General features: G+C 64.5%; 52 protein-coding genes and 1 tRNA gene (2 of these 53 only partly in view). 29 read left to right on the top strand and 24 right to left on the bottom strand.

What is annotated here, in order from left to right:
* Both IVB45_RS00840 and IVB45_RS00845 read right to left on the bottom strand, forming a co-directional pair.
* Nucleotides 1-640 carry the beginning of an FtsX-like permease family protein gene (locus IVB45_RS00840; RefSeq protein WP_247358173.1) on the bottom strand. It extends 1,931 nt beyond the left edge of the window, so only the first 640 of its 2,571 coding nucleotides appear in the window; it begins with the start codon at nt 638-640; its stop codon lies beyond the left edge, outside the window.
* The gene (locus tag IVB45_RS00845; RefSeq protein ID WP_247358172.1) at nt 637-1,359 is read right to left on the bottom strand and encodes an ABC transporter ATP-binding protein; all 723 of its coding nucleotides are present in this window, start codon (nt 1,357-1,359) and stop codon (nt 637-639) included. Before IVB45_RS00845 ends, IVB45_RS00840 begins: the two co-directional genes overlap by 4 nt.
* 55 nt (nt 1,360-1,414) lie before the next feature.
* On the opposite strand from IVB45_RS00845, the gene IVB45_RS00850 reads away from it, so the two are divergent.
* The 12 genes from IVB45_RS00850 (at nt 1,415) to IVB45_RS00905 (ending at nt 15,502) form a co-directional block, all read left to right on the top strand.
* On the top strand, nt 1,415-2,062 hold the full coding sequence (locus IVB45_RS00850) for an arylesterase (RefSeq protein WP_247358206.1): 648 nt from the start codon (nt 1,415-1,417) through the stop codon (nt 2,060-2,062).
* Nucleotides 2,063-2,236: 174 nt separating this feature from the next.
* Complete coding sequence (gene thpR, locus IVB45_RS00855) at nt 2,237-2,773, top strand: RNA 2',3'-cyclic phosphodiesterase (RefSeq protein WP_247358171.1); 537 nt, start codon at nt 2,237-2,239, stop codon at nt 2,771-2,773.
* Between the two features lie 207 nt (nt 2,774-2,980).
* Nucleotides 2,981-4,165 (top strand): cell division protein ZapE, encoded by a 1,185-nt coding sequence (gene zapE / locus IVB45_RS00860; protein WP_027566398.1) that lies wholly within the window; start codon nt 2,981-2,983, stop codon nt 4,163-4,165.
* A 202-nt stretch (nt 4,166-4,367) separates the two neighbouring features.
* Nucleotides 4,368-5,336, top strand: coding sequence for a malate dehydrogenase (gene mdh, locus IVB45_RS00865; RefSeq protein ID WP_007598869.1), 969 nt, complete (start codon nt 4,368-4,370; stop codon nt 5,334-5,336).
* Between the two features lie 217 nt (nt 5,337-5,553).
* A complete protein-coding gene (gene sucC, locus IVB45_RS00870; RefSeq protein ID WP_007604323.1) occupies nt 5,554-6,750 on the top strand; it encodes an ADP-forming succinate--CoA ligase subunit beta in 1,197 nt (398 codons plus the stop codon).
* A 4-nt stretch (nt 6,751-6,754) separates the two neighbouring features.
* Entirely contained in the window at nt 6,755-7,234 is a 480-nt protein-coding gene (locus IVB45_RS00875) for a DUF1579 family protein (RefSeq protein ID WP_027566400.1), read from the top strand.
* Between the two features lie 34 nt (nt 7,235-7,268).
* On the top strand, nt 7,269-8,153 hold the full coding sequence (sucD, locus tag IVB45_RS00880; RefSeq protein ID WP_007604325.1) for a succinate--CoA ligase subunit alpha: 885 nt from the start codon (nt 7,269-7,271) through the stop codon (nt 8,151-8,153).
* Nucleotides 8,154-8,290: 137 nt separating this feature from the next.
* A complete protein-coding gene (locus tag IVB45_RS00885) occupies nt 8,291-11,260 on the top strand; it encodes a 2-oxoglutarate dehydrogenase E1 component (protein WP_027566402.1) in 2,970 nt (989 codons plus the stop codon).
* A 165-nt stretch (nt 11,261-11,425) separates the two neighbouring features.
* Nucleotides 11,426-12,670: a 2-oxoglutarate dehydrogenase complex dihydrolipoyllysine-residue succinyltransferase gene (gene odhB / locus IVB45_RS00890; RefSeq protein WP_247284919.1), complete on the top strand. Its 1,245-nt coding sequence runs from the start codon at nt 11,426-11,428 to the stop codon at nt 12,668-12,670.
* 64 nt (nt 12,671-12,734) lie between these two features.
* Complete coding sequence (locus IVB45_RS00895; RefSeq protein WP_247358170.1) at nt 12,735-13,484, top strand: SDR family oxidoreductase; 750 nt, start codon at nt 12,735-12,737, stop codon at nt 13,482-13,484.
* 56 nt (nt 13,485-13,540) lie between these two features.
* A complete protein-coding gene (gene lpdA, locus IVB45_RS00900; RefSeq protein WP_247358169.1) occupies nt 13,541-14,938 on the top strand; it encodes a dihydrolipoyl dehydrogenase in 1,398 nt (465 codons plus the stop codon).
* 33 nt (nt 14,939-14,971) lie between these two features.
* The gene (locus IVB45_RS00905; RefSeq protein WP_027566406.1) at nt 14,972-15,502 is read left to right on the top strand and encodes a hypothetical protein; all 531 of its coding nucleotides are present in this window, start codon (nt 14,972-14,974) and stop codon (nt 15,500-15,502) included.
* A 144-nt stretch (nt 15,503-15,646) separates the two neighbouring features.
* Here the strand turns inward: IVB45_RS00905 and IVB45_RS00910 are convergent, their stop codons facing one another.
* Entirely contained in the window at nt 15,647-16,237 is a 591-nt protein-coding gene (locus IVB45_RS00910; protein WP_027566407.1) for a DUF4337 domain-containing protein, read from the bottom strand.
* A gap of 117 nt (nt 16,238-16,354) precedes the next feature.
* Here IVB45_RS00910 and IVB45_RS00915 point away from each other — a divergent pair, with 117 nt between their 5' ends.
* Nucleotides 16,355-16,927 carry a hypothetical protein gene (locus IVB45_RS00915; protein WP_247358168.1) on the top strand — a complete coding sequence of 191 codons (573 nt, stop codon included), beginning with the start codon at nt 16,355-16,357 and terminating at the stop codon, nt 16,925-16,927.
* Nucleotides 16,928-16,931: 4 nt separating this feature from the next.
* On the opposite strand, the gene IVB45_RS00920 is transcribed toward IVB45_RS00915, so the two are convergent.
* A complete protein-coding gene (locus tag IVB45_RS00920; RefSeq protein ID WP_247358167.1) occupies nt 16,932-17,897 on the bottom strand; it encodes a tyrosine recombinase XerC in 966 nt (321 codons plus the stop codon).
* Nucleotides 17,898-18,007: 110 nt separating this feature from the next.
* Between IVB45_RS00920 and IVB45_RS00925 the strand changes: the two genes are divergently transcribed.
* A complete protein-coding gene (locus IVB45_RS00925; protein WP_247358166.1) occupies nt 18,008-20,218 on the top strand; it encodes a primosomal protein N' in 2,211 nt (736 codons plus the stop codon).
* A gap of 164 nt (nt 20,219-20,382) precedes the next feature.
* On the opposite strand, the gene IVB45_RS00930 is transcribed toward IVB45_RS00925, so the two are convergent.
* Nucleotides 20,383-20,892, bottom strand: coding sequence for a septal ring lytic transglycosylase RlpA family protein (locus tag IVB45_RS00930; protein ID WP_027566411.1), 510 nt, complete (start codon nt 20,890-20,892; stop codon nt 20,383-20,385).
* Between the two features lie 646 nt (nt 20,893-21,538).
* Here IVB45_RS00930 and IVB45_RS00935 point away from each other — a divergent pair.
* The 6 genes from IVB45_RS00935 (at nt 21,539) to IVB45_RS00960 (ending at nt 28,429) form a co-directional block, all read left to right on the top strand.
* Nucleotides 21,539-22,099: a F0F1 ATP synthase subunit delta gene (locus IVB45_RS00935; protein WP_247358165.1), complete on the top strand. Its 561-nt coding sequence runs from the start codon at nt 21,539-21,541 to the stop codon at nt 22,097-22,099.
* Complete coding sequence (gene atpA, locus IVB45_RS00940) at nt 22,099-23,628, top strand: F0F1 ATP synthase subunit alpha (RefSeq protein WP_007604342.1); 1,530 nt, start codon at nt 22,099-22,101, stop codon at nt 23,626-23,628. The genes IVB45_RS00935 and atpA overlap by 1 nt, the downstream gene beginning before the upstream one ends.
* A 153-nt stretch (nt 23,629-23,781) precedes the next feature.
* Nucleotides 23,782-24,657, top strand: a complete 876-nt coding sequence (locus tag IVB45_RS00945) for a F0F1 ATP synthase subunit gamma (protein WP_027515012.1) — start codon at nt 23,782-23,784, stop codon at nt 24,655-24,657.
* Nucleotides 24,658-24,709: 52 nt separating this feature from the next.
* On the top strand, nt 24,710-26,152 hold the full coding sequence (atpD, locus tag IVB45_RS00950) for a F0F1 ATP synthase subunit beta (protein WP_027566414.1): 1,443 nt from the start codon (nt 24,710-24,712) through the stop codon (nt 26,150-26,152).
* 86 nt (nt 26,153-26,238) lie between these two features.
* Nucleotides 26,239-26,646 carry a F0F1 ATP synthase subunit epsilon gene (locus IVB45_RS00955; protein ID WP_247358164.1) on the top strand — a complete coding sequence of 136 codons (408 nt, stop codon included), beginning with the start codon at nt 26,239-26,241 and terminating at the stop codon, nt 26,644-26,646.
* Between the two features lie 151 nt (nt 26,647-26,797).
* Nucleotides 26,798-28,429, top strand: coding sequence for an adenylate/guanylate cyclase domain-containing protein (locus IVB45_RS00960; RefSeq protein WP_247358163.1), 1,632 nt, complete (start codon nt 26,798-26,800; stop codon nt 28,427-28,429).
* A gap of 76 nt (nt 28,430-28,505) precedes the next feature.
* Here the strand turns inward: IVB45_RS00960 and IVB45_RS00965 are convergent, their stop codons facing one another.
* The 10 genes from IVB45_RS00965 to proB all read right to left on the bottom strand — a co-directional run bounded on the left by IVB45_RS00965 (nt 28,506) and on the right by proB (nt 38,241).
* Complete coding sequence (locus IVB45_RS00965; RefSeq protein WP_027566417.1) at nt 28,506-29,006, bottom strand: RNA pyrophosphohydrolase; 501 nt, start codon at nt 29,004-29,006, stop codon at nt 28,506-28,508.
* A gap of 64 nt (nt 29,007-29,070) precedes the next feature.
* Nucleotides 29,071-29,574: an RNA pyrophosphohydrolase gene (locus tag IVB45_RS00970; protein ID WP_027566418.1), complete on the bottom strand. Its 504-nt coding sequence runs from the start codon at nt 29,572-29,574 to the stop codon at nt 29,071-29,073.
* Between the two features lie 75 nt (nt 29,575-29,649).
* The gene (locus IVB45_RS00975; protein WP_247358162.1) at nt 29,650-30,882 is read right to left on the bottom strand and encodes a divergent polysaccharide deacetylase family protein; all 1,233 of its coding nucleotides are present in this window, start codon (nt 30,880-30,882) and stop codon (nt 29,650-29,652) included.
* Between the two features lie 144 nt (nt 30,883-31,026).
* Nucleotides 31,027-32,382 carry a S41 family peptidase gene (locus IVB45_RS00980; protein ID WP_018459850.1) on the bottom strand — a complete coding sequence of 452 codons (1,356 nt, stop codon included), beginning with the start codon at nt 32,380-32,382 and terminating at the stop codon, nt 31,027-31,029.
* Nucleotides 32,379-33,725 (bottom strand): peptidoglycan DD-metalloendopeptidase family protein, encoded by a 1,347-nt coding sequence (locus IVB45_RS00985; protein WP_247358161.1) that lies wholly within the window; start codon nt 33,723-33,725, stop codon nt 32,379-32,381. Before IVB45_RS00985 ends, IVB45_RS00980 begins: the two co-directional genes overlap by 4 nt.
* A 33-nt stretch (nt 33,726-33,758) precedes the next feature.
* Entirely contained in the window at nt 33,759-34,241 is a 483-nt protein-coding gene (gene rlmH / locus IVB45_RS00990) for a 23S rRNA (pseudouridine(1915)-N(3))-methyltransferase RlmH (RefSeq protein WP_027566421.1), read from the bottom strand.
* A gap of 96 nt (nt 34,242-34,337) precedes the next feature.
* Nucleotides 34,338-34,694, bottom strand: a complete 357-nt coding sequence (rsfS, locus tag IVB45_RS00995; protein WP_007604366.1) for a ribosome silencing factor — start codon at nt 34,692-34,694, stop codon at nt 34,338-34,340.
* A 238-nt stretch (nt 34,695-34,932) separates the two neighbouring features.
* On the bottom strand, nt 34,933-35,577 hold the full coding sequence (locus IVB45_RS01000; RefSeq protein WP_247358160.1) for a nicotinate-nucleotide adenylyltransferase: 645 nt from the start codon (nt 35,575-35,577) through the stop codon (nt 34,933-34,935).
* A 20-nt stretch (nt 35,578-35,597) separates the two neighbouring features.
* Nucleotides 35,598-36,893: a glutamate-5-semialdehyde dehydrogenase gene (locus IVB45_RS01005; RefSeq protein ID WP_247358159.1), complete on the bottom strand. Its 1,296-nt coding sequence runs from the start codon at nt 36,891-36,893 to the stop codon at nt 35,598-35,600.
* Between the two features lie 226 nt (nt 36,894-37,119).
* Complete coding sequence (gene proB, locus IVB45_RS01010) at nt 37,120-38,241, bottom strand: glutamate 5-kinase (protein ID WP_247358158.1); 1,122 nt, start codon at nt 38,239-38,241, stop codon at nt 37,120-37,122.
* Between the two features lie 166 nt (nt 38,242-38,407).
* Here proB and IVB45_RS01015 point away from each other — a divergent pair, with 166 nt between their 5' ends.
* Nucleotides 38,408-39,373 (top strand): Bug family tripartite tricarboxylate transporter substrate binding protein, encoded by a 966-nt coding sequence (locus tag IVB45_RS01015; RefSeq protein WP_247358157.1) that lies wholly within the window; start codon nt 38,408-38,410, stop codon nt 39,371-39,373.
* 132 nt (nt 39,374-39,505) lie between these two features.
* Here IVB45_RS01015 and IVB45_RS01020 read toward each other — a convergent pair whose 3' ends face one another.
* The 3 genes from IVB45_RS01020 to IVB45_RS01030 form a co-directional block, all read right to left on the bottom strand.
* Complete coding sequence (locus IVB45_RS01020) at nt 39,506-41,140, bottom strand: alkaline phosphatase family protein (RefSeq protein ID WP_247358156.1); 1,635 nt, start codon at nt 41,138-41,140, stop codon at nt 39,506-39,508.
* Between the two features lie 191 nt (nt 41,141-41,331).
* Nucleotides 41,332-42,372 (bottom strand): GTPase ObgE, encoded by a 1,041-nt coding sequence (gene obgE, locus IVB45_RS01025; RefSeq protein WP_027566428.1) that lies wholly within the window; start codon nt 42,370-42,372, stop codon nt 41,332-41,334.
* Between the two features lie 101 nt (nt 42,373-42,473).
* On the bottom strand, nt 42,474-42,953 hold the full coding sequence (locus tag IVB45_RS01030) for a MaoC family dehydratase (RefSeq protein WP_247358155.1): 480 nt from the start codon (nt 42,951-42,953) through the stop codon (nt 42,474-42,476).
* Nucleotides 42,954-43,226: 273 nt separating this feature from the next.
* Between IVB45_RS01030 and IVB45_RS01035 the strand changes: the two genes are divergently transcribed.
* Nucleotides 43,227-44,141: a DMT family transporter gene (locus tag IVB45_RS01035; RefSeq protein WP_247358154.1), complete on the top strand. Its 915-nt coding sequence runs from the start codon at nt 43,227-43,229 to the stop codon at nt 44,139-44,141.
* Nucleotides 44,142-44,286: 145 nt separating this feature from the next.
* Here IVB45_RS01035 and IVB45_RS01040 read toward each other — a convergent pair whose 3' ends face one another.
* From IVB45_RS01040 to rplU, 3 genes are all read right to left on the bottom strand, one after another.
* Nucleotides 44,287-44,880, bottom strand: a complete 594-nt coding sequence (locus tag IVB45_RS01040; protein ID WP_247358153.1) for a GNAT family N-acetyltransferase — start codon at nt 44,878-44,880, stop codon at nt 44,287-44,289.
* Nucleotides 44,881-45,035: 155 nt separating this feature from the next.
* On the bottom strand, nt 45,036-45,305 hold the full coding sequence (gene rpmA, locus IVB45_RS01045) for a 50S ribosomal protein L27 (protein WP_018459863.1): 270 nt from the start codon (nt 45,303-45,305) through the stop codon (nt 45,036-45,038).
* Nucleotides 45,306-45,402: 97 nt separating this feature from the next.
* Nucleotides 45,403-45,795: a 50S ribosomal protein L21 gene (gene rplU / locus IVB45_RS01050; protein ID WP_027566432.1), complete on the bottom strand. Its 393-nt coding sequence runs from the start codon at nt 45,793-45,795 to the stop codon at nt 45,403-45,405.
* A 332-nt stretch (nt 45,796-46,127) separates the two neighbouring features.
* Between rplU and IVB45_RS01055 the strand changes: the two genes are divergently transcribed.
* The gene (locus IVB45_RS01055; RefSeq protein WP_247284901.1) at nt 46,128-47,255 is read left to right on the top strand and encodes an ROK family protein; all 1,128 of its coding nucleotides are present in this window, start codon (nt 46,128-46,130) and stop codon (nt 47,253-47,255) included.
* Between the two features lie 416 nt (nt 47,256-47,671).
* A tRNA-Ser gene (locus IVB45_RS01060) sits at nt 47,672-47,761 on the top strand.
* A gap of 44 nt (nt 47,762-47,805) precedes the next feature.
* Here the strand turns inward: IVB45_RS01060 and IVB45_RS01065 are convergent.
* Nucleotides 47,806-48,717: a LysR family transcriptional regulator gene (locus IVB45_RS01065; RefSeq protein ID WP_247284819.1), complete on the bottom strand. Its 912-nt coding sequence runs from the start codon at nt 48,715-48,717 to the stop codon at nt 47,806-47,808.
* A 113-nt stretch (nt 48,718-48,830) separates the two neighbouring features.
* Between IVB45_RS01065 and IVB45_RS01070 the strand changes: the two genes are divergently transcribed.
* From IVB45_RS01070 to IVB45_RS01080, 3 genes are all read left to right on the top strand, one after another.
* Nucleotides 48,831-50,471, top strand: a complete 1,641-nt coding sequence (locus IVB45_RS01070) for an FAD-dependent oxidoreductase (protein ID WP_247358152.1) — start codon at nt 48,831-48,833, stop codon at nt 50,469-50,471.
* 94 nt (nt 50,472-50,565) lie between these two features.
* Nucleotides 50,566-51,546 carry a tripartite tricarboxylate transporter substrate binding protein gene (locus IVB45_RS01075; protein ID WP_247358151.1) on the top strand — a complete coding sequence of 327 codons (981 nt, stop codon included), beginning with the start codon at nt 50,566-50,568 and terminating at the stop codon, nt 51,544-51,546.
* Nucleotides 51,547-51,726: 180 nt separating this feature from the next.
* Nucleotides 51,727-52,587, top strand: a complete 861-nt coding sequence (locus IVB45_RS01080) for a DMT family transporter (RefSeq protein ID WP_247358150.1) — start codon at nt 51,727-51,729, stop codon at nt 52,585-52,587.
* Nucleotides 52,588-52,594: 7 nt separating this feature from the next.
* Here the strand turns inward: IVB45_RS01080 and IVB45_RS01085 are convergent, their stop codons facing one another.
* Complete coding sequence (locus tag IVB45_RS01085) at nt 52,595-53,809, bottom strand: EAL domain-containing response regulator (RefSeq protein WP_247358149.1); 1,215 nt, start codon at nt 53,807-53,809, stop codon at nt 52,595-52,597.
* Nucleotides 53,810-54,174: 365 nt separating this feature from the next.
* Between IVB45_RS01085 and IVB45_RS01090 the strand changes: the two genes are divergently transcribed.
* Entirely contained in the window at nt 54,175-54,399 is a 225-nt protein-coding gene (locus tag IVB45_RS01090) for a hypothetical protein (RefSeq protein ID WP_247358148.1), read from the top strand.
* 37 nt (nt 54,400-54,436) lie between these two features.
* On the opposite strand, the gene IVB45_RS01095 is transcribed toward IVB45_RS01090, so the two are convergent.
* Nucleotides 54,437-55,600, bottom strand: coding sequence for a hypothetical protein (locus tag IVB45_RS01095; protein WP_247358147.1), 1,164 nt, complete (start codon nt 55,598-55,600; stop codon nt 54,437-54,439).
* Nucleotides 55,601-55,940: 340 nt separating this feature from the next.
* Between IVB45_RS01095 and IVB45_RS01100 the strand changes: the two genes are divergently transcribed.
* Nucleotides 55,941-55,994, top strand: the 5' portion of a protein-coding gene (locus IVB45_RS01100) for a helix-turn-helix transcriptional regulator (protein ID WP_247358146.1). Its footprint extends 570 nt past the window's final position; 54 of the gene's 624 nt are visible here — the first part of the coding sequence; it begins with the start codon at nt 55,941-55,943; its stop codon lies beyond the right edge, outside the window.

The raw sequence follows: 55,994 nt of genomic DNA on the forward strand, positions 1-55,994 counted from the left end.
GCTGGACCAGCCCGGTGGCGCGGAGGCCCGCTTCGCTGATCAGGAAGCGCGGGCCGAAGCCGATGCCGCCGGCGAGCTTGTCGGGCTCGGCTTCGACGGCGCTGCGGATCTGGAACGTGGCAGCCCCGACGGTGACGCGATCGCCGGTCTTGAGCGACAGCCGCGCCAGCAGTGTCGGATCGGCGGCCGCGCCGAACGCGCCGTCGCGCTCCGCGAGCAGGTCGGACATCGGCAGCGGCGGCGCCAGCGTCAACTGGCCGAGCATCGGATAGGTGTCGTCGACCGCCTTCATCTCGACCAGCGCCAGCTTGCCCTCGGCCGAGCGCGCCATGCCGCGCAGTGTGGCGGCGCTCGAGACGGTGCCGCGCGAACGCAGGAAGGCGACTTCCTCCGGCTTCGCCTCGCGCTGAAACAGGACGAACGACACGTCGCCGCCGAGCAGCGTACGGCCCTCGCGGGCGAGGCCGTCGCTCAGGCTCGCCGAGACCGAGCCGACACCGGCGATGGCCATCACGCCGAGCGCGATGCAGGCGATGAAGACGTAGAAGCCGCGCAGGCCGCCGCGCAATTCGCGCAGCGCGTAGCGCAGCGACAGTGCGACGCCGTTGGGCTTCGCGAACGGTTCGGCAGCAGCGCTCATGCCGGCACCGACTGCGTGTCGATGCGCCCGGAGCGCAGGCGGATCACGCGATCGCAGCGATGCGCGAGCGACGAATCATGCGTGACCAGCACCAGCGTCATGCCGCGCTCGGCATGCTTGCTGAACAGGAGGTCGACGATCTGTTGTCCCGTGGCTTCGTCGAGATTGCCGGTCGGCTCGTCGGCAACGAGGATCGCGGGATCGGGTGCCAGCGCGCGGGCCAGCGCGACGCGCTGCTGCTCGCCGCCGGAGAGCTGCGTCGGATAATGATGCAGACGGTCGCCGAGCCCGACCGATTGCAGCTCCTGCGCCGCGCGCGTTGCGGCGTCGGGATTGCCCGCAAGCTCGAGCGGCACGGCGACGTTCTCCAGCGCGGTCATGGTCGGGATCAGGTGGAAGGACTGGAAGACGATGCCGACCTGGCGGCCGCGGAAGCGGGCCAGCGCGTCCTCGTCGAGGGCATTGAAAGGCGTGCCGCTGACCACCACCTCTCCGCTATCAGGACGCTCCAGCCCCGCCATCACCATCAGCAGCGTGGATTTGCCCGAGCCTGACGGGCCGATCAGGCCGATCGTCTCGCTCCGGCCCACGCGCAAGCTGATATCCTTGAGAATGTGAACGCGTGCCGCGCCCGTACCCAATGACAGATTGACGTTGGAGATGGCGATGGTGTCGGCCGAACTGTCGGCGAGCGAAGAGGAAGAGATGCGAGTATCCATGGTCCGGTCATATGGCAACTCCGTACGCGCGGTCGAGAGGCGTTACGGATTGTTCATGCACATAGCCGTGTTGATGTTCGCTTTGATGACGGTCGCAAATCCGGCATGGGCTCCGGCATGGGCCGAGGCGGCGAAGCCGATCAAGCTGGTGGTTCTCGGCGATTCCCTGAGCGCCGGCCTCGGCCTCCCGGCCCAGCAAGCGTTCCCCACCAAGCTTCAAAAAGCTTTGCAAGACAAAGGCATAGCGGTCGACATGACCAATGCCGGGGTCTCCGGCGACACCTCCTCGGGGGGCCGTGACCGGCTCGACTGGTCGGTCCCCGACGGAACCGACGGTGTGATCATCGAGCTCGGCGCCAACGATGCGCTGCGCGGCATCGATCCCGATTTGACGCGCGCCGCGCTGGCCGAGATCGTCCAGCGCCTCAAGGCGCGCAAGATCGCGGTGATGCTGTGCGGCATGCTGGCGCCGCCGAATTACGGCGCGGACTATGCCGCGCGCTTCAATTCGATTTATCCGGATCTGGCGAAAAAATTTGGCGTGCCGCTCTATCCGTTTTTTCTCGACGGTGTCGCGGCCGATGCCAAGCTCAACCAGGCCGACGGCATTCATCCGACCGCGGCCGGCGTCGACATCATCGTCAGGAATATCTTGCCCACGGTTGAGGCATTCATTGGCACGATAGCTGAGCAGTGGCGTTGAAAAGCAGGCAGCGCCGACCGTAATTCCCAGGGTTTTACCGGGGTGAGGCGCGCGATGCTTCGCAGAGTCACACAACTGCGATAGGAATTAAGGTACCGGTGATTCGTCGCCGGCTCTAAAATTTGGATATGATCTTGCCCTGGGATCATGCCCAAGCATCGGGAGTGCGAAACGATGCCGCGTTTGTTCACTGGTCTGGAAATTCCGGCCGAGATTGGCCAGTCGCTTTCCAATTTGCGGGGCGGCCTTCCCGGCGCCCGCTGGATCGATCCCGAGAATTACCACGTCACCCTGCGCTTCATCGGCAATATCGACGGCATGTCCGCCAACGAAATCGCCTCGATGCTGTTTCGCGTCGATCGCAAGCCGTTCGAGGTGAAGGTGCAGGGTTTGCAGAGTTTCGGCGGACGCAAGCCGCGCGCGGTGGTCGCCACCATCGTGCCGAGCAAGCCGCTGATGGAATTGCAGGCCGAGCTCGAGCGCCTGATGCAACGGATCGGCCTCGACCCGGAAGGCCGCAAGTTCATCCCGCATGTCACGCTGGCCCGGCTGCACGACGCCAGCGACCGTGACGTCGCCGATTATCTCTCGCTGCGCGGCTATTTTCCCAGCAAGGCGTTCACGGCCGAGCGTTTTGTTTTGTTCTCGTCCCGCGCCTCAACCGGCGGCGGCCCGTATGTGGTCGAGGACGCGTACGAGCTGTGTGAGTAGCGAAGCTCTGGTGCCCCGGACGCTGCGCAGCGCGAAGCCGTGCGCTGCAGAGCCGGGGCCCATCGCTCCACGATCGATGTACCAAATGGTGGGTCGCGGCTCTGCGCAGCAGCGTTGCACGCTGGAGCGCGTCCGGGACACCGAACGCATAGCGCCCCGCCCCAATTCACGGCTTGCAATTTCCGCTCATCTCTGGCGGTAAAGAGCATGCTCTCGACCCCCAGTTCCTCATTCCGCGAGGCCTATCAGGCCCAGATCGCGTCCGGCGCGATCGAGCCCGATGCTGCGCAGGCCGAAATTGCCGACGCCTATGCGGCGCTCGACCAGCGGCTCGCCGATTACAAGCCGGCGCGCAAGCAGGGCCTGCTCAGCCGCCTGTTCAGCAGCGACAAGGACGAGGCGCCCCACGGACTCTACGTCCATGGCGAGGTCGGTCGCGGCAAGACCATGCTGATGGATCTGTTCTTCCAGCACTCGACCGTCGAGCACAAGCGGCGCGCGCATTTCCACGAATTCATGGCCGAGGTGCACGAGCGCATCTACGATTTTCGCCAGGGCATCGCGCGCGGCGAGATCGCCGATGGCGACGTCATCGCGCTGACCGCGCATGCGATCTTCGAGGAGAGCTGGCTGCTCTGTTTCGACGAATTCCACGTCACCGACATCGCGGACGCGATGATCCTCGGCCGCCTGTTCGCAAAGCTGCTGGAGCTCGGCACCGTCGTGGTCGCGACCTCCAACGTCGCGCCTGACGACCTCTACAAGGGCGGTCTGAATCGTTCGCTGTTCCTGCCCTTCATCAGGCAGATCACCGATCACATGGACGTGCTGCGGCTCGACGCGCGCACCGACTTCCGGCTGGAAAAGCTTCAGGGCGTGCCGATGTGGCTGACGCCGGCGGACACTGAGGCGGACGCCGCGCTCGACCGTGCCTGGTCGAAGATGTCAGGCGGCGCCAAATGCAAGTCGCGGGATATTTCGATCAAGGGCCGCACCCTGCACGTGCCGTGCTCGGCCCACGGCGTGGCGCGCTTCGCGTTCGCCGATCTCTGCGAGAAGCCGCTCGGGGCGTCGGACTATCTCAGGCTGGCGCACGATTATCACACCATCCTGGTCGACCATATTCCAGTGATGGATTTCTCCCAGCGCAACGCCGCCAAGCGCTTCATCACGCTGATCGACACGCTCTATGACAATGCCGTGAAGCTGATGGCCTCGGCCGATGCCAACCCGATCTCGCTCTATCTTGCCAACGAGGGCAACGAGGCCAACGAGTTCAAGCGCACCGCCTCGCGCCTGATCGAAATGAGCTCGGAATCCTATCTGGCGCTGCCCCACGGCCGCAAGGATTCCACCGCCAGCGGCTCGACCAAAGGTTTGGTTGAGACGTAAAGGGCTTGGGCGAGACTTAAGTCCTATTTGCCAGCGCTGTCATTCCGGGCTCGGCGCTTCCCAAGCCCCGGAATGACGAGGTTGCGCTCGAATACGCGGCAAGCCCGACAATTGGGCAAGCCGTGACTTGAACGGGGGAGGCGAAAGGGATAACCACCCGTCTCAGTTTTCCCCTCCTTACGTGTCTAAAGGACAGGCTCACATGGCGCGCGACAAGATTGCTTTGATTGGCTCCGGTCAGATCGGCGGAACGCTGGCTCATCTCATCGGCCTGAAAGAGCTGGGCGACGTGGTGATGTTCGACATCGCCGAGGGCGTGCCGCAGGGCAAGGCGCTCGACATCGCGCAGTCCTCGCCGGTCGACGGCTTTGACGCACACTACACCGGCGCCAACTCCTACGAGGCGCTCGACAACGCAAAAGTTTGCATCGTCACCGCCGGCGTGCCGCGCAAGCCCGGCATGAGCCGCGACGACCTCCTCTCCATCAACCTCAAGGTCATGGAGCAGGTCGGCGCGGGCATCAAGAAGTACGCCCCCGACGCCTTCGTCATCTGCATCACCAACCCGCTCGACGCGATGGTCTGGGCGCTGCAGAAGGCTAGCGGCCTGCCGCACAAGAAGGTCGTCGGCATGGCCGGCGTGCTGGATTCGTCGCGCTTCCGCTACTTCCTGGCCGACGAGTTCAACGTTTCGGTCGAAGACGTCACCGCCTTCGTACTGGGCGGCCATGGCGACACCATGGTGCCGCTGGTAAAATACTCCACCGTCGCCGGCATCCCGCTGCCCGATCTCGTCAAGATGGGCTGGACCTCCCAGGCGCGCCTCGACGAGATCGTCGACCGCACCCGCAACGGCGGCGCCGAGATCGTCAATCTGCTCAAGACCGGCTCGGCCTTCTACGCGCCGGCGGCTTCCGCGATCGCGATGGCCGAGAGCTATCTGCGTGACAAGAAGCGCGTGCTGGCCTCGGCCGCCTACCTGAACGGCGAATACGGCGTGAAGGACATGTATGTCGGTGTGCCCGTCGTGATCGGCTCCAAGGGCGTCGAGCGCGTCGTCGAGATCGAGCTCGTCGGCAAGGACCGCGAAGCCTTCGACAAGTCGGTCGGCGCGGTGCAGGGTCTGGTTGACGCCTGCAAGAAGATCGCACCGGATCTTCTGGGCCGCTAAGGTCAAATATTCCGCCGAAGACCGAAGCCCGGTCTTCGGCGGTTTCATTTCCGGGGTTCCGCCAAACCTTGTTTAAGGTTGGGGCGGGTCCTGGTCCGCAAGTCCAGAGATCGATGTCAGAGAATCCGGGTTGCAGTTCCTGTGGTATATGGTATGCCAGCCACAAGACTGAGGTGGGCCTACGAGGTCACCGCCCGCGGGTTCAGGGAGCGACCATATGAATATCCATGAATATCAGGCCAAAGCGCTGCTGAACGAGTTCGGCGTCGCGATCTCCAAGGGCGTTCCGGTCCTGAAGGCGGCCGACGCGGACGCAGCGGCAAAGGCACTTCCGGGCCCGGTCTGGGTCGTGAAGAGCCAGATCCACGCCGGCGGCCGCGGCAAGGGCAAGTTCAAGGAAGCCTCGGCCGGCGACAAGGGCGGCGTCCGCATCGCCAAGTCGGCCGCGGAGGTTTCCGAATTCGCCAAGCAGATGCTCGGCGCCACGCTCGTCACCATCCAGACCGGCCCCGCCGGCAAGCAGGTCAACCGCCTCTACATCGAGGACGGCTCCGACATCGACAAGGAATTCTACCTCTCGATCCTGGTCGACCGCGAGACCTCCCGCGTCTCCTTCGTGGTGTCGACCGAGGGCGGCGTCAATATCGAGGACGTCGCGCACAACAGCCCTGAGAAGATCGTGACCTTCTCGATCGATCCCGCGACCGGCATCATGGGCCATCACGGCCGCACCGTCGCGAACGCGCTAAAACTCTCCGGCGATCTCGCCAAGCAGGCCGAGAAGCTCACCGCGCAGCTCTACGCGGCCTTCGTCGCCAAGGACATGTCGATGCTGGAGATCAACCCGCTGGTCGTGACCAAGCAGGGTCAGCTCCGCGTGCTCGACGCCAAGGTGTCGTTCGACGACAACGCCCTGTTCCGTCACCCCGAGGTGCTCGCGCTGCGCGACGAGACCGAGGAAGACGCCAAGGAAATCGAGGCGTCGAAATACGACCTCAACTACGTCACCCTCGACGGCAATATCGGCTGCATGGTCAACGGCGCCGGCCTCGCGATGGCGACGATGGACATCATCAAGCTCTACGGCATGGCGCCGGCGAACTTCCTCGACGTCGGCGGCAGCGCCAGCAAGGAAAAGGTCGCGGCCGCCTTCAAGATCATCACCGCGGATCCCAACGTGAAGGGCATTCTGGTCAACATCTTCGGTGGCATCATGAAGTGCGACGTGATCGCCGAGGGCGTCACCGCCGCCGTCCGTGAAGTCGGCCTCAGCGTGCCGCTGGTGGTTCGCCTCGAAGGCACCAATGTCGAGCTGGGCAAGAAGATCATCCGTGAATCCGGCCTGAACGTGGTGCCGGCCGACAATCTCGACGACGCCGCGCAGAAGATCGTGAAGGCCGTCAAGGGAGGCTGAGGCCATGACCCAGGACCATCTCGCTGCATCATCCCCGCTGCCGGAGCACGCGCGTCTTGCCGCGTTCGCCGGTGAATGGAATGGCGAAGAGGTGGTCTTTGCGTCGCGCTGGACGGAGGGCGGGACGGCGACCTCTCGCGTTGTGGCCCACATGGATCTCAATGGCTTCTATCTGATCCAGGACTCGGTCCAGACCCGCGACGGCAAGCAGAGCTTCGCCACCCACGGGATCTTCACTTTCGACCGCGAAGACCGGACCTACAAATTGTTCTGGTACGACTCGCTCGGCTACACGCCGCCCTCGCCCGCCTCCGGCGGGTGGGTCGGCAAGACCCTGACGCTGGTGCGCGGCTCGCTCCGCGGCAATGCGCGCCACGTCTATGAAATCATCGACGACGATTCCTATTCGTTGAAGATCCAGTTCTCGCCGGACGCGGAAGGCTGGGCCGACGTGCTCACCGGCGTCTACCGCCGCATCCACTGACCTCTCACTCGTTAGTTTCGCGAAAGCAGACCTCATGTCCATCCTGATCGACAAGAACACCAAGGTCATCTGCCAGGGCTTTACCGGCAAGAACGGCACCTTCCATTCGGAGGCCGCGATTGCCTACGGCACCAAGATGGTCGGCGGCACTTCGCCCGGCAAAGGCGGCGCGACGCATCTGGGCCTGCCGGTGTTCGACACCGTGCGCGAGGCGCGTGAGAAGACCGGCGCCGATGCATCGGTGATCTATGTGCCGCCGCCGGGCGCGGCCGACGCGATTTGCGAAGCCATCGACGCCGAGATCCCGCTGATCGTCTGCATCACCGAAGGTATCCCGGTCATCGACATGGTCAGGGTGAAGCGTTCGCTGGCCGGCTCCAAGTCGCGCCTGATCGGGCCGAACTGCCCGGGTGTCATGACCGCCGGCGAGTGCAAGATCGGCATCATGCCGGCCAACATTTTCAAGACCGGCAGCGTCGGTATCGTCTCCCGCTCGGGCACCCTGACCTACGAAGCCGTGTTCCAGACCACCCAGGAAGGCCTCGGCCAGACCACGGCGGTCGGCATTGGCGGCGACCCGGTCAAGGGAACCGAGTTCATCGACGTGCTGGAAATGCTGCTCGGCGATCCCAAGACCGAGTCGATCATCATGATCGGCGAGATCGGCGGTTCCGCCGAGGAGGACGCCGCCCAGTTCCTTAAGGACGAGGCCAAGCGCGGCCGCAAGAAGCCGATGGTCGGTTTTATTGCCGGTGTCACGGCCCCTCCCGGCCGCCGCATGGGCCACGCCGGTGCGATCATTTCGGGTGGCAAGGGTGACGCTGGTTCCAAGACGGACGCGATGAAATCGGCTGGAATTACAGTGTCGCCGTCTCCCGCTCGCCTCGGCCACACGCTTGCCGAAAAATTGAAAGCCTGATTCACACCTTCGTAATTTTCCGGGCGAAGTTTCGCAGCAAATAGGGTAAATGGTGCCTGTCGCGCTGGTCCTCTGCCGGGGAGCCCAGCGCCAGCGCCGTTTGTTATGCGCGAACCGAAATCGCCAGGAACTCAAGCATGTCTCGCCAAGACGCGAACGCAGCCTTTGCCCTCTCCTCCTTTTTGCAGGGCACCAACGCCACCTACATCGACGAAATCTACGCCCGCTACGAGAAGGACCCGTCCTCGGTGGATGCCGAGTGGCAGGACTTCTTCAAGAGCCTCAACGACCAGCCGGGTGACATCAGCAAGAACGCCCAAGGCCCGTCCTGGGAGCGCGCCAACTGGCCGCTGACCCCGCAGGACGATCTGACCTCCGCGCTCGACGGCAATTGGGCGGAAGTCGAGAAGACGGTCGGCGCCAAGATCGCCGCCAAGGCGCAGGCCAAGGGTGGCGACAAGGCCGGCGGCCTTTCCTCCGCCGACCTGCTCCAGGCCACCCGCGACTCGGTCCGCGCGCTGATGCTGATCCGCTCCTACCGCATGCGCGGCCACTTCCACGCCAAGCTCGATCCGCTCGGCATCGAAGCCCAGCGCAATCGCGAAGAGCTCGACCCGCGGACCTACGGCTTCAGCGAAGCCGATTTCGACCGCAAGATCTTCCTCGACCATGTGCTCGGTCTCGAATACGCCAGCTTGCGCGAAATCACCGCGATCTGCGAGCGCACCTACTGCCAGACGCTCGGCGTCGAGTTCATGCACATTACGAACGCGGCGCAGAAGGCGTGGATCCAGGAGCGCATCGAGGGGCCGGACAAGGAAATCTCCTTCACCCGCGAAGGCCGCCGCGCCATCCTGATGAAGCTGGTCGAAGCCGAAGGCTTCGAGAAGTTCTGCGACACCAAGTTCACCGGCACCAAGCGCTTCGGCCTGGACGGTGCTGAATCGCTGATCCCCGCGCTGGAGCAGATCATCAAGCGCGGCGGCAATCTCGGCGTGAAGGAGGTCGTGCTGGGCATGCCGCATCGCGGCCGCCTCAACGTGCTGACCCAGGTGATGGGCAAGCCGCATCGCGCGCTGTTCCACGAGTTCAAGGGCGGTTCGGCCAATCCTGATGCGGTCGAAGGCTCGGGCGACGTCAAGTATCACCTCGGTGCGTCCTCGGACCGCGAGTTCGACGGCAACCGCATCCATCTGTCGCTGACCGCCAACCCCTCGCATCTCGAGATCGTCGATCCCGTCGTGCTCGGCAAAGTCCGCGCCAAGCAGGACCAGCACGGCGATCCGCCGGATATGCGCATCTCGGTGATGCCGCTGCTGATGCATGGCGACGCAGCGTTTGCGGGCCAAGGCGTGGTCGCGGAATGCTTCGGCCTGTCGGACCTGAAGGGCTACCGCACCGGCGGATCCGTGCACTTCATCGTCAACAACCAGATCGGCTTCACCACCTATCCGCGTTATTCCCGTTCGTCGCCTTACCCGTCCGATGTGGCGAAGATGATCGACGCGCCGATCTTCCACGTCAACGGCGACGATCCGGAAGCCGTCGTGTTCGCGGCCAAGGTCGCGACCGAGTTCCGGCAGAAATTCCACAAGCCCGTCGTCATCGACATGTTCTGCTACCGCAGGCATGGCCATAACGAGGGCGACGAGCCGGCTTTCACCCAGCCGGTGATGTACAAGAAGATCGCGGCCCATCCCTCGACGCTCGAGCTCTACGCCCGCCGTCTCATCAGTGAAGGTGTGCTGACCGAGGGCGAGGTCGAGAAAGCCAAGGCCGACTGGCGCGCGCGGCTCGATGCCGAGCTCGAAGCCGGCTCCGGCTACAAGCCCAACAAGGCCGACTGGCTCGACGGCAAATGGGCCGGCTTCAAGATCGCCGATCAGGAAGAAGACGCGCGGCGTGGCGTCACCGGCGTCGACATCACCGCACTGAAGGACATCGGTCGCAAGATCACCAAGGTGCCGGATGGTTTCCGCGTCCACCGCACGATCCAGCGCTTCCTCGAAAACCGCGCCAAGGCGATCGACGGCGGCACGGGCATCGACTGGGCGACCGGCGAGGCGCTGGCTTTCTGCACGCTGCTCAACGAGAACCACCATGTCCGCCTGTCCGGACAGGATTCGGAGCGCGGCACCTTCTCGCAGCGCCACTCGGTCCTGATCGACCAGGAAGACGAGAGCCGCTACACGCCGTTCAACCATCTCGGTCACGAGCAGGGCCATTACGAGGTCATCAACTCGCTGCTGTCGGAAGAAGCCGTGCTTGGCTTCGAATACGGCTATTCGCTCGCCGAGCCGAACACGTTGACCCTGTGGGAAGCGCAGTTCGGCGACTTCGCCAACGGCGCGCAGGTCGTGTTCGACCAGTTCATTTCCTCGGGTGAGCGCAAATGGCTGCGCATGTCCGGCCTCGTCTGCCTCCTGCCGCATGGCTATGAAGGCCAGGGGCCGGAGCACTCCTCGGCGCGTCTGGAGCGTTATCTCCAGATGTGCGCGGAAGACAACATGCAGGTGGTCTATCCGACCACGCCGGCGAACTACTTCCACGTGCTGCGCCGGCAGCTCCACCGCGAGATCCGCAAGCCGCTGATCGTGATGACGCCGAAGTCGCTGCTGCGTCACAAGCGGGCGGTGTCGCGTCTCGAGGAGCTCGCGAAGGGAACGACCTTCCACCGCATCCTCTATGACGACGCCCAGATGCTGCCGAGCGAAGCGATCAAGCTCGTCCCCGACGAGAAGATCCGCCGCATCGTGCTCTGCTCGGGCAAGGTCTATTACGACCTCTACGAGGAGCGCGAGAAGCGCGGGATGGACGACATCTATCTGATGCGCGTCGAGCAGCTCTATCCGGTGCCGCTGAAGGCGCTGGTGGCCGAGCTGTCGCGCTTCAAGAAGGCCGAAGTGGTGTGGTGCCAGGAAGAGCCCCGCAACATGGGTGCCTGGCACTTCATCGAGCCCTATCTGGAATGGGTGCTGAACCAGGTGAACGGTGCGAGCCGGCGTCCGCGTTATGTCGGCCGCGCCGCCTCCGCCGCGACCGCGACCGGTCTGATGTCGAAGCATCAGGCCCAGTTGAAGGCGTTCCTGGACGAAGCATTGAGCTGAGAAGTTTTTTAGGACGCTGTCATCGCCCGCGAAGGCGGGCGATCCAGTACGCCGTGACGGCCGTGATGACCACGAACGCCGCGGAGTACTGGATGCCCCGCCTTCGCGGGGCATGACACCTGTGAAATTCCCGACCGCATTGGCGATCTCCTTAAGGAAAAGACCATGACTGAAATTCGTGTGCCGACCCTCGGCGAATCCGTCACCGAGGCCACCATCGGCCGCTGGTTCAAGAAGGCCGGCGATCCCGTCGCCGTCGACGAGCCCCTGGTGGAGCTCGAGACCGACAAGGTGACCATCGAAGTCCCGGCGCCCTCCGCCGGCACGCTGAGCGAGATCATCGCCGCCGATGGCGCCACCGTCGCGGTCGGCGCGCTGCTTGGCCAGATTACCGAAGGTGCCGCCGGCGCTGCCAAGCCGGCTGCCGCTGCGCCCGCAAAGCCCGCGGCTGCCGCTCCTGCTGCCGCCGCTGCGGCTGCTCCCGCTGCGGCGAAGGCGCCGCCGGCCGATGCGCCGCTCGCCCCGTCCGTGCGCAAGCTCTCGGCCGAGACCGGCGTCGACGCCTCGACGGTTCCCGGCTCCGGCAAGGACGGCCGCGTCACCAAGGGCGACATGCTCGCCGCGATCGAGCGTGCGGCCTCGGCGCCGACCCCGGTCAACCAGCCGGCTGCTGCGGTTCAGGTCCGCGCACCCTCGCCGGCCGATGACGCCGCCCGCGAAGAGCGCGTCAAGATGACCCGGCTGCGCCAGACCATCGCGCGCCGCCTCAAGGACGTGCAGAACACCGCCGCCATGCTCACGACCTTCAACGAGGTCGACATGACCAACGTCATGGCGCTGCGCGCCCACTACAAGGATGCGTTCGAGAAGAAGCATGGATCGAAGCTCGGCTTCATGGGCTTCTTCACCAAGGCCGTCGTGCAGGGGCTGAAGGATATTCCGGCCGTCAACGCCGAGATCGATGGCACCGATCTGATCTACAAAAACTACTATCACATCGGCGTCGCCGTCGGCACCGACAAGGGCCTCGTCGTGCCCGTGGTGCGCGACTGCGACAACAAGTCGATCGCCGACATCGAAAAGGGCATCGCCGATTTCGGTCGCCGCGCCCGTGACGGCCAGCTCAAGATCGACGAGATGCAGGGCGGCACCTTCACCATCACCAACGGCGGCATCTACGGCTCGCTGATGTCGACCCCGATCCTCAACGCGCCGCAGTCCGGCATCCTCGGCATGCACAAGATCCAGGAGCGGCCGATGGTCGTCGGCGGCAAGATCGAGGTCCGCCCGATGATGTATCTGGCGCTGTCCTACGATCACCGCGTCATCGACGGCAAGGAAGCCGTGACCTTCCTGGTTCGCGTCAAGGAGAGCCTGGAAGATCCGGCGCGTCTGGTGCTCGATCTCTGATCCCTGATGCTCTGCGAGCGCCGTCGCCTTTCGCGACGGCGCGTGTCGAACCATGGAGGCGCGCGTGACCGATAAAGTCGTTGTCATCACCGGCGGCAGCCGCGGCATTGGCCGGGCGACCGCGATTGCGGCAGCCAAGCGCGGCTTCCGAATCGTCGTCGGCTATGCCAGCAACAAGACGGCCGCCGACGAGGTGGTCGCGGAGATCGCGGCCAGCAACGGCAAGGCCATCGCGGTGAAATGCGACGTCGCCGAGGAAAGCGACATCCTTGCGTTGTTCAAGGCCGCGGACGCGTTCGGCACGCTCGGCGCGCTCGTCAACAATGGCGGTATCGTCGGAACCAGCGGCGTGCGCGTCGACGAGATGTCGGCCGAGCGCATCCAGCGCGTGATGGCGGTCAACGTCACCGGCTCCATCCTCTGCGCGCGCGAAGCGGTGAAGCGGATGTCGACCAGGCACGGCGGCCAGGGCGGCGTCATCGTCAATCTGTCATCGGTTGCCGCCAAGCTCGGCGCGCCGAACACCTATGTCGACTATGCCGCGTCCAAGGGCGCGATCGATTCCTTCACCGTCGGCCTCGGCTATGAGGTTGCCGGCGAGGGCATTCGCGTCGCGGGCATCCGGCCCGGCCTGATCGACACCGAAATCCACGCTGCCGGCGGTGAGCCCGACCGCGCCCATCGTCTGGCCCATATGGTGCCGATGAAGCGCGTCGGTACTGCCGATGAAGTCGCCAATGCCATCGTCTGGCTGATGTCGGACGATGCCTCCTACGTCACCTCAGCCATTCTCGATGTGTCCGGCGGACGCTGACGCGCCGCGCGGACGCCGACACATCCCTCAACGCTAAACTTACGGGACTTTCTCTCATGGCATACGATCTCGTCGTCATCGGCACCGGACCGGGCGGTTATGTCTGCGCGGTGCGTGCAGCGCAGCTCGGCATGAAAGTCGCCGTGGTCGAAAAGAACGCGACGCTCGGCGGCACCTGCCTCAATGTCGGCTGCATGCCGTCGAAGGCGCTTCTGCACGCCTCCGAAATGTTCGAGGAGGCCGGGCATTCCTTCGCCAAGATGGGCGTCAGCGTCTCCGCGCCGAAGCTCGATTTGCCTGCGATGATGAACTTCAAGCAGCAGGGCATCGACGGCAACGTCAAGGGCGTCGAGTTCCTGATGAAGAAGAACAAGATCGACGTGCTCAAGGGCGCAGGCAAGATCCTCGGCACCGGCAAGGTCGAAGTCTCCGCCGACGGCAAGTCGCAGGTAATCGAAACCAAGAGCATCGTGATCGCGACCGGCTCGGACATCGCGCGCCTCAAGGGCATCGAGATCGACGAAACGCGCATCGTGTCGTCGACCGGCGCGCTGTCGCTGGACAAGGTCCCCGGCAAGCTGCTGATCGTCGGCGCCGGCGTGATCGGCCTCGAGCTCGGCTCGGTCTGGCACCGTCTCGGCGCCGAAGTGGTCGTCGTCGAATTCCTGGATCGCATCCTGCCCGGCATGGACGGCGAGATCGCCAAGCAATTCCAGCGCATCCTGGAGAAGCAGGGCTTTGCCTTCAAGCTGGGTGCCAAGGTCACGGGCGTGGACACCTCCGGCAAGACGCTGAAGGCGACGGTCGAGCCCGCCGCGGGCGGCGCTGCCGAGACGCTGGAAGCCGACGTCGTTCTCGTCTGTATCGGCCGTGTGCCGTACACGGAGGGGCTGGGCCTGAAGGAAGCCGGCGTGGCGCTCGACAATCGCGGCCGCGTGCAGATCGATCCGCACTTCGCCACCAGCGTGAAGGGCGTCTATGCCATCGGCGACGTCGTCGCGGGCCCGATGCTCGCGCACAAGGCCGAAGATGAAGGTGTCGCTGTTGCCGAGATCATCGCCGGGCAGGCCGGCCACGTGAACTACGATGTTATCCCAGGCGTCGTGTATACCACGCCGGAAGTATCCTCCGTCGGCAAAACCGAGGAGGAGCTGAAGCAGGCGGGCGTGGCCTATACCGTCGGAAAGTTTCCCTTTACCGCCAACGGCCGCTCCAAGGTCAACCAGACCACCGACGGCTTTGTGAAGATTCTCGCAGATGCGAAGACCGATCGCGTGCTCGGCGTGCACATTATCGGCCGCGAAGCCGGCGAAATGATCCATGAGGCGGCCGTTCTCATGGAGTTTGGCGGCAGCGCGGAGGATCTCGCGCGCACCTGCCACGCGCACCCGACCCGCTCGGAGGCCATCAAGGAAGCCGCGCTTGCAGTCGGCAAGCGGGCCATCCATATGTAGGTCGCGCCCAGCGCCGAATCGGGCGGGAAACACATGCTACGCCGCCTGCTTCAACCGGTCTGGGTCCTGCTTGCGATCATCTTCCTGATCGAAGCGTGGCTGTGGGACCATCTCGAACCGATCGTTGCGCGGGTTGTCGCCATTGTCCCGCTCGCGCGGTTCAAGCAATGGCTGTCGGACCGCGTCGATGCGCTGTCGCCGGCGATGACGCTGATCGTGTTCGCCGTGCCCATCATCCCGCTGTTTCCGCTCAAGCTGGTCGGCCTGTGGCTGCTCACGCACGAATATTGGACCAGCGCGGTCTTCACCATCGTGTTCGCAAAGCTGCTCGGGGTCGGCGTCACCGCCTTCGTGTTCGACGTGACGCGCGACAAGCTGATGGAGATGGCCTGGTTCGAGCGGCTCTATGATCTGGTGCTGAAGCTGCGTGCCAAGGCCGCCGAGCTGGTCGATCCGGTCAAGCGGCGCATCCGCGAGCTGATCGCCGGCAACGGCGAAGGCTGGTCCTCCCGCACGCTCCGCCTGATCCAGCGCTTTCGCAAGAGCGTGCACGAAGCGCGGTGAGTGTCGACGCTTGTTCAGTGTCATTGCCCGCGAAGGCGGGCAATCCAGTATTCCAGAGACAGTGAGGCTAGAATCGAGAGGCCGCGGCGTACTGGATGCCCCGCCTTCGCGGAGCATGACAGCGGAGTATGTGGCCTCATCCCCTCAATGCAAATGCACTAGATGCGGCAACCACAGACCGAGCCCAGTCATGATGAGCCCACCGATCGTCAGCAGGCCCGCGATCCAGGCGAGCGGCAGCATGCCGGTGATGATTGTGGCTGAGGCCAGCACGATGCCGATCTGGAAGGCGGCGGACGCCAGCTCGAAGTGATGATATTTCGCAGTCGCCTCGTCGCGCTCATGCTCGGCGTGCTTGGCCTTTTCGGCCAGCTGCTCGGTGCCTTCGCCGGTCTCCGGCTCGGAGCGGTAGCGCTGCGCGGTCTTCTGCCAGTCCTCGATCTGCTTCTGAGCCGCGGCCTTGGTGGCCTCGTCGGTCGCGGCGCCGAACGTCAGCTTGCCCTGCTCGGCCGCGGTCTGCACCACCGTGCGGCGGATGCTCTTGGCCTGGAAGAAGGCCCAGAGGTTGGAAGCCTCGACGTTCTTGCTGATCGATTCGGTCTGGGCGCCCTTGCCGAGCGTCTCGGAGATCGCCAGGAAAAGCGCCAGGACGGCGATCAGGAGCGCGATCTTCTTGTTCGAGCCGGACGCGTGTTCGGCGTGCTCGGCATGCTCCATGCTTTCATGTGCGCTCATAAATCCCTCCTGCCTGTTTACCAACGATTGACCGAACCGCGCGACGGGCGCAAGTGGCAAGCCGCGATGCCCGTTGCAATTAAGGGTTTCGCGTCCGGGCTGATCTAGTCCTGTCCTATGACCACAGCGGAATTCATCGCAGCCTGCGTCTGGCCTTCCATCCTCGCCTCCGCGTTTGCGCTGCTGAAGGCCCGCAACACCGCGGCCTTTCCGTTCGTCGGCAAGATCGTCCTCGCGCTGGGCCTGATCTACATCGGCCTGTTGCGGCTTTATGACAAGAGCTCGATCATCGCAGTCAACGACGTCCATATCGGCCTCGTTGTTCTGGGCCTGATTATCGTCGGCTCGCAGCTGCGACAACCTCCGCTGTACGGCTCATGGCGCGACAAGGCGAGGGCGTTCGCCTCGATGATCCTGATCGTGCTGCTCGGCAGCGGTCTTGCATGGTATGCCGGACGAATGCTGTTTCTCGATCACCTGACGTCCCGCCTTGTGATCGAAGGTCGTGCCGATCGTGCGTGGAGGTCAGGTAGCCGCCGCCAGGCGGACTATCTCGTTCGCATCGCGGGCCAACCGGTGAAGGTCACGGCGCCGCTGTACGAGCGGCTGGAGACGTTCAGGCCGATGGTCCGCGTCGAGGTCGGGCGCGGCTCGAACTACGTTTACGATATCGAGTATCTCGCCAACTGAGCCGCTATCGTCGCGGATGCGCGCTGGCATAGACTTCCAGCAGCCGCTCGGCATCGATGCCGGTATAGATCTGCGTGGTCGAGAGCGAGGAATGGCCGAGCAATTCCTGGATCGCGCGCAAATCGCCGCCGCGTGACAACAGGTGCGTGGCGAAGGAATGCCGGAGCGCGTGCGGCGTGGCGCTGTCGGGCAGACCGAGCGCGCCGCGCAGCCGCTCCATCGCGAGCTGGATGATACGCGGGCTCAAGGGCCCGCCGCGTGCACCGACGAAGATCGGCCCCTCCGCCGGCAGCGGATACGGGCACATCGCGACATAGTCCTGCACCAGTGCGAGCACGTTCTGGAGCACCGGCACCATGCGGGTCTTGTTGCCTTTGCCTGTTACGATCAGCACGTCGCCTTCGCCGGGACGCGGCACCTCGCGGCGCGTCAGCCCCAGCGCTTCGGAGATGCGCAGGCCCGAGCCGTAGAGGAGAGCCATCACCGCGGCGTCGCGCGCAAGAATCCAGCTCTCGCGGTCCTCGCCGGCGCGCTCGTCGGCGTCCGCAAGACGTTTGGCCGATGCCATCGGCAGCGGTTTTGGCAGGCTCTTTGCGACTTTCGGCGCGCGGATCGCCGAGAGTGCGCCGACCTTGCCCTTGCCTTCGCGCTCGAGGAAGCGGCCGAACGAGCGCAGACCCGCGAGCGCGCGCATCAGCGAGCGGCCGGCAATGTCGTCGGCGCGGCGCATCGCCATGAAGGCCCTGATATCGGTGGCCTCCAGCGCGGCGAAACGCTTCAGCGTCACCCGCTCGCCCCAATGGCCGCAGAGGAAATTCAGGCACTGCCGCAAATCGCGGGCATAGGCTTCCAGCGTCTTCGGCGACAGCCGCCGCTCCGCGCCGAGATGCGACAGCCAGCGCGTCATCTCCTGCGCGATATCAGGATCGGCGCTGGCGAGCTCGATTTGTGGGACGGCCGCTTTGCTCATGCGCTCTGGACGTGGTGATTCCACTCAGTATATCGCATCACACTCGTTTATCGTTCGCTAAGGCCGCCTCCGGGCGCTAGCCTTGAGGCCCCGGGTTCCGATTCCCCTTCATGGATCACACGTCGCGCAGCAACGCCGTCTCCGCCAACGCGACCCGCATGGTCGACGTGCTGGTGCCGGTCGCGCTTGACCAGACCTATTCCTACAAGGTGCCGCGTGGGATGGAGCTGAAGGCGGGCGATATCATCGGCGTGCCGCTCGGCCCGCGCGAGGTGCTCGCCGTGGTCTGGGCCGAAAACGCCAATCCGGATCCGCGCCTGCACAACCGCCTCAAGGAGGTCAGCGAAAAGCTCGACATCCCGCCGCTGAAGCCCGAGTTGCGTGCGGTCGTGGACTGGATCGCCAATTACACGCTGAGCCCGCGCGGCATGGTGCTGCGCATGTGCCTGCGAATGGGCGAGAACCTCGGGCCCGAGCGGGTGCGTGCCGGCGTCCGCCTGGTCGGCGATCCGCCAAAACGTCTGACGCCGGCGCGGCAGCGCCTGATCGAGGTACTGTCGGACCGGCTGCTGCACGGCAAGTCGGAAGCCGCCAAGGAGGCCGGCGTTTCGGCCGGCGTGATCGACGGCCTCGTCGACGAAGGCACGCTCACGGTCGAGCCGATGCCGCCGGCTCCGCCGCCGCCCGCACCCGATCCGGATTTCAGCCGGCCGGAGTTTTCGTCGCTCCAGCGCGCCGGGGTCGATGCCATGCGCGCGCTCGCGGCCAACGGCAGCTTTCACGTCGCGCTGCTCGATGGCGTCACCGGCTCGGGCAAGACCGAGGTTTACTTCGAAGCCGTGGCCGAGGCGATCCGACGCGGAAAGCAATCGCTGATCCTGATGCCGGAGATCGCGCTCACCGGCCAGTTCCTCGACCGCTTCGCGCAGCGTTTTGGCGTGCGGCCTCTGGAATGGCATTCCGAGCTGACGCCGCGCACTCGCGCGCGCAATTGGGCGGCGATCTCCGAGGGCAGCGCGCCGGTCGTGGTCGGCGCGCGCTCGGCGCTGTTTCTGCCCTACGCCAATCTCGGCCTCATCGTGGTCGATGAAGAGCACGACCAGGCCTACAAGCAGGACGAGGGCGTGCATTATCACGCCCGCGACATGGCGGTGGTGCGCGCCCATATCGCAAAGGTTCCGATCGTGCTGGCGTCGGCGACGCCGTCGGTCGAATCCGAGGTCAATGCGCGCAAGAACCGCTATCAGCGCATCGCGCTGCCGTCGCGCTTCGGCGGCCAGCACATGCCGCATATCGAGGCCATCGACATGCGCCGCGAGCCGCCGGCGCGCGGCCGCTTCATCTCGCCGCGGCTGGCGTCCGAGATCAGGACCGCGATCGAGCGGCGCGAGCAGGCGCTCTTGTTCCTCAATCGCCGCGGCTATGCGCCGTTGACGCTGTGCCGCGCCTGTGGCCATCGCTTCGCCTGCACCATCTGCGACGCCTGGCTGGTCGATCATCGCTTCCGCCAGCGCCTCGTCTGTCACCATTGCGGTTTCTCGATGCCGCGCCCGCAAACCTGCCCGCATTGCGCGGCGGAGGAATCGCTGGTCGCGGTCGGGCCCGGTGTCGAGCGCTTGCAGGAGGAGGCGGCGGCGCTGTTCCCGGAGGCGCGCACCATGGTGCTGTCGAGCGATCTCATCACCTCGGTCGAGACGATGCGCTCCGAGCTGAATGACATTGCGGAGGGCCGCGTCGACGTCATCATCGGCACCCAGCTCGTCGCCAAGGGCCACAATTTCCCGCGGCTCAACCTGGTCGGCGTGATCGATGCCGATCTCGGCCTGTCCAATGGCGATCCGCGCGCCTCCGAGCGCACCTGGCAATTGCTCAACCAAGTGATCGGCCGCGCCGGGCGCGAGCAGGGCCGTGGCATCGGCTATCTCCAGACCCACCAGCCCGATCATCCCGTGATGAAGGCGCTGATCGCCTGCGACCGCGAAGCCTTCTACGACAGCGAGATCGATTTGCGCGAACGCACGCTCTATCCGCCGTTCGGGCGGCTCGCGAGCCTGATCATTTCCGCCGGCGACCGGCCGAGCGCCGAAGGCTTTGGCCGCCACCTCGTCGCGCTCGCGCCGCGCGATGAGCGCGTGGTGGTGCTGGGCCCGGCGGAAGCCCCGCTCGCGGTCATCAAGGGCCGCTACCGCTTCCGCATTCTGGTGAAATCCGCGCGCGGCTTCGACCTGTCGGATTATCTGCGCAACTGGCTTGCCGCATGCCCGAAGCCGAAGGGCAATCAAAAGCTCGAAGTCGACGTCGATCCGCAGAGCTTTTTGTAGGCCACCGCTCTCTCCCCGTCATTGCGAGGAGCCCTTGCGACGAAGCAATCCAGTCTGTTTCCGCGGTGACAGACTGGATTGCTGCGCTTCGCTCGCAATGACGAAAGAATAGAAAAAGCCCGCCGTCCCCCAAGACGGCGGGCTTGTTTCACGCGTCGCGCGTCTTAAGAGACGACTTCCGCGGTGACGCGGCCGACGCCGGCGCCGGTGAGGCCGATGGCACGGGCAGCGCCCGTGGAGAGGTCGAGGACACGGCCGCGAATGAACGGGCCACGGTCGTTGATGGTGACGATGACGCTGGAGCCGCCATGGGTGACCCGCAGCTTGGTGCCGAACGGCAGCGAACGGTGCGCCGCGGTCATGGCGTTCTGGTTGAAGCGCTGGCCCGAGGCGGTCCTGCTGCCGGACTCGTTGCCGTAAAAGGAAGCCATGCCGGAGAAGGAACGTCCGGTGCCCTGCGACGGCGTCATCGACGCATTGGCGTTACGCCAATCGGAGGTCGTGTTGGCGTCGTTCTGGGCGTGGTGGCGGTGATGATGGTGGGAATACCGATGGTGATGGCGGGATTTGGCGGAAGCTTCGGTGGCAGTTCCACCGATGAGAAGAGTTGCGGCAACAAAGGCGATCGCCGTACGCGGCCGGGTCACAGAGCCCAGCGTCTTCAAACAAAGCATATATTGGTCCCTAAGCTAGTATTGCCACATATGTGGCAAGTGGAGCCCCCGTAAGTTTGCGAGCGGGACCGCGTTTCGATTCCTAATGAGGCGTGAATTGGGCAGTAAATCCGTTCTGTGTCTTCATGTAATATCTTGTTACCGGCGGGGATATTCGGCCGATATTCCGTAATCTTGGATTTTAACGATTAATTAACCTCTATATTACTTACAAATACTGTAAAACGAAGTCATCGCTTCCCGCATTTAGAATTGGGTAAGTATTCGGCGAGTGAAGCGAATGTGCCAGGAATCACGCCTCAGCGATCCGTGTTCATGGCCGCTATGCGCTGAGGGCAGGAACAAATCGCCGGCCTCGGCTCATGGGCTGGCTTAAGCGCTGTGGCAATTCCGCGGCGTGGCAGGTCGTCGTCGCGTCCTCGTGGACTGCGACGAACTGGCGACAGAACGTCATGCCTTTAATTTGGCGTCATGTTGCACGTGCGCGCCTGCTATGTTAGCAAAGCCGCGATTTTAACGAGCCCGGCACTTCCGTGCGGGGTCGAAAATCGAAGTCCCGCTTGAATTCCAAGGGCTTGGATCGCTAGGCGCCGCTTTGTGGCGACGGTTTTTCCCTTGCGAGTTTGACAGCAAAAAGAGCACGTCTGTGGCTGCAGAAGATACGTCCGTTTCCGGTGTGTCGGGCCGTTATGCAACGGCCTTGTTTGAACTGGCCCGCGACCAGAAAGTGGTCGACGAGGTCAAAGCCGATCTCGAGAAATTCGAGGGCATGCTCAACGAAAGCGCCGATCTGAAGCGCCTCGTTCGCAGCCCGGTTTTCGCGGCCGACGCCCAGTCCAGGGCCCTCTCGGCCGTGCTGGACAAGGCGGGCATCGCCGGCATCTCCACCAATTTCCTGAAAGTGCTGACCGCCAACCGCCGCCTGTTCGCGGTGGCTGACGTCATCCGCGCCTATCGCGCCCTGGTCGCCAAGTTCAAGGGCGAGGCCACGGCCGACGTCACCGTGGCGGAGGCGCTCTCGGACAAGAATCTCGACGCCCTCAAGGTTGCCCTGAAGTCGGTGACCGGCAAGGACGTCGCGCTCAACGTGAAGGTCGATCCCTCGATCATCGGTGGCCTCGTGGTCAAGCTTGGCAGCCGGATGATCGATAGCTCGCTTCGCACCAAACTCAATTCGATCAAGCACGCGATGAAAGAGGCAGGCTGATGGACATCCGCGCCGCGGAAATTTCCGCGATCCTCAAGGACCAGATCAAGAATTTCGGCCAGGAAGCTGAAGTCTCCGAAGTCGGACAGGTGCTGTCCGTCGGCGACGGTATCGCCCGCGTTTACGGTCTGGATAACGTCCAGGCCGGTGAAATGGTCGAGTTCGAGAACGGCACCCGCGGCATGGCGCTGAACCTCGAAACCGACAACGTCGGCATCGTTATTTTCGGCGCCGACCGCGAGATCAAGGAAGGTCAGACCGTCAAGCGCACCCGCGCCATCGTGGACGCGCCGGTCGGCAAGGGCCTGCTCGGCCGCGTCGTCGACGCGCTCGGCAACCCCATCGACGGCAAGGGCCCGATCCAGGCCGACAAGCGCATGCGCGTCGACGTCAAGGCGCCCGGCATCATTCCGCGCAAGTCCGTGAACGAGCCGATGGCGACCGGCCTCAAGGCGATCGATGCCCTGATCCCGATCGGCCGCGGCCAGCGCGAGCTGATCATCGGTGACCGTCAGACCGGCAAGACCGCGATCGCGCTCGACACCATCCTCAACCAGAAGCCGCTCAACGCGCAGCCGGACGAGAACATCAAGCTGTATTGCGTCTACGTCGCGATCGGCCAGAAGCGCTCGACCGTTGCCCAGTTCGTGAAGGTGCTGGAAGAGCAGGGCGCGCTGGAATATTCGATCATCGTCGCCGCCACCGCGTCCGATCCGGCGCCGATGCAGTACATCGCGCCGTTCACCGGCTGCACCATGGGCGAGTACTTCCGCGACAACGGCATGCACGCCGTCATCATCTATGACGATTTGTCCAAGCAGGCCGTCGCCTACCGCCAGATGTCGCTGCTGCTGCGCCGCCCGCCGGGCCGCGAAGCCTATCCGGGCGACGTGTTCTATCTGCATTCCCGCCTGCTCGAGCGCGCGGCGAAGCTGAACAAGGACCAGGGCTCGGGCTCGCTGACGGCGCTGCCGGTCATCGAAACCCAGGCCAACGACGTGTCGGCCTACATTCCGACCAACGTCATCTCGATCACCGACGGCCAGATCTTCCTCGAAACCGACCTGTTCTTCCAGGGCATCCGCCCTGCGGTGAACGTCGGTCTGTCGGTGTCGCGCGTCGGCTCCTCGGCGCAGACCAAGGCTACCAAGAAGGTCGCCGGCAAGATCAAGGGCGAGCTGGCGCAGTACCGCGAAATGGCGGCGTTCGCGCAGTTCGGCTCCGACCTCGACGCCTCGACCCAGCGCCTGCTCAACCGCGGCTCGCGTCTCACCGAGCTCCTGAAGCAGCCGCAGTTCGCGCCGCTGAAGATGGAAGAGCAGGTCTGCGTGATCTGGGCCGGCACCAACGGCTATCTCGACCCGCTGCCGGTCAACAAGGTGCGCGCGTTCGAGGACGGTCTGTTGTCGCTGCTGCGCGGCAAGAATGTCGAGATCCTCAACGCGATCCGCGACAGCCGCGATCTCTCCGACGACACCGCCGCCAAGCTGAAGTCGGTGGTCGAAGGTTTCGCCAAGAGCTTCGCATAAGAGAACGGTCGCAAGGCCGGGCTTCTTGTCCCGGCCTTCCGTGCCTCACTGCATGGAAACGAAGACGTGGATGCCCGGGACACGCCCGGGCATGACGACTGGGATAGGCTAGCGGCTTGATCCAAGGGATCGAACCGCCGGGGTGAACGAAGAATGGCGTCACTTAAAGACATGCGCGTCCGCATCGCCTCCACCAAGGCGACGCAGAAGATCACCAAGGCCATGCAAATGGTCGCGGCATCCCGATTGCGCCGCGCCCAGCAAGCAGCCGAGGCGGCGCGGCCCTATGCCGACAAGATGAGCGCGGTGATCTCCAACATCGCCAGCGCTGCCGCCGGTTCGCCCGGCGCGCCGGTGCTGCTGGCCGGCACCGGCAAGGACCAGGTTCACCTGCTGCTGGTCTGCACCGGCGAGCGCGGCCTGTCCGGCGCCTTCAACTCCTCGATCGTGCGCCTCGCGCGCGAGCGCGCCCAGTCGCTGATGGCGCAGGGCAAGGAGGTCAAATTCTTCTGCGTCGGACGCAAGGGCTACGAGCAACTCCGCCGCCTGTACGACAAGCAGATCGTCGAGCATCTCGACCTGCGCGGCGTTCGTCAGCTCGGCTTCGTCAACGCCGAGGACATCGCCAAGAAGGTTCTGGCCCGCTTCGACAACGGCGAATTCGACGTCTGCACGCTGTTCTACGCGCAGTTCAAGTCGGTAATTGCCCAGGTCCCGACCGCGCAGCAGATCATTCCGCTGACCGTGGAAGAAAAGGCGGCGAACGCGCCGTCGACGTCCTACGACTACGAGCCGGAGGAAGACGAACTCCTCTCCGGCCTGTTGCCGCGGAATATCGCGGTGCAGATTTTCCGTGCGCTGCTGGAAAACAACGCCTCGTTCTACGGCGCCCAGATGAGCTCGATGGACAACGCCACCCGCAATGCGGGCGAAATGATCCGCAAGCAAACCCAGATCTACAACCGAACCCGTCAAGCCCAGATCACCAAGGAGCTGATCGAGATCATCTCCGGCGCCGAGGCGGTCTGACGCACGAACCAAACGACGGTCGTTCAAGTAAAGAATTTCGAAGGAGAGCTTCATGGCTACAGCAGCTACCCAGGTCGGTCGTGTCACCCAGGTCATGGGCGCCGTCGTCGACGTTCAGTTCGAAGGCCATCTGCCGGCCATTCTGAATTCGTTGGAAACCAGGAACGGCAACATCCGCCTCGTGCTGGAAGTTGCGCAGCATCTTGGTGAGTCCACCGTGCGCACGATCGCGATGGACGTGACCGAAGGTCTGGTCCGCGGCCAGGAAGTGACCGACACCGGTCAGCCGATCTCGGTTCCCGTCGGTGCGGGCACGCTCGGCCGCATCATGAACGTGATCGGCGAGCCGATCGACGAAGCCGGCCCGATCCAGTCCGAGGGCACGCGCGCCATCCATCAGGAAGCGCCGAGCTACACCGACCAGTCGACCGAAGCTGAAATTCTCGTCACCGGCATCAAGGTCGTCGACTTGCTCGCGCCCTATGCCAAGGGCGGCAAGATCGGCCTGTTCGGCGGCGCCGGCGTCGGCAAGACCGTGCTGATTCAGGAGCTGATCAACAACGTCGCGAAGGCGCACGGTGGTTACTCCGTGTTCGCCGGCGTGGGCGAGCGTACCCGCGAGGGCAACGACCTCTATCACGAGTTCATCGAGTCCAAGGTCAACGCCGATCCGAACAATCCGGATCCGAGCGTCAAGTCGAAGTGCGCGCTGGTATTCGGCCAGATGAACGAGCCGCCCGGCGCCCGCGCCCGCGTCGGCCTCACCGGTCTGACCGTCGCCGAGCACTTCCGTGACCAGGGCCAGGACGTGCTGTTCTTCGTCGACAACATCTTCCGCTTCACCCAGGCCGGTTCTGAAGTGTCGGCGCTGCTCGGTCGTATCCCGAGCGCCGTGGGTTATCAGCCGACGCTCGCCACCGACATGGGCGCGCTGCAGGAGCGCATTACCACCACGCAGAAGGGTTCGATCACTTCGGTGCAGGCCATTTACGTTCCGGCCGACGACTTGACCGACCCGGCGCCCGCGACCTCGTTCGCGCATTTGGACGCCACCACGGTGTTGAACCGCGCGATCTCGGAAAAGGGCATCTATCCAGCGGTGGATCCGCTCGACTCGACCTCGCGCATGCTCTCGCCGCTCGTCGTCGGCCAGGAGCACTACGACACCGCGCGTCAGGTCCAGCAGGTGCTGCAGCGCTACAAGTCGCTGCAGGACATCATCGCCATTCTCGGCATGGACGAGCTTTCGGAAGAGGACAAGCTGACGGTGGCCCGCGCCCGCAAAATCGAGCGCTTCCTGTCGCAGCCGTTCCATGTCGCCGAAATCTTCACCGGCTCGCCCGGCAAGTTCGTCGACCTCGCGGACACCATCAAGGGCTTCCGCGGCCTCTGCGAAGGCAAGTATGACCACCTGCCGGAAGCCGCCTTCTACATGGTCGGCACCATCGAAGAGGCGATCGAGAAGGGCAAGAAGCTGGCGGCCGAGGCGGCCTAAGCTGCGAAGGGCGAGCAGGGAGTAGCGAACAATCGCGCTGCTCCCGCTCCATTCGCAATTCGCTACTCACCATTCGCAGGTTTCCAATGGCCACCTTCCACTTCGATCTCGTCTCGCCGGAAAAGCTCGCCTTCTCGGGCGAGGTCGACCAGGTCGATATCCCCGGCGTCGAGGGTGACTTCGGCGTGCTGGCGGGACATGCGCCGGTCGTGGCCGCGATCCGACCCGGCATTCTCACCGTAACCAGCGGCGGCAAGCACGAGAAGATCATCGTGCTCGGCGGTATCGCCGAAGTTTCCGACAAGGGCCTGACGGTGCTCGCCGACGTCGCGACCTCGCTGGCCGAGCTCGACCGCGCCCAGTTCGCCGCGACCGTCTCGGAGATGGAAGAGGGATTGAAGGAGCACGAAGGCAACGAGCTCGATCAAGCCATCGCGCGGCTCGACCACTTCAAGAGCATCCAGCAGCAGCTCAACAGCACGGCGATGCACTAAGCCCCGGTGCACTGCGCCGGGGCTCAAGCTACAAATTCCTGAATAAGTTCAGCGCTCGTCACGGAAGTGGCGGGCGCTGAAACTTTGTTGCACCGCGCCGCCGATAGCGCCATTCTGCGCCCGCGAACTTTGTTCCGGGGGCCGGCCGCAGATGAAACGCAAGATCGCAGCGATTTTCGCAGCCGATATTGCCGGCTATTCACGACTGGTCGCGGAAGACGAAGAGGAGACGCTGCGGCGTCTCGCCTCCTATCGCGAGGTCGTCGACGATTTCATTGCCAGGGCGGGCGGACGCATCTTCAACACCGCGGGCGACGCCGTGCTCGCGGAATTTCCGAGCGCAGTCGATGCGGTGCGCTGCGCGATCGATATCCAGGAATCCCTGCGAACCCGCAACATGGCCTATCCGCCAAGCCGGCAGATGTCGTTCCGCATCGGCATCACCATCGGCGACGTGGTCGAGCGCGACGGCGATCTGCTCGGTGACGGTGTCAATATCGCCGCTCGGCTCGAGGGCCTCGCCGAGGTCGGCGGCATCTGCGTTTCCCGCGCCGTCCACGAGCAGGTCGCCAACAAGCTGTCGGTGCAGTTCGCCGATATCGGCGCGCAGGAGGTCAAGAACATCCCGACGCCGGTGCACGCCTACATGGTGGCGATGCGGCGCGGAGACGGCAGCTACGCGACGCCGCAGATCAAGAAGGTGACAAAGGCCGAGCCCGCGCCGAACTGGATGTGGCCGCTGGTGGTCGGTGTCGTCTCCATCGTCGCCATCGGCGTCGGCGGCTTCCTCTATTTCACCAAGCTCGAGACCACGAGGGCGCCGGCGATCGCAGCGACCGTGCCAAGCCCCGTATCGAGCCCTGCGCCCAGCGTGGCTGCATCAACAGCGCCAAGCCCATCAGCCACCACGGCGGTGAAAGCGCCGATGCCCATCCCGGCACCATCGGCTTCGCCGATGGCCGGCAAGTTTCCCGCCGACAGCGTCCCCTTCATCAACGAGCGCATCCGCAACTACCTGGCGGGCGACTATTCCGCTGCCGGCGACTACAAGGCGTTCGCGCTCAATGTCGGCGGCTTCACCGGCGCGTCGTTGAATCAGCCGAACGAGGAAGCTGCGCGCAACGCCGCACTCGATCAGTGTCAGAAGCGCGCCGATGCCGCGCAGTCGCCGCGGCGCTGCGAGCTCTATGCGGTCGGCAACACTATCGTCTACACGCACGGCAAGCCGCCGATGCCGCTGCAACCGTTCGTCCGGCATGATGCCGTGACCGAACGCGCCTTCGCCTCGAAAGACTTTCCGATGGTGCGTGATCCCGCCAAGGTCCGGCTCGAGAACATGTACGTGCCCGCGGCAAAATCCCGCGCGGTCGCGCTCGGCCCGGGCGGTCAATATTTCATGGTGATGGGCGCATCATCCGCCGAGGATGCCGCGCGGCGTTCGCTGGAATCGTGCGGCGCGATCGCCGGCGTCGCCTGCCTGGTCGTTGCGGTTGACGAGAATTTCGTCGTGCCGATCCCGACCCTGCTCCGGATCACCGGCTTCTTCCACGCGGCGTCCAACGCCTCGATTGTCGCCGATGCGCGCGACGAGGTGGTGCGCAAGCTCGCCGATGGCATGGGCTGGAACGCCGTCGCGGTCGGCACCGCGGGCCGGCCGGGCCTCGGTGTGAGGGCCGCCGACGAGCAGTCCGCCGTCAATTCCGCACTCGCCGACTGCGCCAAGCGCGACAGCGATTGCCACGTCATCGCGATCGGCCCGTTCACGGTGGGCCCGATCAACTAGGCTCGCGCAATTTCCGGGCAAAGTTCTCTAATGATTTCAACCCCGTTCTACTGTGCATGGGGTTGTTTTCGCGTTTTCAGTTTGCGAACCGCGCAAACTGCTGCGCCACTGCGCTGTAGACGTGGCGGCGGAACGGCACCACGACATCGGGGACGCGGTCGAGCCGCTCCCAGCGCCAGGCGTCGAACTCGGCGGGCTGCCCGTTGCGCGGCGTCAGCGGATCGATCTCGTCATCCTTGCCGGTGAAGCGCAGCGCGAACCACTTCTGGCGCTGGCCGCGGAATTTCGCCAGCCGATGCGTCTGCGGCCCGTCATAGGGCGGGAATTCGTAAGTCAGCCAGTCGGTCTCGCCGAGATAGGTTGCGCTCTTGACGCTGGTCTCTTCCCAGAGCTCGCGCAGCGCGGCGTCGCGCAAATCCTCGCCCTCGTCGACGCCGCCCTGCGGCATCTGCCAGTCCAAGCCCGGCAGGATGATCTCGGGGCCGTCGCCCTTGAAGCGGTGCCCGATCAGCACGCGGCCATCGGCGTTGAACAGCGCGATTCCGACATTGGGACGGTAAGGTTTTTCAGTGGTCACGCGTGGATCTCTCGTCGTCATTTCAGGCGATGCATTAGCATCAAGCTGGAATGGCGACTTGAACTTAATCCTGCGCCAACGGGGAAAATTCCTTCACCACGCGCTCGTAGACCGGGCGCTTGAACGGGACGATCAGCCCAGTCAGGTTCCTCATCGGCTCCCAGCGCCAGCTCACGAACTCGGCCTTGTGGCCGCCGCCGGGCTTTTCGACGTTGATCTCGCTGTCCTTGCCGGTGAAGCGGACCGCGAACCATTTCTGGCGCTGGCCGCGGTAGCGGCCCTTCCAGGTGCGCCCGGCGACCGTGCGGGGAATGTCGTAAGTGAGCCAGTCCGGAACCTCGCCGAGCCGCTCGACCGAACGCACGCTGGTCTCCTCATAGAGCTCGCGCTTGGCGGCCTCCCAATTGTCCTCGCCGGGATCGACGCCGCCCTGCGGCATCTGCCAGACATGGGTGTCGTCGACATGCTCGATGCCGCCGGCACGCCGGCCGATGAACACCAGTCCGTCCTTGTTGAGCAACATCACGCCGACGCAGGTCCGGTAGGGCAGATCCTCGTAACGCGCCATTCCGCCAGACCTCTCGCATGCTGTCGGTAAGGCTGAAGCAGGCCCCGCGGGTCTGTGCCGTACCAATCCGTTGATTTAGCTGGATTTTGATTTCAGCATCGCGGTTGTCAATGGCACCAAAAGGATACCTCGGTCGCCCAATGTCTTGGTCCAGGCGCCAATGCGCTCGATCGAGACCGGGAGGGCGGAGGCGGTGCCCACGGCCACGCCGCGCTCGCGCGCCGCCGCTTCGAGCTTGGTTAGGGCGCGGTCGATCTCGGCCGGGGTCGGCACCGCGTCGATCGCGATATCGCCCTTGCCGAACGGCATCGCCAGGCTGCCGGCGGCCTGGGGCGCGATGCTGCGCGGCGAGGAGCCGTCGTCGAAGAAGCCGAGGCCGCGCTTGGCCGCCTCGCGGATGATCGGCTGCATCGCCGGCTCCGTTGCGATGAAGCGGGCGCCCATGAAATTGGTGAGGCCGGCATAGCCCTGCATCCGGCTCAGATGCCAGTACAGCCGGTCCATGTTCTGGTCCGCACTGAGCGACGTCAGCAGCGTCTGCGGCCCCGGATCGTTGTCGGGGAAGTCATAGGGCTCCATCGGGATCTGGAGGAAGATCTCGTGGCGCTGGGCGCGGGCGCGCTCGGCGAGTTTTCCTGGATCGGACCCATAAGGCGTGAAGGCCAGCGTCACCGCCGCTGGCAGCCGCATGATGGCATCGGTGGTCTTGGCGGCGCCGACGCCGAGGCCGCCGATCAGGATCGCGACCACCGGCATCTTGGCGGCCTTGGCGCGGTCGGCATCCGCCGCATAGACGTTGAACGGCTTGAGGTCGCCGGAAATCGCGGGGATCATGCCGTAGCGCGATTTCTCGAGAAGTTTTGGGTCGATCCCGGCCATGACGGGCGGCGGTGCGGAGGCCGAGGCCGCCTCGCTCTTGCCGGCGGGATCGCCGCCGATCACCACGTCGTGGCGCGTGCCGGTGGAACCGTCGATCATGGTGACGGTCTTCTGCTCGCCCGCCTGCTTCGGCGCCTCCTTGGTCTCGTGCTTCGTCTCCTGCTTGCTGTCCTGACCGTGGCCGGAAGCGGCCGGCTTGTCATCACCCGCCTTGTCTGCGGCATTGGGCTCGCGGATCGCGAGCCGCGTCATCGGCTCGCCGCCGAGCGGATCCTTGTTGAAGATGGCGAAGCCGGCAAAGCTGACCAGGAACAGGCCGAGCAGGACAGCGAGCAGCTGCATGGCCGTGAACGGCAGCCGCAGCCGGCGTTTCCGGCGCGGCTTGTCCCGTCCGAGCGGGGCGCTCAGATCATCGGCCGTTTCAGTCATGCGCGATCCCGAATCACTCGAGACGACGATACCACGCCGAGGTCAAGCGGCGGCAGGCCGGGATAGGCCGGGGATAGCAGGAGTTCCAAGCAAAAAGGGCGGCTCCGGGAGCCGCCCTTTTTCGTCAGATCGCGATGCGCCGACCTAGTTCGCCGCTTTGGGCTTGTCGGTCGTGGCCTTGTCGCCGCCCGGGGTGGGCGCCGCGGAGGCGCTGTTCTTGATGCCGTGGAGCAGATCGTCGGCGAGCTTGAGCGCCTTGTCGTCCTTGGCGTCCGGCGGAACGTAGGACTGCGAGCCGGTCTTCTCGTCGCCGTCGTTCTTGAGATGGCCGCGCAGCGAAGCTTCGCCCTTGGTGTCGGTGCGCGACTTCAGCTCGTCCGGCACGTCCTGCAGCACTTCGATGTCGGGCACGATGCCCTTGGCCTGGATCGACTTGCCCGACGGCGTGTAGTAGCGCGCCGTGGTCAGACGCAGCGCGCCGTTGCCGCTTCCGAGCGGAATGATGGTCTGCACCGAGCCCTTGCCGAACGAGCGCGTGCCGACGATGGTCGCGCGCTTGTGGTCCTGCAGCGCGCCGGCGACGATCTCCGATGCCGAAGCCGAGCCGCCATTGACCAGCACGATGACGGGCTTGCCCTTGGTGAGGTCGCCCGTATGCGCGGTACGGCGCTGGGTCTCCTCGGCATTGCGGCCGCGGGTCGAGACGATCTCGCCCTTCTCCAGGAAGGAGTCGGAGACGGTGACCGCTTCCTCGAGCAGGCCGCCCGGGTTGTTGCGGAGGTCGATGACATAGCCCTTCAGCTTGTCGCCGATCTGATTCGAGAGGTTGGCGACCTCGCGCTTCAGGCCTTCGGTGGTCTGCTCGTTGAAGGTGGTGATGCGGATATAGGCGATGTCGTCGGCCTCGACGCGGGCGCGCACCGAGCGGACGCGGATGTTGTCGCGCACCAGCGTGACGTCGATCGGATTGTCCTGGCCCTTGCGGATGATCTTGAGCTTGATCTTGGTGTTGACGGGGCCGCGCATCTTCTCGACCGCCTGGTTCAAGGTCAGGCCCTGCACCGCCTCGTCGTCGAGATTGGTGATGATGTCGTTGGCCATGACGCCGGCGCGCGAGGCCGGGGTGTCGTCGATCGGCGAGACCACCTTGATCAGGCCGTCTTCCATCGTGACTTCGATGCCGAGGCCGCCGAACTCACCGCGGGTTTGCACCTGCATGTCGCGGAAGCTCTTGGCGTCCATGTAGCTCGAATGCGGATCGAGACCAGTGAGCATGCCACTGATCGCGGATTCGATCAGCTTGGTGTCGTCGGGCTTCTCGACGTAGTCCGAGCGCACGCGCTCGAAGACGTCGCCGAACAAATTGAGCTGGCGATAGGTGTCCGCGGTGGCGGCTCGCGCGCTGGAGCCCATGAAGACTGCGCGCGGTTGCGTCACGAACAGCGTCAGCGCCGCACCGGTGGCCGCGCTGAGGAGGATAACTGAAGTCTTGCGCATCATCCGCGAACCTTCTCGCCTTCATTTGCGGCCCACCATGGGCCTGGATCGATTGGAGTGCCGTCTTTGCGGAACTCGACATAGAGCACAGGTTGACTCGCGTTCGTGGCGAGAATGGAGGCGACTTGAGAAGTCGACCCCATGGTCGCGACAGGCTCCCCCGTGAGCACAAACTGACCGATGTTGACCGAAATGCGCTCCATCCCGGCGATCAGCACATGATACCCGCCCCCGGCATTGAGGATCAAGAGTTGTCCATAGCTGCGGAACGGGCCGGCATAGACCACCCAGCCGTCACACGGCGTCGTGACCTGGGAGCCGGGCCTGGTCGCCAGCGAAATGCCCTTCTGGACCCCGCCGAGCCCGTCCGAACCTCCGAAATCCCTGATCTTGTTACCGTTAACCGGAAGAGGCAGGAGACCCTTGGCTGCGGCGAAGGCCATCGCCGGGGTGGTCCGGGAGCGGTCCTTGAAAGCGCCGGGGCCGGTCTTGGCGCTGGCGGCCGCGTTTGCAGCCGCCTTGGCCTCGGCCTGCCTGGCCGCCTCGGCCGCCTTCTCGGCTGCCTTGGCGGCACTTTGCAGATCCTGCTCCATCTTGGCGATCAGCCCCTGGAGATCGCCGACCTGTCGTGAGAGCGCGACGGCGCGCGCATTCTCGGCGTCGAGGTCCTTTTCGCGCGACGCCTGCTGGCGCTGCCGCTCGTCGACCAGAGCCGCGAGCCGGGTCTGGTCGTTACGCACCTTGTCGCGGTCGGATGCGAGCTGGTCGCGCTCGGTCGCGATGGTCTTGCGCAAGGCCACGAGCTCGCCGAGCTCGCTTGCGATCTTCTCGGCACGACCGCGTAATTCCGGCACGACGGCACCGAGCAGCATCGCCGTGCGCAGCGATTGCAGGGCATCCTCGGGCCGTACCAATAGCGCCGGCGGCGTCCGCCTTCCGGCGCGCTGCAAGGCCGCCAGCACCTCGACGATGTCGGCGCGGCGTAAATCGAGCGAGCTGCGCATCGCCTGCTCGCGGCCGTTCAGCGATCGCAGCCGCACTTCGGCCTCGTCGATCTTGGTCTCGACAGTGCGCACATTGGCGGCGGTGTCGATCAATTGTTGATTGAGCTGGGTGCGGTCCTGGCCGAGCGAGGTGATCTCGGCCTTGAGCTTGGCCTGCGCTTCCTCAGCGCTCCTCTTGCTGGCGCGCGCGGCTTCGAGCTCCTGCTCGCGCTGCTTGATCGCATCGGGCGCGACGGCCGCAGTCTGCGGTGCAGGCGTCTGAGCTTGCGCGAGGCTTGCGCCCAAAATACTTGAGCCCAAAACGCCGGCGATCAGCAGCAGGTTGAGAATTGGCGCTCGCATCGCTTTAAGCAAAGGTGCTCGTTGTGGCGCGGATCACGCGCGGTGATAGGGGTGGCCGGCCAGAATGGTGGCGGCCCGATAAAGCTGTTCCAGAAGCATGACGCGGACCATTTGATGCGGCCAGGTCGCAGAGCCGAACGCGATCGCGAGCTTGGCCTTACGGCGCAATTCGGGCGAAAGTCCGTCCGCCCCTCCGATCATGAAGATAGTATGACCGGCACCTTCGTCGCGCCAGCGCCCGAGATGCCGTGCGAATACGGTCGAATCCAGATTCTGGCCGCGCTCGTCCAGCGCCACCAGGACCGATTTTTCGGGAACATGCGCGGAGATCGCCGCCGCCTCTTCGGCCATCCGCGTCGCGGTATCGCGCGCGCGGCTTTCGGGCAATTCGTGGATGGCGAGCTCGCGGAATCCGAGCTTGCGGCCGGCCTCGTCGAAGCGCTCGAAATAGCGCTCGGCAAGCTCCCGTTCGGGGCCCTGCTTCAGCCGACCCACCGCAATGACGGCTATGCGCATGATATGTTCAGGGTCGTGTTTTCTGGGCCGCGCGCGATCTGCGCGCGCACGACGCTAGCATGCGCGTCAGCCGATTCGAAATCGGCCAGCAGCCTCTCAGATCGCCTTCGCCGCCCCTGGGCCCTGCGTGTACAATCTCTCGAGACTGTAGAACTCGCGGACCTCGGGTCTGAACACATGCACGATCACATCGCCGGAATCGATCAGCACCCAGTCGCAATTGGGCAAGCCCTCGACGTGGATGTTCTTGATGCCGTTTTCCTTGAGGCCTTTGGCGACGTTCTCCGCGATCGCGCCGACGTGCCGGTTGGCCCGGCCGGTGGTGACGATCATGTAGTCGGAGTAGGCCGATTTGCCGCGAAGGTCGATGGTGACCGTCTCTTCCGCCTTCATGTCGTCGAGGCGGGAGAGGATCAGGCTCAGCGTCTTGTCGGCGTCGGGTTGCGCCTTCAAGGCCGCAGCTTTGGTCGATGTTTTACGCGTCGGCTTGGCAACCTTGGGTAAAACAGACTTCGGTGAAGCCGTCTTGGGTGAGGCTGTCTTGGACAATACAGATGTGGTCAGGGACCATTCCTTTCACTGTATCGCGAACGCCGAATCCGGCGCTCACTGGTTACACTACATCATGTGGGGTTAAGGGTTTCAATATGCCAGAGAGCCCGAAAGCCACATGGCGTTCGCACAATCTGACTCACTTCGTACCTTTCCAGCTTCCGTCCGGGTTCCGTAAGCCGGTCGACGAGAGATTCAGCTTCATTCCGGTCAGGAACACCCAAGCCGGGGCGGCCCGATCCGCAAGCAATGGCGCCTCATTCTCCGGCATCCGATAGCGCCTGAGCGCCTGGGCGGCGGGAGAGGCGAGGGCGCGAAAACTCTGCGGCGGGCGGTCGATGACCGCGATCGGTACCTGACCGGCGATGCGCCGCCAGTGCTGCCAACGATGGAATTGAGCGAGATTGTCGGCGCCCATGATCCAGACAAAGCGCAAGCCCGAGAGGCGGCGGCGCAAGGTGTTGATCGTGTCGATGGTATAGCGCGTGCGAATGACGGATTCGAGACAGCTCACCTCGATCCTGGGATCGTCGGCCATTTCGCGTGCCGCCTGCATGCGCTCGCCGAGCTCATGCAGCGCGCCGTTCTCCTTCAGCGGATTGCCTGGCGTCACCAGCCACCACACGCGATCGAGCTGGAGACGTTTCAGCGCGAACTGGCTGATCGCGCGATGGGCCTGGTGCGGCGGATTGAACGAGCCGCCGAGCAGGCCGATGCGCATGCCAGAGGTATGGGTCGGTATGGCCTGCGCGAAGAAACGTGGCGCGACGAAATTGTTGCTCAATGCCCCGCGCCCTGCGTCGTCTACGGCCGCGTCTGCCCAGTACCGTGAACGCGATATTTGAAGCTCGTCAGCTGCTCGGCGCCAACCGGGCCGCGGGCATGGAATCTGCCGGTGGCGATGCCGATCTCGGCACCGAAGCCGAACTCGCCGCCGTCGGCGAACTGCGTCGAGGCGTTGTGCAGCACGATCGCGGAATCGACCTCGCTCAGGAATCTTTTCGCAACGGTCTCATCCGCGCTCACGATCGCATCGGTATGATGCGAGCCGTGGTTCTGGATATGCGCGATCGCGCCGTCGACGCCGTCCACCACCTTCGCTGCGATGATCGCATCGAGATATTCGGTGTCCCAATCGTCCGCGCTCGCGGGTTTGACTCGCGGATCCGTCTTTTGCACGGCGTCGTCGCCGCGCACTTCGCAGCCGGCCTCGATCAGCATCTCGATCAGCGGCTTGAGGTTTTTACCGGCAGCGGCGCGATCGACCAGCAGCGTCTCGGCGGCGCCGCAGACGCCGGTGCGGCGCATCTTGGCGTTGAGCACGATCGATTTCGCCATGGCGAGGTCGGCGCTGCCGTCGATATAGACGTGGTTGACGCCTTCGAGATGCGCGAACACCGGCACGCGCGCTTCCTGTTCGATGCGTGCGACGAGGCTCTTGCCTCCGCGCGGCACGATCACGTCGACGGCGCCGTTCAATCCCGACAGCATCTGGCCTACCGCCGCGCGGTCGCGCGTCGGCACCAGCGTGATTGCGGCCTCGGGGAGGCCCGCTTCGCGCAGGCCCTGCACCAGGCAGTCGTGGATCGCGCGGCAGGAGCGGAAACTGTCGGAGCCGCCGCGCAGGATCACGGCATTGCCGGACTTCAGGCACAGAACGCCGGCGTCCGCCGCAACGTTCGGCCGGCTCTCGAAGATCACGCCGACGACGCCGAGCGGCACGCGCACGCGCTCGATGGTCATGCCGTTCGGCCGTTGCCAGCTCTCGGTGACGATGCCGACCGGATCGGCAATGCCGCGCACGATGCCGATGCCCTCGGCCATGCCCTCGACCCGCGCCGGCGTCAGCGTCAGGCGGTCGATGAAGGACGAGGTGGCGTTGCCTGAGGCGCGGGCCTCGGTGACGTCCTCGGCATTGGCGGCAAGGATCGCGGCCGCGTTGTTGCGGATCGCCCGCGCCATGGCCTCGAGCGCCCGGTTCTTCTGCTCCGGCGGCGCCAGCGCCAGCACGCGCGCGGCAGCGCGGGCACGGGTACCGAGATCGGTCATCAGCGCCTGAAGATCGGCATTGCCGTCGACGGCTTTGAGGGGGGCGGCCATGGGAGTTTCAACCTTCTGCTAAGGCAGTGTCCTAGCACGGAAATCCCGCTTTTGCGAAGGGCGGGGCGGGTATGGCAGATCTCCCGGTGTTGTGCCACCTCGGCCACTGGCCCAGCTCCGACGTCATGGCCGGGCTTGTCCCGGCCATCCACGCCTTGCCGCCAGCAAGAAAGAACGTGGATGCCCGGGACAAGCCCGGCATGACGGTTTGGGCGCCTGCCGAACGTTACCCGCCCATCACCAGATCATCGCGGTGGATCATCTCGGACCTCCCGCTGATGCCGAGGATGGCCATGACGTCCGGGGAGGAGCGGCCCTTGATCCGCTCGGCATCGTCGGCGTCATAGGCGACCAGGCCTCGGCCGACCTCGCTGGTGTCGGGGCCGCGGACGATCACGGCGTCGCCGCGGGCGAACTGGCCCTCGACCTTGACGACTCCGGCCGGCAGCAGGCTGGCGCCCGCGCGCAGCGCCGCGACCGCGCCGGCGTCGATGGTCAGCGTGCCCTTCGGCTCCAGCGAGCCCGCGATCCAGCGTTTTCGCGACGTGATGGGATTGGCCGGCGTCAGGAACCAGGTGCAGCGGCCGCCATCGGCGATCGCCTGAAGCGGATGCTCGATCTTGCCCGAGGCGATCAGCATATGCGTGCCGCCGGTGGTCGCGATTTTTGCGGCTTCGACCTTGGTGCGCATGCCGCCGCGCGATAGCTCGGACTCGGCGTCGCCGGCGACGGCCTCGATCTCCGAGGAGATGCTGTCGACGACGGGAATGAGCTTGGCGTTCGGGTTGTTCTTCGGCGGAGCGTCGTAAAGCCCGTCGATGTCGGACAGCAGCACCAGCAGGTCGGCGCTCGCCATCGTGGCGACGCGCGCGGCGAGGCGGTCGTTGTCGCCGTAGCGGATCTCGTTGGTGGCGACCGTGTCGTTCTCGTTGATCACGGGGATTGCGCGCCACTCCAGCAGCTTGCCGATGGTGGAGCGCGCGTTGAGATAGCGGCGGCGCTCCTCGGTGTCCTGCAGCGTCACCAGGATCTGGCCGGCGCCGATGCCGTGGGCGCCAAGGACCTCCGACCAGATGCGGGCGAGCGCGATCTGACCGACGGCAGCGGCCGCCTGGCTCTCCTCCAGCTTCAGCGGGCCGCGCGGCAGTTTCAGGCGGCTGCGGCCGAGCGCGATCGAGCCGGAGGACACGACGAGCACGTCACGTCCCTCGCGATGCAGCTTGGCCATGTCGTCGGCGAGCGCGGCAAGCCAGGACGCCCGCACCTCGCCCTTGTCGGAATCGACCAGCAGCGCGGAGCCGACCTTGACGACGATGCGGCGGAATTGACTGAGTTCGGGGCTGGCCATCTGTGTATGTGGTGTGTGTATGTGCTGGAGAGCGGCGCCGGTAAGGCCCGCTTTTGCAGCAGGACGATGGCCGGCGCAAGGCGGCAGGTCCGGTAAACGGCGCTTGTCCGGAGCGCTCGTCTGGCTCTAACTGTCGCCAACCAAAATGGGCTCAAAGAGGAAACCAATGGACCGCCGCAACTTCATCGCCGGATGCCTCGGGTTGCCGTTGTTGGCGCAGGCGGGCGGGTCGCAAGCTCAGGCCGGGCTGACAAAAATGATCTTCCCGTTCGCGGCGGGAGCGGGCGGCGACACGCTGTGCCGGCTGATCGCGCAGGAGATGGCGCCGGCGCTGCAGCGGACAATGGTGGTCGAGAACCGCACCGGCGGTGACGGCCTGATCGGCATCAAGGCGGTGAAGGGCGGCAGCCCCGACGGCAGCATGGTGCTGGTGACCACCGGGCCCACGATGTACCTGCTGCCGATGGTGGAGACGACCCCGAGCTTCGACACCGCAAAGGATTTCGTCCCGGTCTCGCTGCTGGCGCGGTTTGAGTTCGCCGTCGTCATCAGTCCGACGATCGATGCCGCGGATTTCAAGGGGTTCGTCGCCTGGCTGAAGGCGCATCCGGACAAGGCGTCGTTCGGCGTGCCGAGCAACGGCACCATCCCGCATTTCATGGGCTCCAAGCTCGAGAAGGACCTCGGCGTTGCCATGACGCGCGTGCCCTATCGAGGCAGTGCGCCCATCCTCAACGACATCATCGGCGGTCATGTCTCGTTCGGCATCGTCACATTGGCGGATGCGCTACCGCAGCATCGTGCCAAGGGCGTGAAGATCATCGCGGTCGCGAGCGCCGAACGTTCACCCTTTGCTTCGGAGGTGCCGACCTTGAAGGAGAGCGGCATCGATCTCGTCGCCGACGCCTGGTACGGCATGTGGCTTCCTGCCGGCAGCTCGCCGGAATTCGCGAGCAAGCTCGGCGCTGCCGCAAGCGCCGCGCTCGCCAAGCCCGAGGTGAAGGAGAAGCTGACGGCGATCGGGCTGATTCCGGTCGGCAGCAGCGCGGAAGGTCTGACGAAGGAGCTCGCCGCAAACACCGCCTTTTGGCAGCCGATCGTGAAGGCGACGGGATACAAGATCGAGAATTAGTTTCTGTTTCCGCTCTACGCCGTCATGGCCGGGCTTGTCCCGGCCATCCACGTGCACCGCCACTTGACGCAAGACGTGGATGCCCGGGTCGAGCCCGGGCACGACGAGCCGAGAGAGCGTCGTTCCGCTCACCTACAGCTTCGCGCGCTGTTCAATTCCGTCCTTGATCGACGCCAGCTCGGCTTCGTCCCAGATCCCGATCAGGATCCCGCCCTTCACCTGGAGCTGGTTGTCGGCATAGGCCGCGATCTTCTCGCGCGACGTGGTGATGTGGTCGTTGGGATGCAGCGCCCAGTCGAACAGCTCAGCCTGCAACCGCGCGATGATGCCGGCGCACTCGGGGTCGTCGCCGCGATCCAGAAACTCTTCCGGATCGGTTTCGAGGTCGTACAGCATCGGGCGGAAGCCTGAGGCGTGGATGTATTTCCAGCGGCCGTCGAACACCATGAACAGGCGGCAGCGCTCGATCGGCTGGTTCAGCTTCAGCCGCACGTCCTGCATGACATAGTCGTATTCGGAGAACGCCACCTTGCGCCAATCCGGCGGATTCGCGCCGCGCAGCAGCGGCAGCAGCGAGCGTCCTTCGAGGATGTGGCCCGGCACCTTGCCGCCGAAATAGTCGACGAAGGTCGGCGCGAGATCGATGGCTTCGACCAGTGCATCGTTGCACGTGCCGCGCGTGGCGTCGGCCTCCGCCGAGGGATCGATGATGATGAGCGGAATCTTCGCCGACTGCTCGTGGAACAGATCCTTCTCGCCCATCCAGTGATCGCCGAGATAATCGCCGTGATCGGAGGTGAATACGATCATGGTGGTGTCCAGCAGATCGCGCTCCTCCAGGAACTTCATCAGCACGCCCATCTGGTCGTCGATCTGGGTGATCAGGCCCATATAGGTCGGGATCACCTTCTCGCGGGCATCGTCGCGCGCCATGTTGCGGGAGTAGCGCATGTCCATATAGGCGCCGAACACCGGATGCGGATTCTGCCGCTCGCGCTCGGAGCGGATCACCGGAATCATGTCTGATGTCGAATACATGCTGGCGTACGGTTCGGGCGCGATGTAGGGCCAGTGCGGCTTGATGTAGGACAGATGCAGGCACCATGCCCTGCCGTCGGTCTCGGCCTCGGTGATGAAGTCCATGGCGCGTCGCGTCATGTAGGGCGTCTCGGAATGCTCATCCGGCACGCGCGCGGCCTTGTCGGCATGCACGAGCAGCCAGCCGTTTTGCAGCGAGCCGTCCTCGGCCGCGCCGGAATTGGCCCAATGCTCCCAGGGATTGGGCGCATCAAAACCCTGCTGGCGCAGATATTCGTCGTATTTCGGACGCGGCCGTCCCGTTGGATGCAGGCCGTCGTCGCGCTCATAGGGCTCAAACCCGCATTCGGCGACGTGCACGCCGATCATCGATTCCGGCGGGATGCCGAGCGCCTTCATGCCTTCGAGATCGGGCGCCATGTGGGTCTTGCCGACCAGCACGTTGCGCACGCCGAGCTTCTTGAGGTGATCGCCGAGCGTGGGCTCGCCGACCCGCAACGGCCAGCCGTTCCAGTGCGAGCCGTGCGAGCGCATGTAGCGCCCGGTGTAGAACGACATCCGCGAGGGACCGCAGATCGGCGATTGCACATAGGCCTTGCTGAACAGCACGCCGCGCTTCGCCATGGCGTCGATGTTCGGCGTCTTCAGCGTGGGATGGCCGGTGCAGCCGAGATAGTCGTAGCGAAGCTGGTCGCACATGATCCAGAGAACGTTCTTCGCGCGCGCCATGAATCATCCCTGCCGTTTCTTGATTGCTGGATGCTGCGCTATCGGAACGCCGGTGACAACCTCCCCCAACGTCGTCCCGGCGAAGGCCGGGACCCATACTCCTCAGCAGTCGTGGCGCAAGACGGCAATGACCAATTTTCGCCAAATCGCGTTCGGTGGCTATGGGTCCCGGCCTTCGCCGGGACGACGAATCAAACCGACCAAGGCTCCGCTTCGGCCGCGCTCTTCGCTTTCGCAGAGACCGGGCTCTCGCCGATCACGTCCGCCAATGCGCGCAGCGCTTCCTGCACGCCGTCGCCGGTGACCGCGGAGAGCAGCAGCGGCGTCTTCTTGGCGGCGCGCTTCAGCCGCTCCTTCTGCTTCTTCAACTCGTCCGGCTCGACCGCGTCGATCTTGTTCAGCGCCACGATCTCGATCTTGTCGGTGAGCTGTCCGGCATAGGCGTCCAGCTCGGTTCGCACGGTCTTGTAGGCCTTGCCGGCGTGCTCGCAGGTCGCATCGATGAGATGCAGCAGCACGCGGCAACGCTCGACATGGGCGAGGAAGCGGTCGCCAAGACCGACGCCTTCATGCGCGCCTTCGATCAGGCCGGGGATGTCAGCCAGCACGAATTCGCGGCCGTCGGCATTCACGACACCGAGCTGCGGATGCAGCGTGGTGAAGGGATAGTCGGCGATCTTCGGCTTGGCCGCGCTGACCTTGGCGAGGAAGGTCGATTTGCCGGCATTGGGCAGACCGACGAGACCGGCATCCGCGATCAGCTTCAACCGCAGCCAGATCCAGCGCTCCTCGCCGGGCTGGCCGGGATTGGCATTGCGCGGCGCGCGGTTGGTCGAGGTCTTGAAATGTGCGTTGCCGAAGCCGCCATTGCCGCCTTCGGCCAGCACGAATTTTTCGCCGACAGTGGTGAAATCGTGGATCATGGTCTCGCGATCTTCGTCGAAGATCTGCGTGCCCAAGGGGACTTTCAGCACGATCGACTTGCCATTGGCGCCGTGGCGGTCCGAGCCCGAGCCGTTCTCGCCCTTCTGGGCCTTGAAGTGCTGCTGGTAGCGATAGTCGATCAGCGTGTTCAGCCCGTCGGCGACCTCGATGATGACATTGCCGCCGCGGCCACCATTGCCGCCGGAGGGGCCGCCGAATTCAATGAATTTTTCGCGGCGGAACGCCACGCAGCCGTTTCCGCCGTCGCCGGAGCGGATATAGACCTTTGCTTCGTCTAGGAATTTCATGGGCCATAGGTAGGCCAGCCGGTCCCGCGCGGCAACCCGGATAGACCCGCAAATCGGCCGAAACCCGGCGATTTGTGGCCTTGCTTAACCACAGGACGACGTCAGAGGGGCCGGCGCCGGATCAGGAATTTCTGCGTGCCATCCAGCACCAGCTCCTTGCGCTGGTTGAACACGGTGCTTTTGAGCGTCACGGCGCCGGTCGAGCGTCCCGGCACCAGCTCGATGACCTCGAGCGCGGGATAGATTGTGTCGTCGGCGAACACCGGTTTGAGGAACCGGCTGGATTGCTCGAGGAAGCCGACCAGGGAGTCCTCGACCATGAACGGAAACAGGCCCGCGCCGGGTGCGGTGTGGATCAGCGTCTGGAAACCGTGGGCGAGCAGATGCGGCATGCCGCGGCTGCGGCAATACTCCACATCGTAATGCACCGGATGAGTGTCGCCGCTCGCGGTCTGGAACGCCGCGAACACCGCCGTGGTCTGCGTGCGGCTCGGCAGCACGAAACGCTCGCCGACCACGAAATCCTCAAACCAGCGTTGCGCGGGGATCATGCGATGCCGGGCCGGGTCGAAGTCGGTCATAGCTAAGCTCTTTCCTGGCTCTCTTGCCGGTGGGACGTCTATCGCTACCGCGGCGCGAAGAGTGCGGCAATCCGTTCAATTCGGCTGGCGTGGGCTTGTCGCGGGCGCTCACGTCATTAAAACGACCGCAAGCGACTCTGGTCGCCGTTTCGACGCTCTCTCCGCTCGTCATTGCGAGCGAAGCGAAGCAATCCAGACTGTCTCCGCGGCAACAGTCTGGATTGCTTCGTCGCAAGAGCACCTCGCAATGACGAGTTTCCACGAACGACAGCAATGCCCCTTTTCAAAAATCTCTCGGCCTATGACGAACGCTCGGCGCGCCTCGCCGGCATTGCGCTCATGGTGCTGTCGATCTTCATGTTCTCGTTCGGCGACGCCATGGGCAAGTTCCTGGTCGGGACTTATTCGGTGGGGCAGCTGCTGTTCCTGCGCGCCTGCGCGGCGCTGCTGCTGCTGTCGCCGCTGGTCTGGCGGCAGCGTCACCAGTTCCTGCATCTGGAGCGCCCGGGCCTTCAGATCTTTCGCGTCGTGTTGTCGACGCTGGAAGTGGCGGCGTTCTTCCTGGCTACGGTCTACCTGCCGCTCGCCGACGTCATCACCTATTATCTCGCCGGGCCCATCTTCGTCACCGCGATGTCGGCGATCTTTCTCGGCGAGAAGGTCGGCTGGCGGCGCTGGACGGCGATCCTGGTCGGCTTCTGCGGCGTCCTGATCGCGCTGCGGCCATCGGCACAGACCGTGAGCCTGCCGGCGCTGATCGCGCTTGGTGGCAGTCTTTCCTTCGCAACGCTGATGCTGATCACGCGCAGCCTGCGCAAGACGCCTGACATCGTGATGGCGTCGTCGCAATTCGTCGGCACGTTCTTGCTGGGTGCGGTGCTGTCGGCGTTCCACTGGGTGCCGCCGACACCGGGCAGCCTCGTGATCTTCGCGCTGGCGGGATGCGTCTCGGTCACGGCGCTGTTCTGCGTCAACCGCTCGCTCAAGCTCGCGCCGGCCAGCGTCGTCGTGCCCTATCAATATTCGATGATCGTCTGGGCGGTGATCTTCGGCTTCGTCGTGTTCGGCGACGTGCCCGAGATCGCCACCATCATCGGCGCCGCCATCATCATCGGCGCCGGGTTCTATATTTACTTGCGTGAGCGCGATCTCGGGCGTGGAGGCGGAGAGGTGAATCCGCCGGCGTAATATTCCGCGTCGTCCCGGCGAAGGCCGGGACCCATACCCACAGGGTGCAGTTTTGCGAAGATTCGGAGTGGGAGCCTTAGCGTCACAAACAGTTGTGGCTATGGGTCCCGGCCTTCGCCGGGACGACATGTGGTGAGCGTTGGGCCTACCTCACGCGCCTCGCACTGCTCCAGCTCTTCAGCGACGCCCAGACGCCGCGCGAGAGCCGGAAGCAGTCGACCGGCGTGGACGAGCCCAGCGCCAGGAAGCGATGCAGCTGGACGCCGCTCCACTGGAAGCCGCATTTCTCCAGCACGTTGCGCGAAGCCGGGTTGGTGACGCGCGCGCCTGCATAGAGATGATCGTCCTCGAACTCCTCGAAGAAGAAGTCGATCGCGCCGCGCGCGGCCTCGGTGGCAAAGCCGCGGCCCCAATGCTCGACGCCGAGCCAATAGCCGAGCTCGGCATTGCCGGGCGTCGAGCAGTCGATGCCGACCATGCCGATGGGGCCGCTGTCATGCTCGATCAGGAACACGGTCTCGCCGCCGGGCACGGCGGTGGCGCGGATGAAGGCGACGGCGTCGTCCTGCGAATAGGGATGCGGGAGGCGCCTTGTGTTTTCGGCAACGCGAGGATCGTTGGCGAGGAGGGCGATGGTCCTGACGTCGGCGAGGGTCGGCCGCCGCAACGTCAGCCGCTCGGTGGCGACGACGCTCGGTCTCGCCTCCCGCAAGGTCACGCTCGAAAAATCCTGCAACATGTCCGGCTCCGTCGAAGTCACTAAAGTGAAAAGTGAGCACGCAAACGAAAGGGGAGGCCGGTTTCCCGCCTCCCCTGGAGCCTTCGATCTCTTTGATCTCAAGGACTCCGCCGGTTCGGTCTGGGACCCGGCGGACTCCAAATTTGATCCACCGTCTATTCAGCCGCCTCTGCGAGCGGGAGCACCGAGATGAAGGTGCGGCCGTTGGCTTTGGCCTGGAACGTTACGCGGCCCTCGATCTTGGCGAACAAGGTGTGGTCCGTGCCCATGCCGACATTAAGGCCGGGATGCCAGGTGGTGCCGCGCTGACGCGCAATGATGTTGCCGGGAATCACAACTTCCCCGCCGAACGCCTTGATACCGAGGCGCTTGCCCTTGGAATCGCGACCGTTGCGCGATGAACCGCCTGCTTTTTTGTGAGCCATGGCTCGTCTCCGAAATCCTGAGTATTTCTAGATCAATTCCTTGACGGAATCATTTCACAATTTCTCACGCATCAATTCGTGATGGCGCGTGATCAAATTATGCGGCGGCCTCTTCGGTCGTGGTCTCTGGCTTGACGACCTTTTCCCGCTTCGGACGCGGCCCCTTGGTGGGCTTGGCGCCGTCCGTCAGGATCTCCGAGATGCGCAGCACCGTGATCTCGTCGCGATAGCCGCGCTTGCGGCGCGAGTTCTTGCGGCGGCGCTTCTTGAAAGCGATGACCTTGGGACCGCGCTTGTGATCGAGCACCTCGACCGCGACGGAGGCGCCGGCGACCGTGGGCAGACCCAGGATCGGCGTGTCGCCGCCGACTAGGAGAACTTCATTGAGCTGCACGATCGAGCCGACTTCGCCTTCGATCTTGCCTACTTCCAGGACATCATCCGGAACGACGCGGTACTGCCGGCCGCCGGTTTTGATGACTGCGAACATCGTTGTTTTCCTTCGTGTTCATTCCCGGCCTCGCGACATGGTGTCGGGGCCGGCTTTTTGTCAGTCGTTATGGGTTTATGCGAGTTTTGTGCGGGCGGGAGTTATCCCTTTGAAAACCCACGCAAAAACAAGCGGCGCGAGAAACGCCCCGCGCCGGTTGGGGGATTTATAGCCGCTGACCGCACGGAGTCAAGGAAAAGCCGGCGAAAACGGCCCGATTTGAAGCATTTAGGCCCGATCCGGCCCCGCAGGCGAATTTCGGACCGCGCCGCAACCAACAGGTTCCCCCGCCGTTGTCCCGGCGAAATCAGGACACGGGCAAGGGGCTTACCATGGCAACAGACGAGCTGGTCAAGACGACGACGGGCATCGCCCATCACGGCGCCGAGCGGCTGCCCTCGGTGGATATCGACAGCTTCAACATTGAGATGAAGGACGAGGACGGCTTCATCGGCGACCGCGCCAGCAAGGGCGCGTTCCGCGAGATACTCGAGCGCTGGCGCAAGCCGCTGCGCAAGTCCGGCGAGGACCCGTTCGGCAAGGAGCCGTCCGACGAGATCAGCAAGAAGACGCTGGACGCCATCCTGGTCGGCGACGACACCGAGGCCTGGGCGGTGGTGCATAGCGCCATCGAGGACTTCGCCCAGGAACTTGCTTACGTCACCCGCCGCTTCCTCAAGTCCAAGGCCTGGGCCAAGACCGAGCGCATCGTGGTCGGCGGCGGCTTTCGCGATTCCCGGCTCGGCGAGCTCGCGATCGCGCGCACCGAGATCATCCTCATGTCCGAGGATTTCAAGATCGACATGGTGCCGATCCGTCATCATCCCGACGAAGCCGGCCTGATCGGCGCGCTGCATCTGGCGCCGTCATGGATCTTCGAGGCCCATGACAGCATCCTCGCCGTCGATATCGGCGGCACCAACATCCGCTGCGGCCTGGTGGAGACCAGCTGGAAAAAGGCAAAAGACCTGTCGAAAGCCAAGGTCGTGAAGTCCGAGCTGTGGCGTCATGCCGACGACGAGCCGACGCGCGAAGGCGCGGTGAAGCGGCTCACCAAGATGCTGAAGGGGCTGATCACCGAGGCCGAAAAGGAAGGCTACAAGCTGGCGCCGTTCATCGGCATTGCCTGTCCCGGCGTGATCAACGCGGACGGCTCCATCGAGAAAGGCGCGCAGAACCTGCCGGGCAATTGGGAGAGCAGCAAATTCAACCTGCCGGCGAGCCTGCTCGAGGGCATCCCGCAGGTCGGCGAGCACGACACCGCGATCCTGATGCACAATGACGGCGTGGTTCAGGGCCTCTCCGAGGTGCCGTTCATGCAGGACGTCGATCGCTGGGGCGTGCTCACCATCGGCACCGGCCTCGGCAATGCCCGCTTCACCAACCGCCGCAAGGACAACGGCAAAGACGGGGATTCCACGGGCAACGGGAAGAAAAAGGGCAAGTCCGACAAGGAGTAACCTTGACTGGTTAGGTTAAGGACCGGATTGCGTTGCGGTGCACGGGCCGCACGCTACGGTCGGAACCGTCGCCTCACCTGGCCGGCGAAGCCGCCCTTCCCAGCCAGTATTTTAATGAGCGGCACGGGACCGCCAGTGTTTACCGCGTCTGGCGGTCCCACCCCGCCTTTGCGGGTACCAGTGATTCGGGCACCGACGTGCCGCATCGGGCTTGCGCCGGGTCAGTGGCGAACGGCTCAGGCCCATTCCCGCGCAAACCCCCGCCGAAATCCGTGATCGCCCCCGATCATCACCGTGACATCGTGGGTCAGCCGGAAAACCGGCCCGATTTTCGCCCTCCCAGCCTTGTCTGGCCCGCCATCCTCGCCTATTAACGCCCGAACCACAGGGGCCATGCTCCTTACTTGGCGCCTTCAGGAGAGGTGGCAGAGTGGTCGAATGCACCGCACTCGAAATGCGGCATAGGTGCAAGCCTATCGGGGGTTCGAATCCCTCCCTCTCCGCCAACATCATCCGCCACAACAAAACGGCTTACAGAAAGCTCGATAGATCAGTCTGATCTTGCCGGCTCTCGCTCCGACAGCACCGTCCGCGCCGTCGCCACAAACGCCTGCGCGGCTGGCGACAACGTCCGCCCCTGGCGCTGCAGCAGCGACACCGGGCGGGTGATGGCAGGGCGTATCAGCGGTTTTGCGATCAGAGTCGGAAATTGATCCGCCGGCAGCATCGTCGCAGGAAGGATCGCGAGGCCGAGGCCCTGCGCCGTCATGGCGAGTGCGGTATTGATCAGCGTCACTTCATAGGTTGGGTTGAGGTGCTTGCCCTGGGTGCCCAGCGCCTGATCGATCTGCATGCGAATCCGCGTCTCGCCCCGCATCGCGATCGTGGGCATCTGAGCCAACTCGTCCCATGTCAGCGCGCGGCGTGCCGCGAAGTCGGCGGTGCGCCGGCCGATGGCGCTCAGGCGGCCGCGGGTCAGCGTCTCGATCGTCAGCTCCGCGAAGTCTCCCTCGACGCTGCCGATCGCGAACTCCGCATCCGTCGCGCTCAGACGCGGAACGAGATCGTCGGCGGCGACGTCGCGCATGTCGATTTCGATGTCGGGATAGCCTGCCCGGAATTTAGCGAGCACCGAGGGCAGCAGTGCCGATGCGGTACCGGCTGAGGCGAGAAACGCGACCCGGCCGGCGCGCGCCTGCGCCAGGTCGCGCATGCGCCGCGACAGGCCCAGCGCATCACCCAGCATGCGTTCGGCGGCGTGAACTGCCTCGTCAGCAGCCAGCGTCGGCTGCACCGAACGCGTGGAGCGATCGAACAGTTTAACGCCGAGCTGCGCTTCGAGCTGCTGGATCAATAGGCTCGCCGCCGATTGCGTGATTCCCAGCTCGCGCGCGGCCCGCGTGATGCTGCGCGTCCGGTACACGCCGGTGAAGGCCTGCAATTGCCGCAAGGTGACGTTCATAGGCAAAGCTCATGAATTGATGAGTTCTTTCCGGCTTATCACATAAGCGAGCATGCAATAAAATGCATGCCGTGGACGGTGAAGTCGCGATCGCCAAGGGATCGGAAACGAACATGAGAACACAGGTGCTGGTGGTGGGCGCCGGGCCCGTCGGATTGACGGCGGCGATGGATCTGGCATCCCGTGGGATCGACGTCGTGGTCGCGGAGATCCGCCAAGCCGGCGATCCGCCCAGCGTCAAATGCAACCACGTCTCGGCGCGTTCGATGGAGATCTTCCGCCGGCTCGGCGTCGCCGCAAAGCTGCGCGACGCAGGCCTGCCCGCAGATTTCCCGAACGACTGCTCCTACCGGACCACGGCGACCGGCATCGAGCTGTGCCGCATCGACATTCCCTCGCGCGCACGCCGCTACAGCGCCACCGGTGGCCCCGATACCTGGTGGCCGACGCCGGAGCCGCCGCACCGGATCAACCAAGTCTATCTCGAGCCGATCCTATTCAGCCATGCCGCCGCTCAGTCGCGCATCACCATTTTGGCGCGCACGGAAATCACGGACATCGAGCAGAATGACGACCATGTGGTCGCACTGGCGCGCGACCTCGACAGCGGAAGCTCGCTCCGCATCGAGGCATCCTTTGTGATCGGTTGCGATGGCAGCCGTTCCCTGGTTCGCAAATCGATCGGCGCCAACCTGTCCGGCACGCCGGTGATCCAGCGGGTGCAATCGACCTTCATCGAAGCGCCGCAGCTCAAGGAGCTGATGGGCGCGCACAAGCCAGCCTGGATGGTGCTCTCGCTCAACCCGCGACGCTCAGGCACGACGGTGGCGATCGACGGTCGTGACCGCTGGCTGATCCACAATCACCTGAAGCCAGACGAGCCCGAATTTGATTCGGTCGATCGGCACTGGGCCATCCGCGCCATTCTCGGCGTCGACGAGCGCTTCGAATACCGCGTCCTCAGCAAGGAGGACTGGGTCGGCCGCCGGCTTGTCGCCGATCGCTTCCGCGACCGCAGGGTCTTCATCTGCGGCGACGCCGCGCATCTGTGGATGCCATATGCGGGCTACGGCATGAATGCGGGCATTGCGGACGCCGTCGACCTGTGCTGGCAGGTGGCGGCGCATCTGAACGGGTGGGCGCCGGCTTCGATCCTCGATGCCTACGAGGCGGAGCGTCAGCCCATCACCGAACAGGTGTCGCGCTTTGCCATGGAGCATGCGATGAAGATGATGGCGCAGCGTGGCGGAGTCTCCGCGGAGATCGAGGACGACACGCCGCGCGGCCACGCGGCGCGCGCAGCGTTGGCCAGGGCGGCCTACGACCTCAACGTGCAGCAATATTGCTGCGCCGGATTGAACTTCGGCTACTATTACGATGCCTCGCCGATCATTGCCTATGACGGCGAGACGCCGCCGGCCTACGCGATGGGCAGCTTCACGCCCTCCACCGTGCCGGGCGCTCGCGCGCCGCACCTGTTTCTGCGGGACGGGCGATCGCTCTACGATGCCTTCGGCACCGGCTACACTTTGCTGCGGTTCGATCCGGCGATCGATGTGGCGCCATTGAAGTCTGCCGCAGAGCAGCGCGGCATTCCGCTCGCGCTGGTCGACATCGCGCCAGACGAAGCGAACGGCGCGTATGCCGAGAAGCTGGTGCTGGCGCGGCCCGATCAGCACATCGCCTGGCGCGGGCAGGCTGCGCCCGCGGACCCACAAGGCTTGCTGACGCGCATTACTGGTGCTTCGGCGTAAGGCGATTTGAAGCGGACGGTCTCGCGGCGAAGTCCGTCAGGACGTGGTTTACAAAGTCGTGGTTCACAAACAAGAACGCACCGGGGAGGGAAACGTGTTTCACGTTGCAAGCCGCCGCATTTTGGCCGTGCTGACGGCCGCGAGTTTCGCCGTGCTGCCGTTGGAAGCGAGCCGAGCGGCCTATCCCGAGCAATTGATCAAGATCATCGTGACCTTTCCGCCTGGCGGCAGCGCCGATACCGTCATCCGCGCGCTCGAACCGCTGGTCACTGCCGAGCTCAAACAGGGTCTCGTGATCGAGAACCGCGCGGGTGCTGGAGGCAACATCGGCATGGCCGCGGTCGCGCAGGCCAAGCCCGATGGCTATACGCTCGGCGTCGCGCCGGCAGGCAGTCTGACGGTGAATCCGCATCTCAATTCGTCGATGCCGTTCGATCCGAAGGATCTTGCGCCGATCACCCTGCTCGCGGAAATTCCCTTCGTGCTGGTTGCGTCCGCGAACGTGCCGGCGCATACGGTCGCGGAAACGATCGCGCTCGCCAAGGCCAGGCCGGGCGCGTTGTCAATCGGGCATGGCGGCAATTCGACGGCCATGCACTTGACCGCGGCACTGTTCACGCAGAAGACCGGGATCGCCATGGAGTTGGTCCCTTATCGCGGGACCGCGCCGGCGACGGTCGACGTTCTCGCAGGCCATGTCCCCTTCGCGGTGCTGGATATCCCCGCATCGAGGCAACTGATCCTCGAAGGCAAGCTCAACGCCATCGGTGTGTCGTCTGCCCAGCGTCTTTCGTCCTTGCCCGATGTGCCGACACTCGCCGAGAGCGGGATTGCGGGTTTCGAATCCGTTGGCTGGTTCGGGCTGGTTGCTCCGGCCGGCACGCCAGTCGATATCGTCGGCCGGTTGAACGAAGCCTTCGGAAAAGCCCTGAAGGACCCTTCGGTGGTCGAGAAGATCCGGACGCTTGGCGCAGAGCCTGCGCCGACCTCGCCCGAGCAGTTCAGCCGCTTCATCCAAAGCGAAAGCTCGAAATGGGGAAAGCTGATCAGTGAAGCGGGCATCAAGGCGAATTAAGTGTCGCCCAGTCAGACGATTCCGCCCCGCGTAAGTCATTGATCTTGCAGCCCCGGTCTACTGTGCATGGGGTTGTTTTCGCGCGTTTTGTTGTTGGGCGTTGGAAAGCTTACAGGTAATCGTCACGCCGCCCCCGGCTGGTCTCTCCAGTTGGGATCCACCGACAAGGGCAAAACGCGCATGCAATCTTCCGGCAGCGGCTGGGGCAACGGGCTTCTTGGCGTCATCATCTTCAGCGGCTCGCTGCCGGCGACGCGCGTGGCGGTCGGCGGGTTTTCCGCGCTGTTCCTGACCTCGGTGCGCGCGGTCATCGCGGCGCTGATCGGTGTGGCCGTGCTCGGCCTGCTCCGCCAGGCGCGGCCGGCGCGTGGGGATCTCGTCTCGCTCGCCATCGTCGCCATCGGCGTCGTGGTCGGTTTTCCCTTGCTGACGGCGCTCGCGCTCCAGCACATCACCTCGGCGCATTCGATCGTCTTCATCGGGCTCTTGCCGCTGTCGACCGCGATCTTCGGCGTGCTGCGCGGCGGCGAACGGCCGCAGCCGATGTTTTGGCTGTTCGCTATCCTGGGCAGCGCCACGGTCGCGGGCTTTGCCCTCTCCAACGACGGCACCGCATCGCTCACCGGCGATCTGCTGATGGTCGCGGCGATCGTGCTGTGCGGGCTCGGCTATGCCGAAGGCGCAGCGCTGTCGCGCCGCCTTGGCGGCTGGCAGGTGATCTCCTGGGCGCTGCTGCTGTCGCTGCCGCTGATGCTGCCCGTCGCTATTCTAACCTGGCCGTCGACATGGAGCGGCATCGGCGTGCCCGCCTGGATCGGGCTCGCCTACGTCTCGATCTTCAGCATGTTCGTCGGTTTCATCTTCTGGTACCGCGGGCTCGCGCTCGGCGGCATTGCCCGCGTCGGCCAGTTGCAGCAGCTCCAGCCGTTCTTCGGCCTTGCGCTTGCCGGCTTGCTTCTGCACGAACCGGTCGCCTGGAGCATGATCGTCGCGACCGCGCTGGTGGTCGCATGTGTCTTCTTCGCGCGGCGGTTTGCCTGAGGCCGCCTCACGCGCCCCCCATCACCGTCCGCGTCAGCGTGCTCCGCGCAAACTTCTTCAGCGGCATCGGCTTGCCGAACAGAAAACCCTGCACGAGGTCGAAGCCGAGCTCGTTCGCGGTGACCAGGTCGGCGCGGCTCTCGACGCCCTCGGCGACGGCGCGCACGCCATAGCCGTGCGAAAGCTCGACGATGTGGCGGCACACCGTGCGCTTGAGGCGATCGGTGCCGCTGCCGGTGACGAAGTGCCGGTCGGCCTTCAGCTTGATGAAGGGAATTTTGCCCAAGTCCATCAGCGATGGCCAGTTGGCGCCGAGATTGTCGATCGACAGGCCGATATTGTGCAGACGCAGTTCGCGGGCGACCTCAACCATGAGATCGAGGTCGCGGATCGCCTCCTCGCTGTCGATCTCGATCGTCAGCCCGCCGAACGCCGGATGCGTCGGCACGCGGCGGCAGAGATCGCGCACGGCCTGCGGCTCCTTCAGATATGACGCCGGCAAGTTGATCGCGAGATCGACCGGGCTCTGCTGCTCCAGCAGATAGTGCCAGTCCTGCATGGCGCGCTCGATCACGAATTCGGAGAGGTCGCGCATATTCGGGTCGTGCTCTTCGGGGATGAAATAGGCGGGCGGCACCACGCCCCAGGTCGGATGCCGCATCCGCACCAGCGCCTCGGCGCTATTGCGGATCAGCGTGCGCGCGTCGATCTTGGGCTGGTACCAGAGCTCGAGCCAGCCGGCGTGCAGGGCCTCGCCGACGTGCACGGCGGGGCTCGGCGCCGGCTCCTCGGGCAACAGCATCGCGACGCGGTCGCGCAGCGTCTCCGCGGCAAACGGCGTGGTCAGCGGCGGCAGCATCTTGAGGCCGTATTCCTCGCCGACCTGCTGCACGGCCCTGACGATGATCGACTCGCGGGCGCCCACAGTCAGAACCCTGCCGTCGAAGGCCTCGCGCACCAGCGTCTCCAGAAATTTGCCGGGCTCGATGCCGTCGGCGGCGATGCCGAGCAGGATCAGGTCGGGCAATTCGCTCGTCAGCACGCTCTGCAGCTCCTCGGCGCTGGCGCATTCGGTGGTGACGAAGCCGAGATCCTCCAGCACTTCCGCGAGAAACGCGCGAAGATGGCGCTTGCCGTCGGCGACGCATGCGCGCGGCTTCACCTTTCGCCGTCCGAAGGTCTTCGGCCTTCGTTCGGCGAGTTCTACAATGTCGTCGTTCATCGCAAGCACTCCCGTTCCGTGCCGGTGTGTTAGCGACGTGAGCAGTTTCAAATATGGAAGGCTTCAGTCGATCGTCGAATTATCTGGGTAACGTTAAAGCACCCATCATGTCTAAAATTGTCTGGGTCTCGTTCGAGAAGTTTTTACGTCTGCCCGCGCATCGGGCGCAGGGTTGCGACAATCACGAGAGATTTCGCGACGTGCAGTAAGGCTGCATGCGCGCGCACTGTCCTGCAATTGGACCAAGCCGCGCGCGCCTCGCCCAATTGAATAATGGAGCGCCTCAATTGCGCGTCATGCGCGCATTTTTCCCGGTTCGCTCGTGACGGTTCTGCGACAATGCGTCGGTGCGCGCTGGCGCCAATGTGAAGCACATCACAAGCGGATTGCTGCAGGTGCGCTATTGCTCTGGCAGCCGGTGGTGGGCTGTCGAGGATCGCAGCAATGACGTCGCGGCGAATAATGTATTGGTGGTTCAGGTTCGTGCTGTCAGGACGATTTCTCGATCGCTTCCTGTGCCTGCCGCGCGCGCACTGAGCATGATCCGGAAAAGTGTGCAGCGGTTTTCCGACAAGATCATGCTCAACTGACAAGCTAAAGCGCGCCAGGCGCGCTTTAGTCGCGGGATCAGGTTTGGCCGATCAGCTTGCGCAACGCGGCCGCGCCGTCCTCGATCACGTCGCGTCCCTTCCAGGCCAGATAGGACAGCTTTCCGCCGAGCGTGTCGTGGCTGCGTAGCCGGCGCGAGCCGAGAATGTGGCCGACATTGGAGGGGAAGCGGCTCACCTCGGCGGACACCAGCGCCGCGATCGCGTCCATCAATTGCTGGAGCCGAATGCCCCATTCGCAATGTTCGATGCCGTCGATCCGCACCTTGAGCGCATATTCGGTGTCGTAGATCTCGGCGAGCAGGTCGCGCGCAATCAGCACCCGGTTGTGCCGGAGCGCGATGCGCAAGGCGAGGCGCCTGTCGTCGAGCTGGTCGAGCACCATGTGAACGACGCAGGCATAGGGCGTGGCTGCGACATCGGCGGCGCTCTTGCTCGCGGCGGCCTTGGTGGCAAGGCGCACCAATTGCCAGAACGTCTTCAGCCGCTTGGCCACCAGCGTGAGCGCGAACGGCAGCGCCTCGGGATGGGCCTTCTTGAAGGCGTCCAATCGTGCGGTGATCTGATCAACGGTGCCGTCGTCGAATTTCGCGATCTTCTCGGGCAGCTTTTCGCTGAACTTCGGCAGCGCGGCGCCAGCGCGCAGCACATGTTGCATCTTCTTCACGTCGTCGAAGGCGGTGCGCGATGCCGTATATTGCGCGAGCTTGCCGCGCGCGAACTCGGTGCTCTCCGCTGATGCGAGGGTGCTCTCGAGAACCTTGACGACCTTGGTCTGGAAGGTCGATGCGATCTTCAGCACTTCCTTCTGGTTGTTGGCGGCGACCTGGTCGCTGATCGCCTTGATGTAGTCGCGCGCCATGGTCGGCAGCAGGTCGCGGCAGATCCACTCCCAGATCGGGGTGAGTGTGTTGCGCGAGATCCGCCCCACATTGGCATGCTCGGGCGCGCCGTCGATCAGAAGCAGCTCGAGCGGCGCAAAGAAATGGCGCGAGGGACTGGTGGCGCGCGCCTGGTTCGATCCGTCCTTGCGAAACTCGGCGCGCAACCGGGACTGGAGGTCGGACGAGCCCGGCATGTCGATGCCGCAAAGCTCAAGCCGTTCGAGTTCGCTGAGCAGGCAGCTGCGCGACAGGGGCGTCAGCTTCTGCAAGAAGTTCGATAGCTGGTCGATCTCGTTCATGGCACGCAATCTTCCGCAACGATTCCAGCAGGCCTATCGGCTGCATGCATGGAGGCATTTGCGCGCTCTCAATTGCGACATAGAGAAGCAAGCCGCCGTTAATATATCGGTAAAATCCGGCGCCGGAGGTATTCGGCGCCGATCGGATCGTTAAGAAGGCTTCGGGTCATCAGCCCATCATTGGGGCAGTTTCGGCAACCTGAGACTGTTGAGGGGCGTTGCCACTCAAGCATAAAGTGTGCCTGTGCCGGCGTTTCAGCACAAAACTGCCAAATTCACCGTAGTCTTACGGAGCAAAAAGTTAACTACAGATCGCGTGGGGTTCCGCTAAACGAGTGACATGGGGTCACAGAATGACACGGCCACTGATTCGCGGCCGTCGGAATGGTACGAA

Origin of the sequence: Bradyrhizobium sp. 4, from assembly GCF_023100905.1 — a bacterium.
Classification (GTDB): Bacteria; Pseudomonadota; Alphaproteobacteria; order Rhizobiales; family Xanthobacteraceae; genus Bradyrhizobium.

Excerpts from the sequence above, each read along its gene's own strand:
- IVB45_RS00850 (WP_247358206.1), top strand. The coding sequence starts at position 1,415 with ATGCACATAGCCGTGTTGATGTTCGCTTTGATGACGGTCGCAAATCCG.
- IVB45_RS01005 (WP_247358159.1), bottom strand. The coding sequence starts at position 36,893 with ATGGCCGCCCCCCTCAAAGCCGTCGACGGCAATGCCGATCTTCAGGCG.
- thpR (WP_247358171.1), top strand. The coding sequence starts at position 2,237 with ATGCCGCGTTTGTTCACTGGTCTGGAAATTCCGGCCGAGATTGGCCAG.
- obgE (WP_027566428.1), bottom strand. The coding sequence starts at position 42,372 with ATGAAATTCCTAGACGAAGCAAAGGTCTATATCCGCTCCGGCGACGGC.
- IVB45_RS00985 (WP_247358161.1), bottom strand. The coding sequence starts at position 33,725 with ATGCGAGCGCCAATTCTCAACCTGCTGCTGATCGCCGGCGTTTTGGGC.
- IVB45_RS00845 (WP_247358172.1), bottom strand. The coding sequence starts at position 1,359 with ATGGATACTCGCATCTCTTCCTCTTCGCTCGCCGACAGTTCGGCCGAC.
- IVB45_RS00980 (WP_018459850.1), bottom strand. The coding sequence starts at position 32,382 with ATGATGCGCAAGACTTCAGTTATCCTCCTCAGCGCGGCCACCGGTGCG.
- proB (WP_247358158.1), bottom strand. The coding sequence starts at position 38,241 with ATGGCCAGCCCCGAACTCAGTCAATTCCGCCGCATCGTCGTCAAGGTC.
- IVB45_RS01070 (WP_247358152.1), top strand. The coding sequence starts at position 48,831 with ATGAGAACACAGGTGCTGGTGGTGGGCGCCGGGCCCGTCGGATTGACG.
- IVB45_RS00955 (WP_247358164.1), top strand. The coding sequence starts at position 26,239 with ATGGCCACCTTCCACTTCGATCTCGTCTCGCCGGAAAAGCTCGCCTTC.
- IVB45_RS00930 (WP_027566411.1), bottom strand. The coding sequence starts at position 20,892 with ATGCTTTGTTTGAAGACGCTGGGCTCTGTGACCCGGCCGCGTACGGCG.
- IVB45_RS00970 (WP_027566418.1), bottom strand. The coding sequence starts at position 29,574 with ATGGCGCGTTACGAGGATCTGCCCTACCGGACCTGCGTCGGCGTGATG.
- IVB45_RS00960 (WP_247358163.1), top strand. The coding sequence starts at position 26,798 with ATGAAACGCAAGATCGCAGCGATTTTCGCAGCCGATATTGCCGGCTAT.
- IVB45_RS01030 (WP_247358155.1), bottom strand. The coding sequence starts at position 42,953 with ATGACCGACTTCGACCCGGCCCGGCATCGCATGATCCCCGCGCAACGC.
- atpD (WP_027566414.1), top strand. The coding sequence starts at position 24,710 with ATGGCTACAGCAGCTACCCAGGTCGGTCGTGTCACCCAGGTCATGGGC.
- IVB45_RS00915 (WP_247358168.1), top strand. The coding sequence starts at position 16,355 with ATGACCACAGCGGAATTCATCGCAGCCTGCGTCTGGCCTTCCATCCTC.
- IVB45_RS01015 (WP_247358157.1), top strand. The coding sequence starts at position 38,408 with ATGGACCGCCGCAACTTCATCGCCGGATGCCTCGGGTTGCCGTTGTTG.
- rplU (WP_027566432.1), bottom strand. The coding sequence starts at position 45,795 with ATGTTCGCAGTCATCAAAACCGGCGGCCGGCAGTACCGCGTCGTTCCG.
- lpdA (WP_247358169.1), top strand. The coding sequence starts at position 13,541 with ATGGCATACGATCTCGTCGTCATCGGCACCGGACCGGGCGGTTATGTC.
- zapE (WP_027566398.1), top strand. The coding sequence starts at position 2,981 with ATGCTCTCGACCCCCAGTTCCTCATTCCGCGAGGCCTATCAGGCCCAG.
- IVB45_RS00885 (WP_027566402.1), top strand. The coding sequence starts at position 8,291 with ATGTCTCGCCAAGACGCGAACGCAGCCTTTGCCCTCTCCTCCTTTTTG.
- IVB45_RS01020 (WP_247358156.1), bottom strand. The coding sequence starts at position 41,140 with ATGGCGCGCGCGAAGAACGTTCTCTGGATCATGTGCGACCAGCTTCGC.
- IVB45_RS00945 (WP_027515012.1), top strand. The coding sequence starts at position 23,782 with ATGGCGTCACTTAAAGACATGCGCGTCCGCATCGCCTCCACCAAGGCG.
- IVB45_RS00910 (WP_027566407.1), bottom strand. The coding sequence starts at position 16,237 with ATGAGCGCACATGAAAGCATGGAGCATGCCGAGCACGCCGAACACGCG.
- sucC (WP_007604323.1), top strand. The coding sequence starts at position 5,554 with ATGAATATCCATGAATATCAGGCCAAAGCGCTGCTGAACGAGTTCGGC.
- sucD (WP_007604325.1), top strand. The coding sequence starts at position 7,269 with ATGTCCATCCTGATCGACAAGAACACCAAGGTCATCTGCCAGGGCTTT.
- IVB45_RS01080 (WP_247358150.1), top strand. The coding sequence starts at position 51,727 with ATGCAATCTTCCGGCAGCGGCTGGGGCAACGGGCTTCTTGGCGTCATC.
- IVB45_RS01035 (WP_247358154.1), top strand. The coding sequence starts at position 43,227 with ATGCCCCTTTTCAAAAATCTCTCGGCCTATGACGAACGCTCGGCGCGC.
- IVB45_RS01085 (WP_247358149.1), bottom strand. The coding sequence starts at position 53,809 with ATGAACGACGACATTGTAGAACTCGCCGAACGAAGGCCGAAGACCTTC.
- IVB45_RS00905 (WP_027566406.1), top strand. The coding sequence starts at position 14,972 with ATGCTACGCCGCCTGCTTCAACCGGTCTGGGTCCTGCTTGCGATCATC.
- IVB45_RS01065 (WP_247284819.1), bottom strand. The coding sequence starts at position 48,717 with ATGAACGTCACCTTGCGGCAATTGCAGGCCTTCACCGGCGTGTACCGG.
- IVB45_RS01095 (WP_247358147.1), bottom strand. The coding sequence starts at position 55,600 with ATGAACGAGATCGACCAGCTATCGAACTTCTTGCAGAAGCTGACGCCC.
- mdh (WP_007598869.1), top strand. The coding sequence starts at position 4,368 with ATGGCGCGCGACAAGATTGCTTTGATTGGCTCCGGTCAGATCGGCGGA.
- rpmA (WP_018459863.1), bottom strand. The coding sequence starts at position 45,305 with ATGGCTCACAAAAAAGCAGGCGGTTCATCGCGCAACGGTCGCGATTCC.
- IVB45_RS00925 (WP_247358166.1), top strand. The coding sequence starts at position 18,008 with ATGGATCACACGTCGCGCAGCAACGCCGTCTCCGCCAACGCGACCCGC.
- atpA (WP_007604342.1), top strand. The coding sequence starts at position 22,099 with ATGGACATCCGCGCCGCGGAAATTTCCGCGATCCTCAAGGACCAGATC.
- IVB45_RS01055 (WP_247284901.1), top strand. The coding sequence starts at position 46,128 with ATGGCAACAGACGAGCTGGTCAAGACGACGACGGGCATCGCCCATCAC.
- IVB45_RS00975 (WP_247358162.1), bottom strand. The coding sequence starts at position 30,882 with ATGACTGAAACGGCCGATGATCTGAGCGCCCCGCTCGGACGGGACAAG.
- rlmH (WP_027566421.1), bottom strand. The coding sequence starts at position 34,241 with ATGCGCATAGCCGTCATTGCGGTGGGTCGGCTGAAGCAGGGCCCCGAA.
- IVB45_RS00920 (WP_247358167.1), bottom strand. The coding sequence starts at position 17,897 with ATGAGCAAAGCGGCCGTCCCACAAATCGAGCTCGCCAGCGCCGATCCT.
- IVB45_RS00875 (WP_027566400.1), top strand. The coding sequence starts at position 6,755 with ATGACCCAGGACCATCTCGCTGCATCATCCCCGCTGCCGGAGCACGCG.
- IVB45_RS01040 (WP_247358153.1), bottom strand. The coding sequence starts at position 44,880 with ATGTTGCAGGATTTTTCGAGCGTGACCTTGCGGGAGGCGAGACCGAGC.
- odhB (WP_247284919.1), top strand. The coding sequence starts at position 11,426 with ATGACTGAAATTCGTGTGCCGACCCTCGGCGAATCCGTCACCGAGGCC.